This is a genomic window from Mycobacterium sp. URHD0025 (assembly GCF_000426065.1).
Lineage (GTDB): Bacteria > Actinomycetota > Actinomycetes > Mycobacteriales > Mycobacteriaceae > Mycobacterium.
In genome coordinates this window covers 1-45,657 of record NZ_AUEQ01000010.1, presented here as the reverse complement: position 1 = coordinate 45,657, position 45,657 = coordinate 1, and the positions used below count along the sequence as shown (strand labels likewise).

The following is a 45,657-nucleotide window of genomic DNA, read 5'->3' as shown; positions in this document are numbered from 1 at the left end:
GTCGGTGTGCCCACCCCGGACATGACCCTGGAGATGCCGCTGGTCGACTTCTTCTCCCGCGGTGGGTCGTTGAAGTCCTCGTGGTACGGCGACTGTCTGCCCGAACGCGACTTCCCCACTCTGATCTCGCTGTACCTGCAGGGCCGGCTGCCGCTGGAGAAGTTCGTCTCCGAGCGCATCGGACTGGACGCGATCGAGGACGCGTTCCACAAGATGCACGCCGGTGAGGTGCTGCGCTCGGTAGTGATGCTGTGAGTATCCAGCGGGTGGTTACCTCCGGCAAGTTCGAACTCGACGGTGGCAGTTGGGATGTCGACAACAACATCTGGATCGTCGGTGACGACCCGAAAAGTGGGGATGTCGTGGTGTTCGACGCCGCCCACACCGCGGCCCCGATCATCGAGGCGGTCGGCGGGCGCAACGTGGTCGCGGTGGTGTGCACCCACGGCCACAACGACCACATCACCGTTGCCCCCGAGCTCAGCAAGGCACTGGACGCGCCGATACTGCTGCACCCGGCCGACGAGATGCTGTGGCGAGCCGTCCACCCCGACAACGACTTCCGCACCGTCGAGGACGACCACGTGTTGCGCGTCGGCGGCATCGAACTGCACGCGCTGCACACCCCGGGGCACTCCCCCGGCTCGGTCTGCTGGTCCATCCCGGAGCTCAATGCGGTGATCTCGGGCGACACCTTGTTCCAAGGTGGGCCCGGAGCCACCGGACGGTCGTTCTCGGACTTCCCCACGATCCTGGAGTCGATCTCCCAACGGCTCGGCATGCTGCCCGGCGAGACCGTGGTCTACACCGGGCACGGCGACACCACCACCATCGGCGACGAGATTGTGCATTACGACGAGTGGGTCGCGCGCGGTCACTGACGATGAGCCGCGAGGAACGAGCGGCGAAAAGGAAGTGGCCCAAACAACCCGGGCACTGACGCCGGTTTGCGATCACGTTGAGCCAGTCCCTACCGCGGGTGGCGTGGTGAGCCGATAGTCACTGCCATGACGACTTCGAGTGGACGCTCCGCGGCGGTCATCGGCGCCGGACAGACCGGTGTGACCGCGGCCCTCGGGCTGTTGGACAACGGTTTTGACGTCACTGTCTACAGCGATCGAGACCAGCGCAGCTTGCGTGACGACGTTCCGGCCACCGGCACCGCACTGATCTTCGGCGCGGCGCAGCGGGCCGAGGAGTCGCTCGGCCTCAATACGTACCTGGCCACCGCCCCCACTTCGACCGGTGAGAGCGTACGGGTAGTCGACGGCTCCGGCCCGGATCGCGCCGAGGCGATCGCCTTCGACGCCGAGTTCGACGGATTTGTCGGGGTGGCGGTCGATACCCGTCTCAAGGCCGACGACCGGCTGACACTGTTCCGGCAACGAGGTGGACGCTTCGTGGTCGAGGCTGTCGATCCGGCGCGGCTGGACGCTATCGCCGCCGGCGTCGACCTGACACTGGTGGCCACCGGCCGTGGCGGTCTGTCCTCACTGTTCCCGGTCGATGCCGAACGCTCCGCCTACGACCGTCCCCAACGGAGCCTGCTGACCGTGACGCTGTCCGGGTTGCCATACGGTCCAGATGTTTTCGCACACCGTAGCAGCGCCGGCGGGCGCCGCAACGCGCTCACCGTCGTCACCGATCAGGGCGAGTCGTGGTTGGGTGGCTACCTACACAAGGACGCCGGGCCGACATGGACGTTTCTGGGTTGGGCCCGGCCCGGCAGCGAGTGGGAACGCCGTTTCGCCGGTGCCGACAGCGCGCGATCCGCGCTCGACATCGTCACCGCGCTGTACCGCGACTACATCGACTGGGACCTACCCGAGGTGAGCGCGCTCCGGACCCTGGACGACGATCCGCACTCATGGTTGAAAGGCGGGGTCACCCAAGTGGTTCGGTCCGGCGTGGGCCGCACGGCGAGCGGCCATCCGGTGGCCGCCCTGGGCGACACGGCGGTGTCGTACGACCCGATCGCGGGCCAGGGCGCGCAGGGCGGGTTGATCCACGCCGCCACCCTGGTTCGTAAGGCGGCCACGCATGACGGCCGCTTCGACGAGGCCTGGCTGCGAGGCACATTCGAGGAGTTCTACGCCCACCGTGCGCGGTCAGCGCAACTGGTCACTCGGCTGTTCCTGTCCGATCCCGAATTGGCCGAATACGGCGACCTGTTCTTCGCGGCTGCCCAGGGCAGCCCGAGGTTCGCCTCGAAACTGTATGGATTGCTCGACGATCCGCGGCCGGTCGAATCACTCACCTCCCCGGCCGCTGCCAAAGCGCTGATCACCGAATTCGCGGGCGAACCGGCCGACGCATTGCTCGAACGGTTCCTCCCGGTCGGATCGTTTCAACGGTCGGGATTGGCAACGCAGGCGGCGTAGTGACAGCCCTCAGCTGTCCAGGATCCGGCGCTTCTCCGTCTCGAACTCCGCCTCGGTGAGAGCACCGGTGTCACGCAGGGCGGCAATCGTTTTGAGCTGTTCGAGCCGGATCGCCTGGTCGGTCGCCTGATAGCTGGTGGGCTGGCCGTCCATCGGCACCGCATCTTGTGGCGGCCATGACGTGGGTCCCATCGCCGAGATGGGCCTGGCGCGCTTGCTGTCCCGCGCCGACCAGACCATCCCCGCCGTCAGCGCCAGCCCGCCCGCGGCGACCAGACCGCCGAACAACCAGAACAGCCAGCCGTATTCACTGCCGTGGCCGAAGGCCAGCCGGGGGTTGATGTAGCCCTGGACCTGACCGTCGACACTGATCTCGTAGGTGCCAGGACTGGATACTCGCATCATCCACACCCGCACCCGGGCGTCGCTGTTCACCGTGGTTGTCCCGCCGATGCTTTCGGTCAGTACCGGATCGCCGGCCTCTTCGGGTCCCGACACGTGCAGGCGCAGCGGCGGGACCGGCAGGCCGCTGCCGGATCCGGTGACCATGGTGTGGAGACTGACGGTCACCTCGCCCTCCGGCAACTCCAGGCCGGCCGTGCCGGGGATCGGGATCTCGCCGTAGGCGTCGTACTCGTCGAAGACGAACGCGTTGAGAAACAACGTCGCGAACAGCCCGACAGCGCCGATGACGAGGGCGCAGATCGATGTGACGATCACGATGCGCGGAGCTGACCGGCGGCTGTTCATGGCCGAAGTTTGTCACGGCAGACCGGTCACGAGCTACCGTCGAGTTATGCCTCGCGACGACACCGACACCGCCGCGCCCACCGGCCCGGTCCGGCGGTTCGCGCTGCGCTACTGGGTGGCCCTGATCCTGGTCGCCCTGGCCGCGATCTTCGTCGCGCAGAACCGTGATCGCGTGGGCGTGCACGTGCTGTGGGTGACCGTCGAGTCGCCGATGTGGTTCATCTTGGTCATCATCTTCGTCATGGGTCTTCTCATCGGACTGTTGCTGCGCCGGCGGCGGCGGAGGTAGGCATGCCCGGGCAGCGCCTGACCCCACCCCGCCCGCATACCGCCGGAATGAGTTCGGCGATCAAGCTTCTCGAGCTGGCTGCGCGGACCGTGCCGATCCCTGACCCGCCTCTGCCCATCGTCGTCGCCGATTACGGGGCAGGCACCGCACAGAATTCGATGCAGCCTCTCAACGCCGCGATCGCGGTGCTGCGCGGGCGCACCCGGCCAGAACATTCGATTCTGGTGACGCACACCGATACCGCCGACAACGACTTCTCCACGATGTTCCGGATCTTGGAGGAGGACCCACAGTCCTATCGTCACAAGGACTCCGCCACGTTCAGCTCCGCGATCGGCCGGTCGTTCTACGGCCAGATCCTGCCGTCGAACAGCGTGCACCTCGGCTGGTCGGCCTGGTCGATCGTGCGGTTGGGCCGGGTGCCGATGCCGGTCCCCGATCACGTCGTCGCTGCCTACAGCGGCGACGACCGGGTGCGTAGTGCCTATGCCCGGCAGGCCGCCCACGATTGGCACGAGTTCATCGCTTTCCGTGGCCGCGAGCTCTATCCGGGTGGACGCCTGGTGGTCTTGACAACCGCGCTCGACGACGACGGCGACTTCGGATATCGACCGCTGTTCCGGTCCGTGTTCAGCACGCTGGCCGAACTGGTCACCGACGGTGTGGTCGATGCCGATGAGGTCGCCCGGATGTCGCTGCCGATCGCTGGACGACGTGCCGCCGATTTCGCCGCACCGTTCGCGCCGTCGGGGCGGTTCGAGCGGATGGAGATCCAGCACGTGGAACTGTTCGACGCCGAGGACCGAATCTTCAACGCCTACCGCGGTGACCGCAATTCAACGGCGTTCGGCGCCCGCTGGGCGGATTTCTGCCGGTTCACCGCGTTCGCCGATCTGGGGGCGGCGCTCGGCGGCGGCCCTGAACGGGTGGCGGCGTTCTACGACCGCCTGCACGCGGGTATCGCGGCACGTCTGTCCTCGGATCCCGAGCCGATGCGCATACCGACCGCCGCGGTGGTCCTGGAGAAGCGTCGCCCGAGCTGATCATTGGCACATGATCACCGCGACCGGGCCGGCCGATCCGACGACACCGGTCAGCCCGGCGACCAGGTGGGCAGCGCGGCGTCGATCAGGTGAGGACCAGGTTCGGCCAGTGCCGCGCGGAACTGGTCGGCGAGCTCCTGTGCCGTGCCGGCGCGCGTGGCCGGTACACCGAATCCTTCTGCGATCGAGGCGAAGTCGATGTCGGGCCGGCTCAGGTCGAGCAGGGAGCGCGACCGCTCGCCATCGGCCTCGGTTCCCACGCGCAGCAATTCGAGCTGGAGGATGGCGTAGGCATGGTTGTTGAGGATCACCACGGTGACGTCGAGGTTCTCGCGGGCCATCGTCCACAGTGCCGAAATGGTGTACGCGGCACTGCCGTCGGACTGCAGGGCGATCACCGGGCGGTCCGGTGCGGCGATCGCGGCTCCCACCGCCACCGGCAGGCCCTGCCCAATCGCACCACCGGTGAGCGTGAGTACGTCGTGACGCGGCGCCGATGCGGTGACGGCCGGCAGGAACACTCCGCTGGTGTTGGCCTCATCGGAGATGATGGCATTCTCCGGCAGTAGCGCGGCGATCACCTGCGCCAGGTTCTGCGGGTTGAGTGTGCCGGTCGGCAACTCGGCAGGCTCGGGCTCGGGTGTGTTCGGCAGTTCCCCACCCAATTCGTCTGCGAGAGCACATAACTCGTCGACGGCTAGGGAGCTGACCTGAGCACCGTCAGGTACCAGCACGCTCGGCTTGCCCGGATAGGCGAAGAACGACACCGGCGCCTTGGCACCGGCCAGCACCAGATGCGTTGCCCCGGAAAGTTGTTGCGTCGCCTGTTCGGCCAGGTAGCCGAGACGTTCGATGGCGGGTATCCCCTTGCCGCGGGCCAGCCGGGCCGGGAAGGTTTCGACGAGTGCACGGGCACCGGTGGCCGCGCGGATCAGGGCCGCTGCCCGCAGCCCGTCGATGCCGGTGGCCGACCCGCCGAGCAACAACACCGCGCGTTCACCCTGCGCGCGCAGCAGTTCGGCGGCGCCTGTCACGTCCAGGTCGACATCGTCGGTTCCTGGGCTCTCAACACCCTTATCCGGCAATGGGTTCTGCGGTGTGATTCCCCAGGAATAGTCGGCGGGCAGGATCACGGTGGCGACGCGTCCTGGCGTGGCGGTCGCGCTCTGAACCGCGCAGTGGACGGCGGCGTCCAGATCGGCGGCAGATTCCGGCCGGTGGACCGACCCGTGCGCCCAGCGGCCCAGCGCGTCGATGTCAGATTCCAGCGGGGCGTCAAGCGCTTGGTGATAGGTCGCGTGGTCGCCGACCACATTGACCACGGGACTGAACGCACGCCGGGCGTTGTGCAAATTGGCCAGGCCGTTGGCCATTCCGGGGCCCAAGTGCAGCAGTGTCGCAGCGGGCCTACCGGCGATGCGTGCGTACCCGTCGGCGGCTCCGGTCGCGACGCCCTCGAACAGGCACAGCACCGGGCGCATCGCGGGGGCGGCATCCAGCGCCGCGACGAAGTGCATTTCCGAGGTGCCCGGGTTGGCGAAGCACACGTCGACGCCTTCGGCGAGCAGACGGTTCACCACCACTTCGGCGCCGGTGCTCATGAGCGCCCGGCTATCGCGGGCCTGGCGATTTCGGAGCAGTGGTCACGTTTCTGCCGGCGGATGTGCACCCGTCCATATTGATCGGCGGTGGCCCGCTGTGCCAGTACCGGTGACCGAGAAGGGCTTGACTGATTATCAGTCAGTCTGTCACGGTGATCCTGCCGACAACAGGCTGAGCGGAGCCAGACATGAGACACCAGACATGAGACACCGGCGAATGGACCTATCCGGCAAGAAGGTGGTGCTCACCGGAGCATCGAGCGGGATCGGCCGCGAGTTGGCGCTGGCACTGGCCCGCCGGGGAGCGGTCCTCGCGCTGGCGGCCCGCCGCGAGGACTTGCTGGACGCCCTGGCCGACGAGATATCGGCCGACGGGTCGCCGCGCCCCGTCGTGTTCGGTGTGGATCTGGCCGTACCGGGTTCGGCGGCGCGACTGGGCCGCGACGCCGTGCATGCCCTGGGCGGGATCGACATCGCGATCAACAACGCCGGCACCAACCTCACCGGGGCGCAACCGGTCGTGGCCGACTCGGCGGCGGCCCGCCAGGTGTTCGAAGTCAATCTCTGGTCACCGCTGGCGCTCACCGCGGCGGTGCTGCCCGCGATGCGTGCGGCAGGCGCCGGCGTCGTCGTCAACGTCACCTCCACCGTGCAGGCGGTGCCGCTGCCCCTGCTCGGCTATTACGCCGCCTCCAAAGCCGCACTGGCCCAGGCCACGAGATCACTGCGACTCGAGCTGGCCGGCACCGCCATCCGGGTGTTGGAAGTGGTGCCGGGCGCCACCGATACCGCCCTGCGTGACATCGATGAGCTGCCGTGGAAGACCACACCCCCACGGACATTTCCGCCCGTCGCCCCTGGCTCTACCGCGACAGCCATCGTCCGCGCGCTCGATCGTGGCACCAGACGTGTTGTCCACCCGCGTTATTCGTTGCTTCCCCTGGAGATCCCGGCATTGGGCCGGCTGGTCGCCACACTGGGCGGCCGACGGGTCGACACCGACGGCGCATTGTCCGGAACATATCGATGAGCGCTGGGTCCAAGCCGGTCGATCGGCGTCAGCTCATTGTCGACACCGCCCGAAAAATGTTCGCGACGCGGCCGTACGACCAGGTGACCACCGCGCAGGTCGCCAAGGACGCCGGCGTGGCCTACGGACTGATCGCACACCATTTCGTCAATAAGCGTGGCCTGTATCTGGCGGTGATGAACGAGATCGCGGCCGAGATCGCCGCGGTCCAGTCAGTCCCCGCGCCCGCGGGTGCGCCGCCGGCCGATCAATTGCGCCATGTCCTGCGCGCCCACATCACCCACATCGATTCCTACTCTGACAGTTTCGTCGCGTTCCTGCGTGGCGCACTGGGCGCCGACGCCGAACATCAGGCAGCTGTCGAAAATCTCCGTTGGCTGGGCGCCCAACGAATTCTGTTGGCGCTCGGTGTCGTAGAGCCCATCGCGCCCGCACTCCGCACCGCCTTGCACGGTTGGATCGGATTTCTGGACGAGATGATGATCGACCGCATCACTCATCGCGATGTGGACGTCGACCTACTGGTCGAACTCGCCGCCGCGGCATTGGCCGCGGCGTTGCGCACCGCGGCCACTCTCGACACCACGATCACCTACGCATCCGAGGCAGTCCAGGCGCTGGAGTCGATCGCGAGGCCGTGACCGGCCGACCGTCGACTGACGCCCTCAGCCCCCGGTATGACCGCCACCGGGTGCCGGAACCCACGGCAAGCCGGGGATCGTCGGGTACGGCGCGGTGGGACTCCACGGGGCCTGGGTGGTGGTCGGCGCTTGCGTCGTCGTCTGCGGCGCTTCCGTCGTCGTCGGGGGCGGGGCCTCGCTCGTCGGGGTCGGAGTCGGCGTCTCGGCAGGCGGCGGGTTCTCGGTGACCGGAGGTGCTTCCGGGGCAGGTTGCTCGACGGTCTGTGTCACGGTGTGCGGAGCCGGAGCCTCGTGCGTAACGGTCTGCGGTGCGTCCACGGGCGCCGGTTCGTTCACCGGCGCGGCAGGCGCGTTCTCGTCAGGGGCGGCCGTCGTCGACGGGACCGCCTTGGAGTTGGACGCCGGGCGGGTCGGCTCGTCGCCGCCGGTGATGGTGATCAGCACTGCTACGACAGCGACCAGTACCGCCGCGGCACCGGCACCGAGGATCACCGGCGGCCGGCGGTACCAGGGCAGCGCCGCGACCTCGTCGCGTTCGGTCAGCTCACGCTCGCCGAACTCGAGCTGGGGCCGTGCTGCAGTACGTCCGCCCGCGGGCTCCAAGCCGGTGTCGAAGTCGGCCCCGTAATCGTCGCCGTAACTCTCCGCTCGGTAGTCGTCGACCGGCGCGACGTCGGGAACGTCGTCGGCATCGGACCAGGCCAGCGCCTGGGAGGCGGCGGGAGGTTCGGGTGCCAGCAAGGCGGCAGCGGCGGTCGGCGGCGCCCCTGCGAACTCCCCGGCCGGCGCCGGGGCCATCGCGGTCATGCCGTCTTGGGCCACGCCGCGCACGGCGATCAGGCCGCCGCCGATGGCCGAGGTCAGTTCCGGTTGGGGGGCGGTGATCACAGGCACGCGCAGGTGTTCGGACAGCGTTGTCGTGATCGCGGGGATTCGTGCGCCACCGCCGGTGGAGGCGACCGCCACGAGATCCCCGGGGCGGAGTCCGCTGCGTTCTATCGCGCCCTGCAGCACCGACGTGAACTCACGCAGTGGTTCGCCGATCACGTCGTCGAGTTCATTGCGGTTCAGCCGCACATCACTGCGATGCCCGGGCAGCTCGGCGACCAGGGCGGTGACGGACTCGGTGGACAGGCGCTCCTTGGCCCGCCGGCACTCGGCACGAAGCCGGCCCAGTGAGCCGATGGCCGAGGTGCCGGCCAGGTCTATCGTCCCTGCGGCAGACAGGTCGTTCACCACATGGGTGAGCAGTCCCTGGTCGATCAGGTCACCCGAGAGGTCGGGATGCCGAATCGTGGGCGCGATCGGCTGATAGCCGCTGTCGGCGTCGGCGAGCGTGATGCTGGTGCCGCTGCCCCCGAAATCGCACACCGCGATCACACCGCGGGTCGGCACACCCGGGTTGTCCTGTAGGGCGACCAACGCCGCCACCGCATCGGACACCAGCACCGGATCGTCGATGTCTCCGATGGCGGCCAGTGCGGAGCGCAACGCCTCAACCTGGTTGGTCCGCCAGTGCGCGGGATATGTGATGGCGATCGGGTCAACCGGCGGGCGTCCCCGGGTCAAGGTGCGCAGCAGCGCGCCCAACGCCTCGGCGAGCAGCGTCTCACCCCGGTGTGTCGACCCGTCGGGGGCCAGTATTCCGACCGGGTCCCCCGCCCGCTCGACGAAGTCGGTGAGGATCAGCCCGCGTTCGTTCAGGTTGGGGTTCTCGCTGGGTACACCCACTTCCGCGGCCCGGTGCGGGTAGAGCGTCAGCACCGGCGAACGCGTCACCGCGGCGCGGCCCACCACCACTGCTGTGAGGTTGGTCGAACCAATCGACAACCCGATCCCGTCTGACATGTCACCCCGTTTCGAGAAGGAACCCTATCCGGTAATCCATCTCTTTTGCCGGGGCCGGTGTTACCTAGCGAATGGTCCCCAGCCCTGGAATCAGTGGTAGATCCAAGGGCGTGACCCATCCTGGCGAATGTTCGTTGACTGCCGGCACGGCGTTGAGCGCGCGCAGCCCGGTGGCCAGGCAGCCCGCGGCGGCGGCGTCGCGGCCGGAGCCGTCGGTGAACCGGAACGCGGTCTCCTGGGAGATGCTCGGTGTGCCCTCGATGTCGACGCGATAGACGTCGTTGTCTTTTCCGGACGGCCATTCGGGTGCGGCGTCCAGGCCGATGCGGTTGACGTGCTCGAGCTGGATGCGGGTCTCGCCGCGGTAGACACCGTTGATGGTGAAGCGCACAGCCGCGACATTGCCTGCCGGAATGATGCCTTTGGCCGACTTGCGTTCGTCCGGGGTGATCCACTTGTCCCAGGTGGTGGTGATCTCGTCGAGCTCGATGCCCGCGGCGTGTGCGATCATCGGAACCGTTGCGCCCCAGGCGAAGATGAGAATGTCCGGCGTCTCGAGCAGAGCGCGGTGCTCGGGCGGTTTGCCGATCCCCATCTCGAACTCGTAGTCCCCGGTGTAGTTGGTGTAGTCCAGCAGCTCGGACGCCCGCACCCGGCGCACCTCTGAACACAGACCCATCAGCGTCATGGGGAACAGGTCGTTGGCGAATCCCGGGTCGATGCCGGTCGTGAAACACGAGGCCTGGCCGGCCTCGCAGGCCTCGGTGATCGGCTCGATCCAGGCCGGCGGATTGAGATGCATCTTGGGCCACACCCAGGGCGTCATCGCAGTGGAGCAGACGTCGATGCCGGCCCGCAGGAACCGGGTGATCACGTCGATGTTGACGTCGGCATGAGCGGCTGTCGGCCCGTAGTGCACCACCGCGTCCGGCTTCAGCGCGATGAGCGCGGCGACGTCATCGGTGGTCCGGACACCGATGTCGGCACCGAGGCCGCAGATCTCGCCGGCGTCGCGGCCGACCTTCTCCGGATTGCTGACTCCGACCCCGACGAGTTCGAACAACGGGTGCTTGACGATCTCCGCGATGACCATCTGTCCGACGAAACCGGTGCCCCAAACCACTACACGCTTGACCATCCGAACACCCTGGCACAGAGTGAGGCCGGTCACATCGGGAATCTCCGCTCCGGCATCTACCTTTACCCTGCATGGCCCGCGGTCGGTGAGACCGGAAAGCCTTGAACGCTTTGGGAAGGAATCGAAATGACATCTCCGACTTTGGCCGGGCGGCGCGCACTGGTGACCGGCGGTTCGCGAGGGATCGGCGCGGGCATCGTGCGACGGCTGGCGGCCGACGGCGCCGCGGTGGCGTTCACATACGGGGCCTCTGCCGCCGAGGCTGACAAGCTGGTCGGGGAACTGACTGCCGACGGCGCGAAAGTCGTGGCGATCCAGGCCGACAGCGCCGACCCCGCGCAAGTAGCCAACGCGGTCGAGCAGACGGTGTCCGCCCTCGGCGGCTTGGACGTGTTGGTCAACAACGCCGGAACCGCCTATATGGCACCGATCGAGGAGTACCCGCAGGAGCAGTTCGATCGTGTGGTCGCGGTCAACATCGGTGGTGTCTACTCCGCGATCCGCAGTGCGGTAGCGCATCTCGGTGAAGGATCGCGAATCATCAACATCGGCAGCATCAACGCCGACCGGGTCCCGACCGGGGGAACAGCCGTGTATGCGATGACCAAGGGGGCCGTTGCTTCCCTGACCCGCGGCCTGGCCCGCGAACTGGGGCCTCGCGGTATCACCGTCAACAATGTGCAGCCGGGTCCGATCGCCACCGATCTGAACCCTGACGAAGGTGAATTCGCCGATCTGGTAAAGCAAACCACCGCGTTGGGTCGCTATGGTCACACCAGCGACATCGCCGCCGTGGTCAGCTTCCTGGCGGGCCCGGAATCCGGATTCGTCACCGGGGCGAACTGGAACGTCGACGGCGGTTTCACCGCCTGACCGTCACAGGTTGACAGGGTCGGGCTGTCGCGGCGTCTTGCTGGTGTCCTTCAGCCCGGCCTTGAATTGCATTGCCCGGTAAGGCCATCCGGTGTCGGTGCGCCATTGCGAGACCACCAGACCGACACCGCCGGTGATGCCGAAGCGAGAGCCCGGCAGCAGATAGCCGCCGTACAGCTGGGCGACCTTACTGGCGGCGTGATCCTCTGCCTGCCAAGACGATCCGAGGATCGGTGTCTGCACCGGTGTGGTGTACATGTTGGCGATCGGCGAGGCAACCACCCGGTAGCCCAAGGCGTATGACGATGCCAGGAATCCGCCCAGGACCCACCTGCCGGGGCCGGTGCGGCGGAACGTCAGCTCGCCCCAATGCTCGTCCGGCGGGGTGATCGGCGTGGCGTGGCTCCCCCACTGCCAGCGCCCGCTGGTGAATCCCCAGCTGGAGTACTGCGAGCGTCGGCCGATCTGATCGGGCCGTACCCGCATCAGGATGATGCCCTTGTCTCGCTGAAAACCCGTGGCCACCACGTACACCCAGCCGTCACCAGGATCGAAGTCCCATGACCAGCACTGAGCGTGACCGTCGTGCAGGTCGGCCGGGAACTTGGCCTCATCACCCAGATGGGTCCAAGAGCGCCCACTGTCGTCGGAGCGCCAGATCTCGGTCCAGATGACCGTGCCGAAGCCATGATTGACGATCGCCTGCAGGTACAGCGAGTCGCCGACCCGCAACAGATCCGACGGGATCACGGTGCTGATGCCGCCGCGCCGCCAGCCGGACGCCTCGTCGTCGTGGATGTAGTGCCACAGTTGGCGCGCGTAGTCGGGGTCGGCTCCCCCGGCGGATTCGTAGACGATCTCGTGATTGGCATCGCCGGTGCCGATCAGCACCACAGGCGAACGCCAGTCCCCCTGGCCCACCCGGCTGCCCGAGAACGTGTCACCGAAGACCGACACCAGCTTGCCGTTGGGCGCGATGATCGACGCCCCGAGATCGGTGGCGGTGACCCCGAACCGGTCGGTGCGGCCTGGTCCGGTGATGTCGACCACCTTGCCGTCGATCAGCGGCAGCACTCCCCCTGCTCCTCCGGGCCTAGGTGCACCACCGCAGGCCGCCGGGCTCGCAATCCAGCGGATAGGGCTCGACGTGGGTCTTCAGCGGCTCTTTGTAGGTCAGCGTGAACGGGAAGGTGTGGATGGCGGGAGCGAGGGTGCCGCCGCACGCCTCGTTGTTGGCCACATTGCGCGTGCCTCGCAACGCGATGTCGTCGAACTTGTAGGTCTCGGTGATCGGCGCCCAACTGCCGTCGGCGCACTGGATGCCCTCCTTGATGGACGTCGAATACGTCCACTGCCCATCGGCCAGCCTGGCGTCACCACCCACACTGACGCGCTGGGTCTCCACGTGCAGCCGGCAGGCCACCGCCAACTCCAGCGGCTCACGCAAATCACCGACGGTCGGAACGCAGGACGGCCAGACACCCCAGGTGTCGGTCTTGCCACCCTCCTGGTGGTAGGTGTACACGCCGAGCATGAGCGGGTCAGCCTGCGCGGGGGCGGCAACACCCAGGCTGAGTCCGATTCCGACCGACGAGAACAGGGCGGCTGCAGTGGCCGTGCGCTTGAACGTCACAATGGGTGAGTATCGCAGTCTTCATCAGCGTCGTCACCGGTATGGGTCGGTATACCTCCGACCGGCCCCCGTGACGGCCCCAGCGGGTGAGCGTACGGCGGATCGCCCGCGGTGATCCTGGAGTAATCGTGACCACACGACCGGCGATGAAAGCGTTGGCGGCAGTCCTGGTAGTCATGCTGGCTGCCTGTGCCGCGGCCTGTTCCACCGGCAGCCGGGTAGACCTCGGTGATGAATCGTCGGGCAATCTCATCGCGGCCATCGCCGGTGAGCCCGATCAGCTCGACCCGCACCGGACGAGTGCCTATTTCTCGTTCGAAGTGTTGGAGAACGTGTTCGACACCCTGGTCGAGCCCGACGAGGACCTGCAGATGCGCCCCGCGCTGGCGCAGTCCTGGGAGGTCAGCGACGACCAACTCACCTGGACATTTCACCTGCGCGACGGCGTGCGCTGGCATGACGGCAGCCCGCTGACCGCCGACGACGTGGTGTATTCGTACCGGCGCATCATCGACGAGCAGCTGACCAACGTCGACAAGTTCAGTGCCGTCAGTAGTGTCACCGCGCCGGATCCGGCGACCCTGCGGATCACGGTCCGTCAGCCCACCCCTAACCTGCTGACCAACCTCGGCGGATTCAAGGGCATGGCGATCGTGCAGCGCGCCAACGTCGAAAGCGGGCAGATCGCCACCCATCCGATCGGCACCGGCCCGTTCTCGTTCGCCGGACGCCGCAGCGGCGACTCGATCACCCTGAAGGCCAACCCGCACTATTGGGGAGGCGTCCCCCCGGTGTCCGGGGTGACGTTCCGGTTCATCTCCGAGCCGACGACGGCGTTGTCCGCACTACAGGCCGGCGAGATCGACTGGACGGATTCGGTGCCGCCGCAGCGGGTGGCCCAGTTGCGCGACGACGACTCGCTGAAGCTGGCGCTCATCCCGGGCAACGACTATTGGTATCTGGCGCTCAACGAGGCCCGGCCCCCGTGGAACGACCCCCGGGTGCGCGAGGCCATTGCCTACGGCATCGACCGTGACGCGATCGCCGCGGCCACCAGCTATCGCACCGCGCAGGTCAATCAGCTGGCGATCCCGCGCGGCAGCCCGTGGTTCACCGATTATCAGCGCTACCGCTACTCCGTAGATGAAGCGCGGGGCCTCCTCCGGCAGGCCGGTGCGGCACCACGCGACCTGGACATGCTGGTGACCAGCGAGTACCCCGAGACCGTGACGGCGGCCCAGATCATCGCCGACAACCTTGCGCCCCTTGGCATCACGGTGAACATCCGCACCGTGGACTTCGCCACCTGGCTCGACGAACAGAACAACGGCCACTTCGACATGCTGATGATGGGCTGGCTGGGAAACATCGATCCGGACGACTTCTACTATGCCCAGCACCACACGAACGGAACGAGCAACGCGCAGAAGTTCTCGGATCCCGAGGTCGACCGACTGCTGGACGCGGGCCGTACCGAAACCGATATCGGCAAGCGAAAAGACATCTACGCCAAGGCCGCAACGCGGATCGCGGATCAGGCCAGCTATATCTACCTGTACAACCCGTCGGTGATCCAGGCCTGGACCAACGGCCTTTCGGGCTACCAGGTGCGCCGCGACGGCGCCGTCCGGTTCCGCACCGCTGACCTTGACGGAGGTGAAACCCGGTGAACTTCGGTGTGTTTCGCGCCAATCATCCCATCGCGGAGTTCCTGGCCCGGCGCCTGCTGTATTCGGCCGTGGTGCTCATCGGGGTACTGATCGTGGTGTTCGCCCTGGTGCACCTGGTGCCGGGCGATCCGGTCCGCATCGCACTCGGTACGCGGTACACCCCGCAGGCTTACGATGCGCTGCGGGCGGCCAGCGGCATGGACCGCCCCATCGTCGAGCAGTTCTTCTCCTACTTCGGTTCGGCATTGACCGGCGACCTTGGGGTCAGCTTCCGTAACGGCGACCCGGTCACGGTGACGTTGCTCGACAGGTTGCCCGCCACCTTGTCCCTCGGGGTGGTCGGCATCGTCATCGCGCTGGTGATCGCGCTGCCCGCCGGGATCTTCGCCGCGCTGCGGGAGGGCCGGGCCGCCGATGCGATCGTCCGAATCGCAAGCCAGTTCGGGGTTTCGGTGCCTGACTTCTGGTTGGGCATTCTGTTGATCGGCGTGTTCGCCTCGACGCTGGGCTGGTTGCCCACCTCCGGATATCGTCCCCTGCTGAGCGATCCGGGCGGCTGGTTGCGCCACATCGTCCTGCCCGGGCTCACGGTGGGCCTGGTGGCCGGGGCCATCATGACGCGCTATGTGCGTTCGGCGGTGCTGGAGGTCGCCGCCATGGGTTATGTCCGCACCGCGAGGTCGAAGGGGTTGGCCCCGCCGGTGGTCACCTTCCGCCACATCGTGCGCAACGCGCTGCTACCGGTGCTGACCATCACCGGGATCCAGCTGGCCACAATCCTGGGCGGGGTCATCGTGGTGGAAGTCGTCTTCGCCTGGCCCGGATTGGGTCGGCTGGTGTTCAATTCCGTTGCCGCCCGCGACTATCCGGTGATCCAGGGTGCGGTGCTGCTGATCGCGGTGCTGTTCCTGCTGATCAACCTGCTGGTAGATGTGCTGTATGCGGTCGTCGACCCGAGGATCCGGCTCTCATGACCACCACGCCAGATTCCCGGGTCGCATCATGGCGGCTGTTGATGTCGAATCCGGTGACCGCGATCAGCGCGGCCGTGCTGATCGCGGTGCTCATCGTCGCGCTGGCCGCCTCCTGGATCGCCCCGTACGGCATCAACGACATCGACGTGCCCAGCGCATTGCAGGGCCCGAGCACCGCGCACTGGTTCGGCACCGATGAACTCGGCCGCGACGTGTTCTCGCGAATCCTGGTGGCGATCTCGGCCTCGCTGCGGGTCGCGGTGATCTCCGTCGCGCTGGCTGCCGGAATCGGCGTGCTGGTCGGGGTGCTCGCCGGTTACCGGGGCGGCTGGATCGACACCGTGGTGATGCGGGTCGTCGATGTCATGTTCGCCTTCCCGGTGCTGCTGCTCGCGCTGGCGATCGTGGCGGTCCTCGGCCCGGGTATCACCACCACCATGCTGGCGATCGGGATCGTCTACATCCCGATCTTCGCGCGGGTCGCCCGGGCGTCCGCGATGGGTGTGCGGGTGGAACCGTTCGTGGCGGTGTCCCGCAGCATGGGCACCGGTGACGGTTACATCCTGGTCCGGCACATCCTGCCGAATATCGCCGGGCCGTTGATCGTCCAGCTGTCGGTGTCGTTGGCCTTCGCGATCCTGGCCGAAGCCGCGCTGTCATTTCTGGGGCTGGGTATCCAACCGCCGCAGCCGTCGCTGGGCCGGATGATCTTCGACGCACAGGGATTCGTCACGCTGGCGTGGTGGATGGCGGTGTTCCCGGGCGCGGCGATCTTCGTGATGGTGTTGGCGTTCAACCTGTTCGGCGACGGGATGCGCGATGTACTCGATCCCAAACAGCGCACCTCGATCGAGGCGAGAAGGGCGGGGCGGCAGTGACATCGGTACAAGAGCCGGCGTTGAGTGTCAACGATCTGCGGGTGGCGATCGGTCGCCGCGAGATCGTGCGCGGTGTGTCGTTCGACGTGGCCCGTGAGCAGACGATCGGGATCGTCGGTGAGTCCGGTTCTGGCAAGTCGATGACGGTGCTGGCCGCCACCGGCCTGTTGGACGCACCGGGTGCGGTGGTCACCGGCACCAGTACCTTGCGCTCCGGGACGCGGCTGATCGGCGCGTCGCCACGAGCGCTGCGGGCGGTGCACGGCAGCCGGATCGGTTTTGTCTTCCAGGATCCCGGGACGTCGCTGAACCCGCTGCTGACCCTGGAACGCCAGATCACCGAAAGTCTTGAGACACATCGCAGAATGACCCGCCGCCGGGCCCGCGTGCGGGCCGGTGAGCTGCTGGATGCGGTGGGGTTGTCGCCTGATCGGCTCGACTCGTACCCGCACCAACTGTCCGGTGGGCAGCGTCAGCGAGTGATGATCGCAATCGCTCTGGCGTGCGATCCCGAACTGCTCATCGCCGATGAACCGACGACCGCGCTCGATGTCACCACACAAGCCCAGATCATCGAGCTGGTGGCCGACCTGCAACGGGATTTCGGGACCGCGGTGGTGTGGATCAGCCACGACCTCGGGGTGATCGGCCAGGTCGCCGATGAGGTGACTGTCCTGCGCGACGGCGAGGCGGTCGAACAGGCGCCCATCCTTGCGGTGTTCGACCACCCGCAGCACGCCTACACCCGCGAGTTGCTGGCCGCACGCCCGCTGCTCGACGGGGCCGGGCCCGCCCCGGCGCCGGCGGACGCACCGGTTCTGTTGCAAGTCAATGAACTTGATGTGCGGTACGGCTCGGTGCATGCCGTCAAGGACGTCTCATTCGAGCTGCGGAGCGGGACGACACTGGGGATCGTCGGCGAATCGGGCTCGGGCAAGTCGACGGTGGCCGCAGCGCTGACGGGGCTCGCCGAACCGTCGGCGGGTACCGCCAGTCTGAATGGCGAAGACGTCTTCGCCGGCGGGCGGGCCCTGCGCCGGCGGATCAGCCTGGTGTTCCAGGATCCGTTCTCCTCGCTCGACCCGAGAGCCCGCGTCGGCGCCGCGATCGGTGAGCCGCTTCGGGTACACCGTTTGACCTCGGGACGCCGCGCCCGTGCCGCGCGAATCGCGCAGCTGCTCGAACTCGTCGGTCTGCCAACAGAATTCGCGTCGCGTTATCCGCACGAGCTGTCCGGTGGTCAGCGACAGCGGGTCAGTATCGCCCGCGCGCTGGCCACAGAACCGGACGTACTCATCCTCGACGAGTCCACGGCCTCCCTGGATGTGTCGGTGCAGGCGAGGGTGCTGGACCTCCTGTCCGAGTTACAGCTCGAGCTCGGGTTGACCTATCTGTTCATCGCACACGACCTGGCGGTGGTGCACCGGATGTGTCACGACGTGCTGGTGATGCGGGCTGGAGAAGTCGTCGAGTACGGTCCCGCCACCGAGTTGTTCACCTCGCCCCGGCACTCCTACACCCGCACACTGCTGGCCGCGGTTCCACCGGCCAGGCCGCGTGAGAAGGTGTGAGCCATGACAGCTCTGGACGGAAAGGTCGCGTTGGTCACCGGTGCCTCATCGGGTCTCGGCGCGGCGGTTGCCCAATTGTTCGCCGCCCGCGGCGCCTCGGTGTTCGGCGTCGCCCGCGACACCGAACGCATGGCGACCGTGTTCGAGGACGTGCCCGGCGGCGCGTACGCCTCGGTGGACATCTCCTCCTCGGAAGCCTGCCGGGACGCGGTGGCACAGTGCGTCGAGAAGTTCGGCCGCATCGATGCCCTGATCAACGTCGCGGGATTTCACCAGATGCGCCACACCGTGTCGGTCACCGACGAGGATTGGGACAAGGATCTCGCGGTCAACCTCAACGGGCCCTTCTTCCTGTGCCGGGCCGCCCTGCCCCACCTTCTGGAGGCCGGCGGCAACATCGTCAACGTCGCATCCATCGCCGGCATCGAGGGCGAGGTGTACTCGGCGGGCTACTGCGCGGCCAAGCACGGCCTGGTCGGGCTCACCCGCGCCCTGGCCATCGAGTTCACCTCAGAACGCCTGCGGGTCAACGCGGTGTGCCCGGGCGGCATGCTCACCCCGCAGACCACCGAGTTCGCCGCACCGGAGGGCGCCGACTGGAACCTGATCATGCGGATCGCCGCGCCCCGCGGAATGATGGACGTGGCCGATGTTGCCAAGACCATCGCATTTCTGGCCAGTGACGACGCCGCCGCGGTGCACGGCGCGGTCTACACCGTCGACGCGGGTAAGACCGCGGGATGAGCAGGCTGCCTGGGCTGGTGCCGGGCGTCCCTTCTCTGGATCCGGCGGAATAACCACGCCTGCAAAACCTTTTCGCATACCAGGACGTAATGAGCGGATACGAACCCTGATCCCGACGCGTGTGGTGGTGCGCGCGTCATCGGCCATGGAAGCGAATCGATGAAAGTTCTGGTGATCAGCGCAAGCCCGCGCGAGGATGGCAATTCCCACATGCTGGCCGAGGCCGCGTGTGCGGGCGCGGAGTCGGCGGGCCACGACGTGGAACATGTATTCCTCGACCAGTATGTGCACCGCATGCTGGAAAACTGCAGAAGCTGCCGCACGGCGACCGGCCTCTGCTCGCTCGACGACCGTTACGAATCGCTCCTCCTGGACAAGATGTTGCCCGCCGACGGCATCATCTACGCGATGCCGCTGTACTTCTACGGCATGCCCGCGCGGCTCAAGACAGTCTTCGACCGCCTGTTCTGCTACACCGCCAACAGTGCGCCGCAACAGGAGCAGGTCGTCGGAGGCATCACCGACAAGGCCGTCGGCGTGCTGATCTCCTGCGAGGAAAGCTATGTCGGGGCGACGGCAGGAGTCATCGCCCAATTCCAGGAACTGACCCGGTATCTCGACCAGAGCCTGGTCGGAGCGGTGGTGGGCAATGCCAACAGCCGCGGAGAGATCGCATGCGACCCAACCGATCCCCTGTCCCGCGCACGGGATCTGGGAGCGCGGCTGTTCGACATCAGGGTCACTGATTACCGGCTGACCACGGCGCGGTCGAACAAGGTGTGGGATCCGGTGGGTTGCTGAAAAACGGCGACCGTCACGCCCGTCAGTGCCGCTGAGGCTAAGCGCCCGAGACCACCAGAACCGGCCGGTAGGTGCGCTGCAGCGTCGCGGCAGCCACACTGCCCAGCAGGACCTTCTTCAGCGCCGACCGCCCGCGCGAGCCCACCACGACGACCCCGGCCCGTTGATCGTCGGCGAAGGCGACCAATGCGTCAGCGGTCGCACCGGCGCCGGAACCCCGGAACCTCGGCACGCGATGTGCCGGCTGGGCTGTGGCAACGTCAACCGCACCACCGTCGTCCACTCCGACCGTGACCACCTCCCGGTCCGGGAACAGGGCGCGGGCCGCGGTCAGCGCCCGCTCCGAACCGGCCGAGCCGTCCACGCCGACGATGACCGGCCCATCGGCCACTGCCTCGTACTCGGCCGAGATCATGTTCTGCGACACCACCAGCACCGCACGGGGCGCGTGGTGCACGACGAGGTCCGAGACACTGCCGAGCTTCGAGTCGCTCGCGCCGATCCCGCGGGCGCCGACGATCAGCACATCGGGTTCGAGCTGTTCGGACACCTGCGCCAGCCCCAGGCCCTCTCCCGCCCAGGTGCGCTTGACCAGCGGCTCGGGATTCCACCCGGCAGCCCGCGCCAGGGTGACACCCGTGTCGACCAACCGTGCGGCCTCACCGTCACTTTCCCGGTCGACAAGTTCGATCAGCTCGTCGACGTTGCGTGCCGAGTGGCGCAACCGGGCGCGGAGCCCCTTACTGCCGAACGGTGGTGTGCACAGATAGACGACCACCGCATCGGCGGCCGGGAACAGCGCAGCACCACTTCTGATCGCCGCATTGGCCGCGAGCGACCCGTCATAACCGAGCACTACCAACATGTGTGTCCCCTTGTTCCGTTCGTGCTGCCGATTCCAGACTAAAGGGCGTCCAGCTGTACCCATCGGCTTCGCGCGCAGGCGGGAAACAGGTAGCCGTCTACCCTAGCGAGCGCCCACGCCGGGCGCCCACGCTTTGTCCATGGATGCCACCGTCAACGGCTTGGCCCACCTCGCCACACCGATCGTCGTCACGCCCCATCTCGGCAGCGCCGACATGGGGACCGAACTTCGTGATCAGACCTTCAAGCGGTGGGTGTGGGGTGCGGCCGTGGTCAGCGCCGGGGGCGGCGGGATCGTCGGAACCTTCCTGGCCTTCGCGGCCCCCATCGTGTTGACCCCAGCCGATGCCCAACGCCTGCTGATCCGGGGCGGCACGGTGCTGATCGTGTTTCTGGCCATCGCGGTTCCGGTGATGCTGCGGGTGCGGCGATACCGGTTCGCGGCCAGCACGGCGTGGCTCAGCGAGGGCCGCCCACCCACCGCGGAGGAACAGCGGGTCACGCTGGGCGCCTCAGGTGAAGCGGTGCGGTTGTCGGCAGCGGTCTGGGGCGTCGGGGCGGTGATCTTCGGGTCACTGGCGCTGAGCCAGCAGGTGTCCACCGCGCTGTACATCTTCAGCGTGGTTGCGCTGGGCGGCACTTCGACGAGCGCGGTGTGGTACCTGATCGTCGAACGGGTGATGCGGCCGGTGTCCGCACGGGCACTCGACGGTGCCGGCCCCGACCGGCGAGTCGGATCGACGATCGGGCGCAGGCTGGTGATGGCGTGGTTGCTGGCGACGGGGGTTCCACTGTTGGGCATCACGGTGCTCGCGGTCGGCTACCTGGGCGACATCGGCTTCCGGGCCCAGCGCACCTTCGTGGCCATCCTGATCCTGGTGGCCGTGGCGATCCTGGTCGGCCTGTTCGCGATCCTGATCGCCATCCGGTCGGTCACCGAACGCGTCACCGCGCTACGCCGGGCGCTGGCCCAGGTGCAGGCGGGTGACTTCAATGCCCGGGTCGAGGTCGACGACGTCAGCGAAATCGGGCTGCTACAAGCCGGTTTCAACACGATGACGGCCGGCCTGGCCGAACGTGAACGTATCCGCCACGCCTTCGGAACCTACGTGGATCGCGACGTGGCCGAACACATCCTGTGCGCAGCCGGGTCGCTGGAGGCCCAGGAGCTGGATGTCACGCTGATGTTCGTCGACGTCCGTGGATTCACCACGCTCGCCGAGCGGTTGCGGCCCACCGAGGTGGTCACCACTCTGAACCGATTGTTCGAACGGATCGTCCCGATCGTGCACGATCACGGCGGCCACGTCGACAAGTACGCGGGCGACGGCCTGATGGCGGTTTTCGGGGCACCCCGGCGCAAGGAGCATCACGCCGACGACGCACTGCGAGCCGCACTGCAGATCGCCGACGCGGTGCACGACGAGTTCGGCGGCAGCCTCACGGTAGGGGTCGGCTTGAACTCCGGACCTGTGGTGGCCGGAAATGTGGGTGGCGCAGGACGTTTGGAGTTCTCGGTGATCGGCGATGCGGTGAACATCGCGGCGCGGGTCGAGACCGCGACCCGCCAGACGGGCGACACTGTGCTGCTCACCGGTGCCACGTTGAGTCAACTCACCGGGGACCGGCGTGCTTTCGAGCCGAGACCCGGCGTGGCCCTCAAGGGCAAGGAGAATCCGGTGGCGGTGTACGCCCCTGTTTCCGCAAAAGCTTGCGTTGTGAAAACGGCGTCCTGACGGGGAAACCCGCCCCAGCGACACCCGCTGGGGCGGGCCGGCCGCGGCGCAGTCACACCGCGGGCACGAGCAGGTCGGCGAACTTCGTCACCGCCTCGTCGTATCGAACATTGTGGCCCTGCACCACTGCGGCTTCCAGCACCGGCATCCGCACATCCCGCAATTGGCGCGGTGAGGGCACACCCGGTGCGGTCTCGTAGTTGAAGACGATCACGTCCAGAAACACCGGTTTGCGAAGATGCTTGCCGCTCAACAGTTTCTGCAGCGCTTCGGAGATGGCCGGGTACGGGGTGAACTCGGGATTCTGCAGCCAGTCGGCCAGGTCGCCGCCCGGCACGCTGAAATCCACACCCAGCGCGTCCAGACGGTCCACCACCGCTGCCGGGGCCGGCCCCGCCGGCGGGACAGCGGCCACACCCGGCGGAGTCACCGCGAACGGTTGGTGGTTCCACCCCTGATCCGGTGCGCTGTCCCACCACTGGGTTCCGATCGCGCCGTCGGGCCGCACCCAGAACACATCGAGATGTGACGCGAGCCGCCCGACGGAGGCCAGCGCCGACCCGGGCGCCGCCGAACCCGCGGGCGCAATCGCGAATGGGGCGTGGTCGGCCCAACTGTGCCCGACGGCCGCGTGCCACCACTGAGTTCCGATCGATCCGTCGGGTGCGACCCAGAACACGTCCAGATTGTTCGGGGTGCGAGACGTCGCGGTGACACCGCCGCCGGCCGCGACCGCTCCCGGTGCCGTGAGCGTGAACCAGCCGTGGTCCGCCCAACTGGCGCCCGGAGCGCCGAACCACCAGTTGGAGGCGACCGCGCCGTCAGGGGTCAACCAGTACACATCGAGGTTGTCCGGGGTGCGGGCCACGACGGCCAGCGCCGACCCGGGCCGCGCCGACCCGGCAGGCGCAATCCTGAACGATCCGTGATCGGCCCAACTGGCGCCGGCGGCAGCGGTCCACCAATTCGAGCCGATCCCACCGTCTCTGGTCACCCAGAACACATCGAGATGGTCGGGCATGCGGGCCACGACGGCGACCGCCGAACCCGTCTCCGCCGAGCCGGGCGGCGCGATGTTGAACGTGCCGTGGTCGGCCCAACCCGCGCCGGGCGTAGCCGCCCACCACTGGCTGGCGACGGCGCCATCGGGCCGTACCCAGAACACGTCGAGGTTGTCGGCGGTCCGCGCGACCGCTGCTATCGGTGCTCCCGGACTCGCCGAGCCCGGCGGCGCGATCTGGAACGCACCACCGTGCTCGCCCCAATCCCCGTCGGTTGCGGCAGCCCACCATTGCGTCATGACGGATCCGTCCGGCCCGACCCAGAACACGTCGAGGTTGCCGGGCGTGCGGGCCACCGTGGTGACCGCCGCCCCTGCCGCGGCCGCCCCCGCCGCCACGACATCGGTTGGGCCGTGGTCGCCCCAATTCTCTCCCGCGGCGCCGGCCCACCACTGCCATCCGATCGCATTGCGGGTGTTCGCCCAGAACAGTTCGAGGCGAAAGGGTTCCCGCGAAACGACATTCAGTGCCGAGGACGCTGTGGCCCGCAGGTTCGCCCGGGCTTCGTCGGGCGGAAGGTGGTTGATCACGTCGTTCCAGATGTAGCGGTAGTACGGGTTCTCCTGGTCGGCCTCCTTGTACCGGGAGCTGGGCCCGGTTCCGCCGAACCACTGGTCCACGATCGCGCCCTGCTGTTCGGCGTTGAACTCCGTCCAGCCCCGCCCGGGCGGGCCGTACTGATAGACGTTGTCGCCCAGGATGAAATTCGCCTGATTCACCATGCCGCTGCACATCAGGCCCGGCAGTGACCCGGTGTGCGCGATCTGCCATGCGTGGGTCAGTTCGTGGATGAGGAGTTGACCCGGCTTGGGGTAGGCATTGCCACCGGTGCCCAACGGGTTGTCGTAGGCCCGCCCGATGTTCAGGTAGGTCTTGCCGTCGACCCCCGGAGCAGTGAATGCGCGATCACCGAGGCCGGCGAGATTGGTGATGATGACATCTTGGTACGGCAGGGAGTTGCCGAATACTTGTCGGGCAAAGGCGATTTCGGTGGAGTTGAGCGGACGGAACTTGATCAGCGCATTCGTGACGGCACCGATGGCCACCCCGGCCACCACACCGAGGATGAGCGCGGTTCCGATCCCCGCGCCCGCCAGCGCCGACACCGCGAACACTACGACTCCCCCGATGACGCCGAGTGTGCCGCCCGGCCCGAGCGTGGCACCCATCCAGTCGATCGCCTCGCGGGTCGCCCCGATCACCACGCCCAGCGCGCCCCCCACGGCGCCGGCAGCCACGTCGAGGATGTCGCCGACGAGTTCGGTGAGCGTGCCGACGACACCGCCCCACTTGTAGTCCTTGGCCACGGCGTACGTTGCCTGGCTCTCGAGCTTCGACCAGTACAGCGCCAGCAGAGGGCTGTGGCCGTTCTCCTCGTGATTCCAGCTGTCGACGCCCGAGACGTGTCCGCTCTTGATGAATGCCATAGTCGGGAATCCGGGGGCGGTCAGGTAGGCGCGCAGATTGAAATCGAAGTCGCCGAGGACGCTGCTGCTGTGCATGTGGAACTTCACGTGGTAGTCGCCGTTGTCACTGACGTCGACATCGACCCATCCGCCCAACGGCGTTCCGGACGGTGTGGTGACTACTCCGTGGAAGGTACGAGTTGCCATGTGCGCGAAACCCTTCGCCCGTGCGATTGCTGACCTGCACAATCGTTCAGGCTTGTGGCCGAGGCCGATAGCGTAGCCGGCTACTCGAATCTCCAGGCCGTTCGGCCAGTCAGCGCTCGCCGTACTCCAGCGGCGGCTCTGATGAATCGACCTTGCCGTAGCTGCTGATGGTCAGGCCATCGGGCCCGACTTCATAGCGCGCACCATCGGCGGGATTGACGGCCACGAAGCCGTTGCCCGACCGTTCGGCGGTGGGGATCTGGAGGTTGGCGCCGTCGCTGAGCCGCTCGCCGCGGTAGGAGAAGCTGTCGGAGCCGGTCTGACAGATCACCGCCAGGGAGGACGCGGTCCGGATCACCGCGGCCGGGGTGCTGCTCGCCGGGCACCGCGCGGTGTGGTCGATGAAGCCCTGCTCGTCGGTGCCGCTCACGTTGGCCGTCGCCGACCCGGACGTGGTCGTGGTGGTCGTCGGCGCTTCCGAGGTCGAGCTCGGCGGCGTCGGCGCGGTGAGTGTCTCGTGGGTGGAGGCGCCGTCACCGCCGCTGGCCAGAACCGCGGCCAGCACGGCGGCGATCCCGAACAGTCCCACCGTCACCAGCATCAGGGTGAGCTGGGTCCGGGTGAACCGCGGCTTGCGCTTCGGGGCCGTCTGCTGTGGCTGAGGCGGTGGTGCCGGTGGATATGGCGTGAAGCCGGTGTGGTCCGGATTGGGGTAGATCGACGAGAACTCGCGGGTGCCCGGTGGCTGCGGTTTCGGCTGCGGCTGTGGAGCGGGTGGGGGCGCGGCCGTGGGCGCGGGGGCGGGAGCCGGAGTGGGCGGCATCAAAGGCGGGGCCGACGCGGGAGCCGTGGCCGAGCCGGCCGCGACACGGGCGGCCTTGGCCAGTTCGCCTGCGCTGGGATAGCGGTCGACGGCGTCCTTGGCCATGCCCTTGGCCACGACGTCGTCGAACGCACGCGGTATGCCGCGGCGCATGATGCTCGGCCGTGGCGCCGGAGAGAACATGTGGGCGCTCATCAGCTGGCGCAGGTCACCGGCCTCATACGGTGGCCGGCCGATCAGCATCTCGTAGAGCAGGCAGGTCAGCGCATACACGTCGGCCGCCGGGCCGACCGGGCCGCCGGAAAACCGCTCCGGTGCCATGTACGCGCTCGAACCGATCAGCACGCCCGTCATCGTCACGCTGGCCTCGCCGCCGACGTGCGCGATGCCGAAGTCCACCAGGTAGGCGAAGTCATCCGGGGTGAGCAGCACGTTCTCCGGCTTGATGTCGCGGTGTACCAGGCCGTCGGCGTGCGCGGCGTCCAGCGCCGCGGCCACCTGAGTGATGATCGCGGTGGCCCGCACCGGGGTGAGCGGGCCGTTGGTGCGCAGCAGCTCCTTGACGCTGGCACCCTCGACCAGCCGCATGTCGATGTACAGCACGCCGTCGATCTCGCCGAAATCGTGCACGGGGATCACATGCGGTTCCTGCAGCCGCGCCGCCACGCGGGACTCGCGCCGGAACCGCTCCTGAAAGCTCGCGTCGGCGGCGATCTCGGTGCGCAGCAGTTTGACCGCCACCATGCGTTCCTTGACCGTGTCGTAGGCCCGGTAGACCTCGCCCATGCCGCCGACACCGATCAGCGATTTCAGCTCATACGGCCCGAACCGGGTGCCGAGGCGCGAGGCACCGGGAGGCGGCGTCATTTCACGATCCTTTCAGCCCTCCCCGACTGTCAACGGTCCGCCGACCGTGCCGGCACCAGCGCGGCGCATCGGGGTCCGCTGACGAGGATATACGTGTGCCGTCAGTCGAACGACGAGTGCGGGGCTCCCATACCCGGGTCGATCTTGGTCGGACCGGTGAGCGAAGGCGCGACCGGGAAATCGAAGATCGCCGTCGGAATGTACACCGTCGCACAGGCATTCGGGATGTCGACGACGCCTGACAGGCGGCCCTCGATGGGTGCGGCACCCAACAGCAGGTAGGCCTGCTCGGGGCTGTACCCGAATTTCGTCAGATAGTCGATCGCGTGCAGGCAGGCCCGCTGGTAGGACAGGTGCGAGTCCAGATACCGCTGCTCACCGTCGAGGGTCACCGAGGTCCCGGAGAAGGCCAGCCATTCGGAGTACTGCGGGTCGGTGTTGCCGGGCATGAATATTGCGTTCTCGCTCACACCGTAGGTGTCCATGCCACCGGGGATGACGTCGACGCGCAGGTCGATGAACCCACCCATCTCGATGGCCCCGCAGAAGGTGATCTCGCCGTCGCCTTGGGAGAAGTGCAAGTCGCCGACCGAGAGATTCGCCCCGTCGACGAACACCGGATAGAACACCCGGCTGCCCTTGGTGAGGTTCTTGATGTCCTGGTTGCCGCCGTTCTCGCGCGGCGGCGCGGTGCGGGCCGCCTCCCCTGCCGCCTTGGTGAAAGCATCCCCGGTGAGCCCGCCGAGGATCGCGTCGCGCGGTTCGGGCGGCAGGGCCAGCGGCGGCACCCGGTCGGGGTCGGTGGCGATCAGTGCGGCCTCGCGGGTGTTCCATTTCGCCAGCAGCCCGGTCGAGGGTGCGGTGCCCATCAGCCCGGGGTGCACGATGCCGGTGAATTCGACGTGCGGCACGTGCCGTGAAGTGGCCTTTTGACCGGAGAAGTCCCAGATCGCCTTGTAGGCGTCGGGGAACTGATCGGTGAGGAATCCGCCTCCGTTGAGCTTCGGGAAGATGCCCGTGTACCCCCAGCCCTGGCCGGCCAGCGGCCCGGAATCCTCCTGCGGGATGGGGCCGACATCGAGGATGTCGACGATGAGCAGGTCGCCGGGCTTGGCGCCCTCGACGGCGATCGGGCCGGAAAGCACGTGCACCGTGGTCAACGGGGCGTTGAGGATGTCGTCGGCGGAGTCGTCGTTGAGGATGGCACCGTCGAACCACTCGCGACAGTGCACCCGGAACGAGTCTCCCTGCTTGACCGTCACCGCGGCCGGGATGTCGGGATGCCACCGGTTGTGGCCCAGCTTCTCCTGTTCGGTGAACTTCTTGGTCGAGTCGAGTGGGAACACAACTTCGGGCATTGATTCTCCTTCAGGGAGGGGGCAATTTTTGGTGAAGCGGATTGGTGGTGACTTTCTGCCGCCGGCCGGCCGGTGGCGGACCGGTGGTGACCGCGGGACGATCGGCCGAGGCACGCGTCGCGTCCTGCAGTGCCATGGCGGACTTGTCCGCACGGCCGAGGTTTGGCGAGGCGATCATGCGGCGGGCGCGCGCGCCACAGTCCGGGCACTCGATCGCCGCGGGACGAGCATCCATCGAAAATCGCCGTTCGACGGGAGAGCAGCCGGACTCACAGCGAAACACATAGAGCACCAACAGATTTCCTAACGATCCGAGGGCGGACCTATGCGAGGTTACCTATATATGCCGATCTTGGCGCGCTGATTCGGAGACATTCGACGTCGGACGCAGGATCGCCGGCCAGCCCTGCCCTGTCATCGAAATTGCGCTGAGGGACAGAAATTGCGGACATCTCGTCCCTCCTTTCAATCTCGGCATTGGCCGCGCATCCGACTGGGGCTTCCCGTCCTGCGGTAGCTTCCACCCAAGGCGCGTCTGGCAATCCAGCCGGCAGATCAGGAGGGGCCCGGTGGGCGAAGTGAAACCTTTCTCGCCCTCGATCGACTGGAGCAACGAGCTTCTGCATTCCCTGTGGTGGCTGGCGCAGGCCTGGACCATCACGGCGGTCTGCACCCTGGCGGTACTGACCCTGATCGCCCGGTTCACCACGTGGGGCCGTCAGTTCTGGGCCGTCACCGGCGCGTACTTCACCGGGCGGCACAGCGTGAAGCCGTGGTTGATCCTGGCCGCGATGTTGCTGTCGGTGATCATCGGCGTGCGGCTGTCGGTGTTGTTCAGCTACCAGGGCAATGACCTGTTCACCTCGGCACAGGTCGCCGTCGAGGGCTTGGCCACCGGCAACGACGAGGTGAGAACTTCGGGGATCAGGGGTTTCTGGATCGCGCTGCTGACCTTCATGGTGCTGGCGGCCATCCTGGTCACGCGGGTGCTGATCGACCTGTTCATGACGCAGCGGTTCATGCTGGCCTGGCGCGCGTGGCTGACCGACCGGCTCACCGGCGACTGGCTCGACGGCCGCGCCTACTACCGGTCCCGGTTCATCGACCAGACCATCGACAACCCGGATCAGCGCATCCAGTCCGACATCGACGTGTTCACCGCGCTGTCGGGCCCACAGCCCAACACCCCGCACCAGACCAGCAACGGCACACTGCCTTTCGGCGCCATCTCGTCGATCGTCTCGGTCATCTCGTTCACCTCCATCCTGTGGAACCTGTCGGGTGAGCTCAGCATCTTCGGGCTCCAGATCCCCCGAGCGATGTTCTGGTCGGTGTTCGTCTACGTCGCCTTCGCCACGGTGATCGCCTTCGCGCTCGGCCGCCCGCTGATCCGGCTGTCCTTCAACAACGAAAAGTTCAACGCCGCTTTCCGTTACGCGTTGGTGCGGCTGCGCGACGCCGCCGAGTCGGTCGCGCTGTACCGCGGTGAGAAGGTCGAACGGTCGCAGCTGCGGGAACGCTTCGCCGCCGTCGTCACCAACTACAAACACTTCATCAATCGGACGTTGGCCTTCACCGGCTGGAACCTGTCGATGAACCACATCATCATTCCGCTGCCCTGGATGTTGCAGGCCCCGCGCCTGTTCACCGGTCAGATCCAGCTCGGCACCGTCAATCAGTCGGTGGCCGCCTTCGGCGCCATCCAGGATGCGCTGTCGTTCTTCCGCAACTCGTACGACACGTTCGCGGGCTACCGGGCCTCGATCATCCGTCTGCACGGCCTGGTGGCCGCCGACGAGCAGAGCCGCGCACTGCCGGAGCTGGCCGTCTCAGATCTCGCCGCCGGCACAGCCGGGCTCGTCGAACTCGGCGACGTCGAGGTGCGCAACCCAGCGGGCGAGCAGTTGATCGATGACCTCAGCCTGACCCTGGCCGCCGGAGAGGCGATGATCATCACCGGTAAATCGGGCACCGGCAAGACCACGCTGCTGCGCAGCATCGCCCAGCTGTGGCCGTACGCCTCGGGCACGGTGCGGTGCCCGCAAGGCGAGAACGAGACGCTGTATCTGTCGCAGGTGCCCTATGTCCCGCTGGGAGACCTCCGGACCGTGGTGTCCTACCCGCACCAACCCGGCGACCTGCCCGACACTGCGCTGCGGGAGGCCCTGCTCGCGGTCGCGCTGCCGCGCTACGTCGACCGGCTCGACGAGGACGGCGACTGGGCCAAGGTGCTCTCGCCCGGCGAACAACAGCGGGTGGCATTCGCCCGGGTGTTGCTCACCAAACCCAAGGTGGTGTTCCTCGACGAGGCGACCTCAGCGCTCGACGAGCCGCTGGAATTCATGATCTACAGCCTGATCCGGCGCGAACTGCCCGACACGGTGTTGGTCAGCGTCACCCACCGCAGCACGGTTCACCGCCACCACACCACGCACCTGGAGCTGCTCGGCGAAGGGCAATGGCGGCTGGGCCACGTCGACGACATCGAACCGGTCGGCGTGTAATGCCAGCTGGGGACCGCTCACGGGCTGTCGCAGCCGCTGGTCTGGTAAGACAGGGGACGGCGACACCGCGTAGTAAGGTAAGCCTTCGCACAATGCCCCACCGCCGCATCGTGCTCACCCCACCGACCACCAAGGGTTCCTGATGGCCGATTCCAGAGCCCCCCACACGGGGGTTGCTCGATGGATCCGTCGACTCGCCATTCCGGTGATTGTCGGCTGGATCGCGCTGCTCGCGTTTCTGAGCGTGACCGTTCCCCCGCTCGAGGTGGTCGGCCAGATGCGCTCGGTGTCGATGAGCCCCGAAGAGGCACCATCGGTGATCGCGATGAAGCGCGTCGGCAAGGTGTTCGACGAGTTTCACTCCGACAGCTCGGCGATGATCGTGTTGGAGGCCCAGGGGGACGGGGCCAAACTCGACGCTGATGCCCACCGGTTCTACAACGACATGGTCGACCGGCTCGAGGCTGACAAGAAGCACGTCGAGCACGTCCAGGATTTCTGGGGCGACCCGCTGACCGAGGCCGGCGCCCAGAGCAATGACGGTAAAGCCGCCTACGTGCAGGTGTATCTGGCCGGCAACATGGGTGAGTTGTTGGCCAACGAATCGGTGGAAGCCGTCCAGAAACTGATCGCGGAGCTGTCCCCGCCGCCGGGCCTCAAGGTATACGTCACCGGGCCCACCGCCCTGGCAGCCGACCAGCAGATCTCCGGCGACCGCAGCGTCAAGATCATCGAAGGCGTCACGTTCCTCGTCATCATCACGATGCTGCTGCTGGTGTACCGATCGATCATCACGGTGCTCCTGGTGCTGGCGATGGTGGTGATCGAGCTGTCGGTGGCCCGCGGCTTCGTCGCATTCCTGGGCTATCACAATCTGATCGGCCTCTCGACCTTCGCGACACAGCTTCTGGTCACGCTCGCGATCGCCGCGGCCACCGATTACGCGATCTTCCTGATCGGGCGATATCAGGAAGCCCGCAGTGTCGGCGAGGACCGAGAACAGGCGTATTACACGATGTTCCACGGCACCGCGCATGTGGTGCTCGGGTCCGGTATGACGATCGCCGGCGCGACGTTGTGTCTGCATTTCACCCGGCTGCCCTATTTCCAGACCCTCGGCATTCCGATGGCCGTCGGCATGACCGTCACGGTTCTGGCCGCGCTGTCGCTGGGGCCCGCGGTGATCACGGTGGCCAGCCGGTTCGGCAAGGTGCTCGAACCCAAACGCGCCATGCGCATCCGCTTCTGGCGGCGACTGGGAGCCTTCGTGGTCCGCTGGCCGGGGCCGGTGCTGCTCGGCACCATCCTGCTGTCGCTGGTGGGCCTGCTCACGCTGCCGGGCTACCGGACCAACTACAACGACCGCAACTACCTGCCCACCGATCTGCCGGCGCAGGAGGGCTATGCCGCGGCCGACCGGCATTTCTCGGCGGCGAAGATGAACCCCGAGCTGGTGCTCATCGAAACCGACCATGACATCCGCAATTCGGCCGACTTCCTGGTGATCGACAGGATCGCCAAACGGATCTTCAGTGTTCCCGGCGTCGGCAGCGTGCAGGCCATCACCCGGCCGCAAGGTGAACCGTTGGAGTTCAGCACCATTCCGGCCCAGATGAGCATGGGCGGGGTCATGCAGACCATGAACCGCAAGTACCTCACCGACCGCGCCGACGACATGCTGCTGCAGGCCGACGAGATGCAGAAGACCATCGACACGATGGATCAGATGATCGTGCTGATGCAGGAGATGAGCGGCATCACCCACAGCATGGTGGGCAAGATGGACCGGATGGTGGTCGACATCGCCGAATTGCGGGACCACATCTCGGATTTCGACGATTTCCTGCGTCCGCTGCGCAACTACCTGTACTGGGAACCGCACTGCTACGACATCCCGATGTGCGCCTCGATGCGCTCGGTGTTCGACGGCCTCGACGGTGTGGACACGATGACCGAGAGCATCCAGCAGCTGATGCCCGACATGCACCGCCTCGATGAACTGATGCCGCAGATGGCGACCATGATGCAGCCGCAGATCGAGACCATGCGGAACATGAAGACCATGATGCTGACCATGAATCAGACCCAGAAGGGCCTGCAGGATCAGATGGCGGCGATGCAGGACAACCAGACCGCCATGGGTACGGCATTCAACGACTCCAAGAACGACGACAGCTTCTATCTGCCGCCGGAGATCTTCAAAAACGCCGACTTCAAGCGCGGTATGAAGAGCTTCATCTCCCCCGACGGAAAAGCGGTGCGCTTCATCATCTCTCACCAAGGTGACCCGCTGACGCCCGAAGGTATCAAGCTCATCGACGGCATCAAGCTGGCCGCCAAGGAAGCCATGAAGGGCACGCCCTGGCAAGGGTCCAAGGTCTACATGGGCGGTACCGCCTCGGCCTTCAAGGACATGCAGGAAGGCAACAACTACGACCTGATCATCGCCGGCATCTCGGCACTGTGCCTGATCTTCATCATCATGCTGATCATCACGCGCAGTTTGGTGGCGGCCGCGGTGATCGTCGGCACCGTGCTCGTCTCGCTGGGAACATCGTTCGGCCTGTCGGTCCTGGTGTGGCAACACCTGCTTGGCATCGAACTGCACTTCATGGTGATGGCGATGGCGGTGATCGTGCTGCTGGCCGTCGGTGCGGACTACAACCTGCTGCTGGTGGCGCGGCTCAAAGAGGAACTGCCCGCCGGTATCAACACCGGCATCATCCGGGCCATGGGCGGCAGCGGGTCGGTGGTGACCGCGGCCGGTCTGGTGTTCGCGTTCACCATGATGTCGATGGTGGTCAGCGAGATGATCGTGGTGGCCCAGGTCGGTTCGACGATCGGACTGGGCCTGCTGTTCGACACCCTGGTGATCCGGTCGTTCATGACGCCGTCGATCGCGGCGTTGATGGGCCGTTGGTTCTGGTGGCCACAGCTGGTCCGGCAGCGGCCTGCGCGCGGTGTGGTGGCGCAGGCGCTGGAGCGCACCGGCCGCTGATGGCACCGGTGGCGTTCCGCGCCGCGTAGTGTCAAAGGCATCGGGACCACTCAGGCCCTCACAATCAAGGGGCCCGGCGTTGTCTGACATGTCTTCCTCGAAGGTTCGACTCAGCCCATCGAGGTGTCACAAATGACCAGAAGCGCTGAGGTGAAACAGCTTTCGTTGGGCGTCCTGGCCCACTCCCGGAAACCCGACGAGCGTAGGCTGCCCATCCACCCGGCGCACTTCAGCAGGATCGATCCACCGATGCGGCAACGTATCTTCGTCGAGCACGGCTACGGCGAGGAATTCGGCGCCACCGACGACGAACTGGCCGAGCTGGTCGGCGGCATCAGGACGCGCGAGGAGATCATCGCGGACTGCGACATCGTGCTGCTGCCCAAGGTGCAGGCGGAGGATCTGGCAGAGCTGAGGGAAGGACAAGTGGTCTGGGGGTGGCCGCACTGCGTGCAGGATGCCGCCCTCACGCAGATCGCGATTGACCGGCGGCTGACCTTGATCGCCTTCGAGGCGATGAACCACTGGCAGGCCGACGGTGGATTCGGTCTTCACGTCTTTCACAAGAACAACGAGCTCGCGGGTTACTGCTCGGTGCTCCATGCGATGCAACTGGCCGGAATCACCGGCAGCTACGGTCGTCGGCTCCGCGCCGCGGTCATCGGGTTCGGTGCGACGGCCCGCGGCGCGGTCACCGCACTCAACGCCCACGGCGTCGATGACGTCCGCGTCCTGACCAACCGTGAGGTGGCCGCCGTCGGGTCGCCGATCCACTCGACGCAGATCGTGCAAATGGGACGCGACAAGGAAACTCCCGAGCGGACGTGGGCCGATACACCGGAGGACGGGGTGGTGCCGGTGGCTCGCTTCCTCGCCGACAACGACATCGTCGTCAACTGCGTGTTGCAGGATCCCAACACTCCCCTGATCTTCGTCACCGAAGACGATCTGACCATGTTCGCCCCGGGCAGCCTGCTCATCGACGTCTCGTGCGATGCCGGTATGGGGTTCAGCTGGGCGACCCCGAGCTCGTTCACCGAGCCGGTCCGCATGGTGGGCGACCGCGTCTACTACTACGCCGTGGACCACAGCCCGTCCTACCTGTGGAACTCTGCGACCTGGGAGATCAGCGAAGCGCTGCTGCCGCACATCGAGACGATCCTCGCCGGCCCGACGGCCTGGGATTCGGACAATACGATCTCCCGGGCCATCGAGATTCGTGACGGCATCGCCATGAACGCTGACATCCTGAAGTTTCAGCACCGCCAGGATGTCTACCCGCATCTCGTCTACGGATAGATCCTCAGGCGACAGGTGCGCTGACCGCCGCGGCGATCAAGAGCTCCGCAGCGGCGTCGACGCGGGCACGGTCCGCGGTGACCAGACCGTCCTGGCACAGCCCGCGCAGGCCGGAGACCACCAATGTGGCACGCGCACAGGCGGTGTCGGCGGGGTAACCGATTGCTGACAGCGCCTGGGCTATCGGGGCGATCATGACTTCGACCGCGCTCCGGGCTGCCTCGCCGTACGTCTGAGGGTCGGTGACCGCCAGGCTGAGCACCTGCAACAGCAGGCGCACGTTGCGGCGTTCACCGCCACGCGTCAGCTCCCGCCACAAAGTCCGTGCCGCATCCACGAATTCGTCCGCACTGGTGACGGCGCTGAATATCTCGCCCAGCTGCGGACGGCTCGCCTCGAGGGCCTGCGCCAGCAGTTCCGCCCGATCACCGAAGTAGTACAGCAACATTCGCTTGCTCGTACCCAGGGCCTGGGCCATGGGCGCCAGCGACATCTCCCCGATGCCATGCTGCTCGAGGTAGCCGACGACACCGTTCAACAACTCTTCGCGCTTGACGGGATCCGCTGTCCTGGCCACTCCTTGACTGTACCGATCGGTACATTTATAGTCAAAGGCGTATCGATCGGTACATTTATTGCGGATTGAGGAGGAACTCATGAGCGGGCTTCGAGTTGCCGTCGTGGGTGCCGGCATCGGCGGGTTGACTACCGCGATTGCCATGCGTGCCAACGGGATCGATGCGACCGTGTACGAACAGGTGCACGAGCTCAAGGCCCTCGGCGCGGGGGTCTCGATAGCGACGAACGGATCGCGCATCCTGTCCCGCCTGGGAGTGGGCGACGCGGTAGCCGCGATCGCCGGACCGGTCACGCACTACCAGTTCCGCACCTGGCAGGCCGCTCCGATCGCCGGTGAGCCGTCCAACCTCGGCTTCGGGGATCCGGCCACGACCTGGTGCCTGCACCGTGGCGAGTTCCAGAAGGTCCTCGCCGACGCGCTACCCGCCGACGCCCTGCAACTGGGCCGCTCATGTGTCGGAGCCACCGAACACAGCGACGGGGTGCACGTCGAATTCGCCGATGGCTCGACGGTCGACGCGGATCTGCTCGTCGGCGCCGACGGTATCCACTCGCGCCTTCAGGGAAAGGTGACGCGTGCGGCCCAACCGGTCAGCGAGGGAATCATGGCTTACCGCGGGCTGATTCCCGCCGAGCGGCTGCGCGGCGCAGTCGGCATGAATGCCAGCTCCATGTGGCTGGGGCCGCAGCAGAGTTTCCTGGCCTACCCCGTGTCGGCCGGCGACCTCCTCAACATCGTGGCATTCGTCCCCACCAATCTGACAGTCACCGAATCATGGACCGCCCCTGGTGATGTCGCCGAACTCGCGGCCGCCTACCGGGGCTGGGATCCGAGGGTGTCGACGATCATCGAGGCGATGGATTCTACGTTCCGCTGGGGCATCTACGACCGCGAGCCCCTGGACCGGTGGTCGACCGACCGGATCACTCTGCTGGGCGACAGCGCGCACGCGGTCACACCGCATCTCGGACAGGGCGCCAACCAGGCCATCGAAGATGCGATCACCTTGGCCGTGATCTTGCGCGATGCCGGATCCGGCGAACTCGGAGCGCGACTGCGTCGTTACGAACAGCTGCGCATGGACCGTACCCGCCATGTGCGCCGGCAGGCACGTGCCGCGGGGTCCATCTATCGCTCGACAGAACTCACCCCTGAGACGCAGGCCGACCAATTGCACACGATCCTCGACAGTGTCGCCATCAACACCTATGACGCCGAGCGGGTCGCCGAGAACACGGACCGGGCCGCCTGAGTCAGCGGATGAGCAGCGCCGCTTCCTGCGGAGTGACCAAGCGCTCCTGCTTGGCGGGATACCGCCGGCTCTTGATGGGACAGCGGATCAGCGAGAGGGCGATCCGCGCGGTGCGCGTGTCAACTGTTCGACTGATATACACGGCGGTTCACTCCGTTCTGCTGATTGGTCATCCTCGGATCTGGCTGTGTCTGATACACGGTTCGCGGGTGCATCGGGTTCACGGCTCCCCCGGAAGCATGGGCACGCCGGGCAGCATCGGGTACGCGCCTGTCGATCCGGGAACAGTGCTCACCGGCCCGGTGAGGCCGGGCTGAGCGTTGTGCCCACCCGTCAGTATCGACAGCAGCGATGCGTAGTCGTCGATGGCATGGACCAACGCACCGGGATCGAACGGCACTGCGGGCGGCTGGTCATCGGTGGGCAGCGGCATCCGCGGCGCGGCCGCGGCGGATGCATTGCTCACCGCCAGGACCGCCAATGCGCCGGCGGCACTCAGCGCCACACAGCCCAGAAGCCGGCCAATGGTGGTGTACGCAGACATGGTGCTCTCCCCGATCCGACGTGAAGTGCGTTTGTTGCACTTGAGTCACTTGGGAAACATTGGTCCGCAACAGTCACATTTGGGGCACGCCATCATCACAAATCGCACCCTATGGCGTGGCTTGGCCTTGGCCAGACGGCAGCTGTGAGAGCCTCCCGCGCTCCCGCGCTGGTCAGTTCTCCTTCAAGCCCAAGGCTCGGGCCATCGTGAAGAACAGGTCGGTCTGATCGGTCAGGCCGACGACGTTGGCCGCGCCGGGACCGTAGGCCGCGATACGCAACTGGGATCCCGTGTGGCCCTGATCCATGGCGTCGAGGTTGTCCGACGTGCCGTACGAGATGGTCAGGTCTTGGCCGTCCTTGCCGCGCAGCACCCGCGTCAGGCCCGGGTAGATGGCGTCGCGGGTGACCTCGAAGGGCAACTTGGCTTCGGCAGCGGCGTCGCGGACGTCGTCGGCGCTCATGGACTCCACGATCTGGCTGCTGTGGGCGTGGTCGGCGGTGACGATGACCAGGGTGTCCTTGTTGTCCTTGGCGAAGTCGAGGGCCACCTTTGCCGCCTCGTCGAGGTCGACCGTCTCGCCGATCTGACCGCACGGGTTGGCGGCGTGGTCCTGCTTGTCGATCGAGGCGCCCTCGACCTGCAGGAAGAAGCCATCGCCGTCACCCTTGAGCAAATCGATGGACTTCTTGGTCATGGCAGCCAGGGTGGGCACCGAAGTGCCGCGCTCGGTGTTGTCCTTGCACTCGACGGCCGGCTCCAGATAGCCGCCTTTCGCCGCGACCGGCCCGCTCCACCGCGTCGGCATGTTGCCCTCGTCGAACAGGCCGAGCAGCGGCGCCTCCTGGCTTGCCGTGTCGGCCTTGTCGAGTTCGTCGGCGTTGCGCACGATGGTGAAGCCGCGTTCCTTGGCCTGAACTTCGAGCGTCTTTCCTTGGTAATCCCCGGCTTTGGCGGTCTGCTGGAAGGTTTCGGCACCGCCGCCCATCACCACGTCCGCGCGGGTGTTGAGCAGCTGCTCGGTGATCGATCCTTTGCCGCCCTTCTCCAGGGCATTGGTCGGGCATTTCGCGGTCGTCTCATCCGGGCCGTAGCACTTGCGTCCGGTGACATGCGCGAGTTGCACGGCCGGGGTGGCGTCCTGGACCTCAGAGGTCGTGATGTCGCCGGTGGCCTTGCCCGCCTCCTTGGCCAGCTGCAGCAGCGTCTTCTGATCCTTGCCGTGGATGTCCACCGCGATGGCACCGTTGTAGGTCTTGGTGCCGGTGGCCCAGGCCGAACCGCTGGCCGCCGAGTCGGTCACGTACGTGGGCTTGCCGCTCTTGTCCAGCGAGTAGTGGGTGTACTGGCCGGTCAGCGGGAAGGCGTCGAGACCCGGAAAAGCGCCGCCCGCGCCGTGGGCGTAATTGCGCGCCACGGTGATCTCGGAGTCGCCCATGCCGTCACCGATCAGCAAGATGACGTTCTTGGCGCCGGTGTTCTTGATGGAGTCGGCGATCAGTGCGGCGCGGTCCTCTCCGGCCCGGGTGGCACCGCCGTGCTCGGAGATGGTGCCTTTCGCGGCGGGCTCCAGCACCGGCAGCGACGCGTCGTCGTTCTTGCTGCCACCGCAGGCCGCGGCCAATGCCGCCGTACACACCAACGCCGTCACCACATACCGCCTGCGCGTCATCCACGTCTCCGTATCGTCATCGTCGTCATCTCCGTCAAGCCCACACATGGTTGAAGCCGCATGTGAACCGGCGCTTTCGCGACAGTCGACACCTGGGTAACGCCAATCAAACAGATAGCCGGGCTAGCGGCACCCGTGGTTGCGACGACCCCTACGACGGGTACTTGCAGTAGGAACTACCTGGCTTTTTGCCGCGTCGATCTTGCCCAGCCACCTTTGCCCGCATTGGTACGGTGCGGCAAGACGAACGGGGAGGCCGATGACCAACCGCACCGCAACCTGCTTTATCGGGGCTCTGGCGATCGGCCTGGCCGCCACGGCGTGTAGCCCGGTGACCGAGAAAGCCGCGGCCACGACCACGACCGCGCCGCCCACCACCGTCACCACCACGACGGCCGCAAGCGGCGAGGCGTTGGTATCGCTGTTGCCGACACCGGCGGATGTGCAGCAGACCAAGGGACCCGATGGCATCGCCGACGGTGGTATCCACCTGCACTACCAGGTCAACGGATCACCGAATGACGTGATGAACGCGTACAAGAACGCCTTGCAGGGCAAGGGATGGGCGCTCACCACGATCATCACCTCAAGCGGAGGCGGAGGCGGCGGAGCCACCTACACCGGAACCCACGGCGACGCCTACGGGGTGTTCGACGGCGGCGGATACGCGAGCACCACCTACATCGACATCTGCGCCTGGCCTGCCAAGCCGGCGAATCCCGACTGCAGTCGCGGCGATCGTTAGCGAGGCGTTTTCGGGCCGGTTGCACGGCGGGGCATCGAAACACCGACAGCCGCGCACCTCATCTTCCGGAACGCCCTGGAGGCCGCGGTTGCGCCGTTCTGAAATCACAACGTAGCCAACGTGTTGCGTGTGATGTACCCATAGGCGACTGTTGACGGCCTTACGCTAGAGCACATGTCCGGCCCGCCCGCGGGTTCGCGGTCTACGGTTGCCAAGTTGGCCATGCACTGTGTGCTGGCCGGATTATTGGCGGCGATGTTGATGTTCCCGGTCGTCGGGGGTGTCGGCATCATGATGGCGCGGCTGTCGGACACGGTGGCACAGGATTCGGCACAAGTCCTCGAAGGTGACACGCCTGGCGTCACCACCATGGTCGATGCCTCCGGTGAACCGATCGCCTGGCTGTACGAGCAGCGTCGGTGGGCCGTGCCCAGCGAACGGATCGCCGACACCATGAAGCTGGCGATCGTCTCGGTGGAGGACAAGCGCTTCGTCGAGCACGGCGGGGTGGACGTCCAGGGAACGCTGAACGGCCTGTTCGGCTACATGCGCGGCATCGACGACGTACGCGGCGGGTCGACCATCGAGCAGCAGTATGTCAAGAACTACAACCTCCTGGTCAAGGCGAAGACCGATGCCGAGCGCCGGGCCGCCGTCGAGATCAGCCCCGCACGCAAGCTGCGCGAGATCCGGATCGCGCTGGCGATGGACAAGACCCTTCCCAAGAGCGAGATCCTGGCCCGGTATCTGAATCTCGTGTCGTTCGGCAACGGGTCATTCGGCGTGCAGGACGCGGCACGTACGTACTTCGGCGTCGACGCCGCAGACCTGACCTGGCCGCAGGCCGCCCTGCTGGCCGGCGTGGTGCGCTCCACCAGCAGCCTGAACCCCTATACCAACCCCGACGGTGCCCTGGCCCGACGCAATCTCGTGCTCGACACCTTGATCGACTATCTGCCGGACAGGGCCGAGGAACTACGCGCCGCGAAGGCCGCACCGCTGGGGGTGCTCCCCCAGGCCGACCCGCTTCCGCAGGGCTGCATCGCCGCGGGGAATCGCGCCTTCTTCTGCGAGTACGTCCTGCAATATCTGGCGCGCGCCGGACTCACCATGGAGGACGTCGCGCGCAACGGATATCTGATCCGCACCACGCTTGATCCCAAGGTGCAGGACAGCGTCCAGTCGGCGATCGAGAAGTACGCAGACCCCAATGCCGCCGGGGTCGCGAGCGTGATGAACGTGATCACGCCGGGCAAGGACACCCATCGAGTGATCGCAATGGGTGACAGCCGCACGTACGGACTGGACCTCGATGCCAACCAAACCGTACAGCCGCAGCCCTTTTCGTTGGTCGGTGACGGCGCCGGGTCGATCTTCAAGATCTTCACCACGGCCGCCGCTCTCGACATGGGGATGGGCATCAAAACTCAACTCGACGTCCCCGGAACCTTCATGGGCAAGGGCCTGGGTAGCAGCGATACTCCCGGTTGTCCGAGGGAAACCTGGTGTGTGCGTAACGCACACGGCTTCCCCGGCTCTCTGAATGTCACCGATGCCCTGGCACAATCGCCCAATACGGCGTTCGCCAAACTCATCTCGCAGATCGGTGTACCGCGTGCGGTGGACATGGCGGTCCGGCTGGGATTGCGGTCCTACGCCGAACCCGGCAGCGCCCGCGACTACAACCCCGATTCCAACGAGAGCATCGGCGATTACGTGAAACGCCAGAACATCGGATCGTTCACGCTCGGCCCGCTCGAACTGAACGCCCTCGAATTGGCCAACGTCGGGGCGACTCTCGCCTCGGGCGGGACCTGGTGCCCACCGAACCCGATCGACAAGATCTTCGATCGGCACGGCCGCGAAGTAGGGGTGCAGACCGTTCCCTGCGACCAGGCGGTACCCGAGGGCCTCGCCAATACCATGGCCAATGCGCTGGCCAAGGATCACTCGAACGGAACAGCTGCCGGCGCAGCGAGTTCCGTCGGCTGGAAGCTGCCGATGTCCGGCAAGACCGGCACCACCGAGGCCCACCGGTCATCGGGTTTCCTCGGCTTCACCAACCGGTACGCGGCCGCCAACTACATCTTCGATGACTCCTCGTCACCATCGGGGTTGTGCTCATACCCGTTGCGCAAGTGCGGCGAAGGCACCCTGTTCGGCGGCACCGAGCCGGCGTTGACCTGGTATGCCGCAATGAGTCCCATCGCCGACGCGTTCGGTGCCGTCGCCCTGCCGCCCACCGATCCGCGATACGTCGACGGCGGTCCCGGCGGCGAGATTCCAAGTGTGTCCGGAATGAAGGTCGACGAGGCGCGTAAACGGCTGTTGGACTCCGGCTTCCGGGTGGCCGACAAACCCACGCCCGTCAACAGCAACGCCACCAAGGGTTCGGTGGTCGGAACAACCCCGAGCGGCAGGACCATTCCGGGCTCGATCATCACCATCAACACCAGCACGGGCTATGTGCCGCCACCGCCGCCGGTCTTCGTCCCGGGTCCCGAGATGCCGCCGCCACCAGGACTCAACGAGCTGGGGCCACCCCCGCCACCGAACGTCATCGAGATTCCCGGGCTGCCGCCGATAACCCTGCCCGCCCCGGCTCCGCCGCCGCCACCACCGCCGCCACCACCGCCCGCGTAACCGCAGTTCAGGGCGGGCAATCCGGCGCCAACGCATCGGTAGGTTTGAAAATCGACGGATCTGGCAATTCTCTTCGGCGACAACACTTCAGTTGCACCCGAGAGGATCGAACCGACCATGATTGTGCTGGGCATCATTCTTCTGTTGATCGGCTACTTCGCCGGCATCTCGATCCTGTACACGATCGGCGGCATTTTGCTGGTGATCGGGATCATCCTGTGGATCCTCGGGGCCGTCGGCCGCCCCGTCGGCGGGCGAAAAGTGTGGTTCTAGCGGCCTAATGCGCGACAATTCTGCTGGGAACCAATTGATTTCGTAGTTCGACGCGCTACTCAGAGGCTGTGGCGAGTGTGCCCGCACACTCGCCACAGCCTCTGTCTGTCCTACCTGCGAGCGACGGATAGACCTTAGGAAACGATGGGCGGGGCGTCGATCCGTGCCGAGATCTGCTTGACGATCTTGACAGCCGAATCCGCCGGGTTGGCACTGCAGGTGTTGACGTCGACGACGATGTTGTTGTTCGCGGTCAACGCGCGACCACACGCCCATCCGCCGGCTTGGGCATTGGACTGGGTGGCGACCGTGCTCAGCACGCCGTCTTTGTCCGAAATGGGCCCTACATCCCACAGCGTCCCGGATTGCGTGTGGGTGTAATGCTTGCACGCCGGCCACTGTCGAGCCGAGGAGTCGTAAAAGGCCTTGGCCTGTTCGGCGTCGGCGAATCGAACCACAGCCTGCTTGGCGTAATGAGCGAGGACGTCCGGCTCCCCTAACGTCACCTCTTGCTCGTCGGTGAATCCACTGTCGGCGTACACCGGCGCCTGCGCGGCACCGTCCACCGCCAGGCACTCGCGGGGCTCCATCGTCGCACTGTCATCAGACATTTGAGAGTCCGTACCCGTGACAGCCATTTGCCCGGCTGCCAGCGCCGCATTGATCTGTTCGGTTGAGAGGAGTAATCGGGGCAGGGCCTTCTGCCTTAGTGGCGTCGGAGGAAACGACGTGATCATTGGTGTGGTCGAGGTGTTCTCGGCTGACGGTTCTGCCGATTGACCGCAGCCCGCGGCAAGTGCGCAAGCAGCGGCGATGGTGATCGCGATGGTCGCAAAGCGCATTCGTCGTTCCCCCATTTCTGCGCCGGCACTCTTTAGTCACAGGGATGTCGAACCGTGGCCGATAAATCAAGGAAAACAGCGTAGGCGTAGCGGACGCAGGACATTGCCGATAACGTTCGAAGACTTTTCTGAACCGTTACCGAAACATCACCAGCTGGGACGCGGACAAGTGTTGAGTGGGGCGGGCGGGGCTCGAACCCGCGACCAATGGATTATGAGTCCACGGCTCTAACCGACTGAGCTACCGCCCCCGGGCGCGTCTGCGCCGCAATATGGTCGCACACGCTGCGGGCACAGATGCCAATGAGGGGCCGCAGGCAGGCATGCCGTGGTTACGCTCACCGCATGATCCGCTTTCTGCTGCGCATAGCGATCTTCCTCGGTTCCTCGGCCATCGGCTTGTTGGTTGCCGCCTGGCTGGTCCCCGGCGTCTCGGTGTCGGCGTGGGGCTTCATCACCGCAGTGGTGATCTTCGCCGTCGCTCAAGGGATCCTGTCGCCGTTCTTCCTCAAGATGGCCAGCCGCTACGCCTCGGCATTTCTGGGCGGCATCGGGCTGGTCTCCACCTTGGTCGCGCTGGTCCTGGCCTCGGTACTCACCCACGGCCTCAGCATCCGCGGTGTCGGCTCCTGGATCGCCGCGACCGTGGTGGTCTGGGTGGTCACGGCCGTGGCCACGGTCGTGTTGCCGGCACTGTTGCTCAAGAAGAAGGTGGCCTCGAAGTAGCGGTCGTCGGTGGGATCATGGCCCACGTGCCTTCTCACGCGTTCGCCTCTGACAATGCCGCGCCCGCACACCCGAAGGTGATCGACGCGATCGTCGCCGCCAACTCCGGCGCCGTCGCGTCCTACGGGAACGATCCCGCCACTGAGCGCGCGGCCAAGGCCATCAAGGCCACATTCGACTCCCCCGACGCCGAGGTGCTGTTCGCACTCACCGGCACGGCGGCCAACATCATCGCGCTGGCGTCGGCCGTCCGGCCGTGGCAAGAGATTTTGTGCAGCGATATCGCGCACTCCCTGGTCGACGAGGCAGGTGGGCCGGTCCGGCTGTCGGGCGCTCCGGTGACAAAGCTGCCCAGCGACAACGGCCTGATCGACCCGACCGTGCTCGACATCGCGGTGGCCCGCCGCGGCCCGGTGCACCACTCGCAGCCACGGGTCGTCACCATCACGCAATCCACCGAGAACGGCCGCGTCTGGAGTCCGCCCGCCATCAAGGACTTCATCGACCATGCCCACGATCTCGACCTGCTCGTGCACGTTGACGGCTCCCGCATCGCCAATGCCATTGCAGCCCTGGATATCTCTGCGTCAGAGGCCATCGCCGACGCGGACATCGTCACCGTGGGCGGCACCAAGAACGGCATGCTGATGGGCGACGCGATCCTGGTGCGCCGCCCCGAGTTGTTCGACGGCATTCACTTCGTGCAGAAGCAGATCGGCCACCTGGCCAGCAAGCAACGCTTCATCGCGGCGCAGTTCGAGGCGATCTTGCGCGATGAGCTGTGGCTGCAGACGGCTGCTCACGCCAATCTGATGGCCGCCCGCCTCAGCAAGGGCTTGCACGCGCTCGGCCTGCCACTGGCCGCGCCCACGGAAGCCAACGAGATATTCGTCGACCTCGAACCCGCTGCCTACGCCGCGGTCTCGGCCGGCTACTCCGTCCACCGTCCCGATCCGCACCGGCCCACCGTTCGGTTCGTGTGTTCGTGGGCCACCACCGAAGCCGAAGTCGATGACGTTCTGCGCCTCGTGTCGTCGATTTCTACCTGAGGGTGGCGATGTCACGGGCGAGTTCAAGGGGTCGATGCAACAGTTGGTGGATTTGAGAGTAGTTCGGTGAGGGCTTCGGCTGGGGTTTTCCATCCCAGGGTCTTGCGGGGTCTTCCGTTGAGTTCGGAGGCGACCTGGTCGAGGTATCCGGGCCCCCACAACGAGAGATCTGTCCCTTTCGGGAAGTATTGGCGCAGCAGTCCGTTGGTGTTCTCATTGCTGCCGCGTTGCCATGGCGAATGCGGGTCGCAGAAGTAGATGTCGAGGTCGGTGGCTTTGGCGATGGCCTTGTGGTTGGCCATCTCCGAGCCCTGATCCCAGGTCAGCGACAGACGCAGATGCT

General features: G+C 66.4%; 39 protein-coding genes, 1 tRNA gene and 1 pseudogene. 24 read left to right on the top strand and 17 right to left on the bottom strand.

Annotation, left to right across the window (positions count from 1 at the left end):
* The 3 genes and pseudogenes from H977_RS36245 to H977_RS0115290 form a co-directional block, all read left to right on the top strand.
* Positions 1–255: pseudogene (locus H977_RS36245) on the top strand (S-(hydroxymethyl)mycothiol dehydrogenase); the annotation flags it as partial.
* Complete coding sequence (locus H977_RS0115295; protein ID WP_029108672.1) at positions 252–881, top strand: MBL fold metallo-hydrolase; 630 nt, start codon at positions 252–254, stop codon at positions 879–881. The pseudogene H977_RS36245 and the gene H977_RS0115295, both read left to right, overlap by 4 nt.
* A 126-nt stretch (positions 882–1,007) precedes the next feature.
* Entirely contained in the window at positions 1,008–2,381 is a 1,374-nt protein-coding gene (locus H977_RS0115290) for a styrene monooxygenase/indole monooxygenase family protein (RefSeq protein WP_029108671.1), read from the top strand.
* A gap of 9 nt (positions 2,382–2,390) precedes the next feature.
* Here H977_RS0115290 and H977_RS0115285 read toward each other — a convergent pair whose 3' ends face one another.
* Positions 2,391–3,131 carry an SHOCT domain-containing protein gene (locus tag H977_RS0115285; protein WP_029108670.1) on the bottom strand — a complete coding sequence of 247 codons (741 nt, stop codon included), beginning with the start codon at positions 3,129–3,131 and terminating at the stop codon, positions 2,391–2,393.
* Between the two features lie 46 nt (positions 3,132–3,177).
* On the opposite strand from H977_RS0115285, the gene H977_RS0115280 reads away from it, so the two are divergent.
* Together H977_RS0115280 and H977_RS33270 are read left to right on the top strand one after the other, a co-directional pair.
* A complete protein-coding gene (locus H977_RS0115280) occupies positions 3,178–3,420 on the top strand; it encodes an LPXTG cell wall anchor domain-containing protein (protein ID WP_029108669.1) in 243 nt (80 codons plus the stop codon).
* Between the two features lie 2 nt (positions 3,421–3,422).
* Entirely contained in the window at positions 3,423–4,463 is a 1,041-nt protein-coding gene (locus tag H977_RS33270; protein WP_051288877.1) for a class I SAM-dependent methyltransferase, read from the top strand.
* Positions 4,464–4,513: 50 nt separating this feature from the next.
* On the opposite strand, the gene H977_RS0115270 is transcribed toward H977_RS33270, so the two are convergent.
* On the bottom strand, positions 4,514–6,064 hold the full coding sequence (locus H977_RS0115270; protein ID WP_029108668.1) for an acetolactate synthase large subunit: 1,551 nt from the start codon (positions 6,062–6,064) through the stop codon (positions 4,514–4,516).
* Positions 6,065–6,281: 217 nt separating this feature from the next.
* Here H977_RS0115270 and H977_RS0115265 point away from each other — a divergent pair, with 217 nt between their 5' ends.
* Positions 6,282–7,094, top strand: coding sequence for an SDR family NAD(P)-dependent oxidoreductase (locus H977_RS0115265; RefSeq protein WP_036476140.1), 813 nt, complete (start codon positions 6,282–6,284; stop codon positions 7,092–7,094).
* Positions 7,091–7,735: a TetR/AcrR family transcriptional regulator gene (locus H977_RS0115260; RefSeq protein ID WP_029108666.1), complete on the top strand. Its 645-nt coding sequence runs from the start codon at positions 7,091–7,093 to the stop codon at positions 7,733–7,735. The genes H977_RS0115265 and H977_RS0115260 overlap by 4 nt, the downstream gene beginning before the upstream one ends.
* A gap of 24 nt (positions 7,736–7,759) precedes the next feature.
* Here the strand turns inward: H977_RS0115260 and H977_RS0115255 are convergent, their stop codons facing one another.
* Together H977_RS0115255 and H977_RS0115250 are read right to left on the bottom strand one after the other, a co-directional pair.
* Positions 7,760–9,583 carry an Hsp70 family protein gene (locus H977_RS0115255; protein WP_029108665.1) on the bottom strand — a complete coding sequence of 608 codons (1,824 nt, stop codon included), beginning with the start codon at positions 9,581–9,583 and terminating at the stop codon, positions 7,760–7,762.
* A 64-nt stretch (positions 9,584–9,647) separates the two neighbouring features.
* A complete protein-coding gene (locus tag H977_RS0115250; protein ID WP_029108664.1) occupies positions 9,648–10,721 on the bottom strand; it encodes an NAD(P)H-dependent amine dehydrogenase family protein in 1,074 nt (357 codons plus the stop codon).
* A gap of 126 nt (positions 10,722–10,847) precedes the next feature.
* Here H977_RS0115250 and H977_RS0115245 point away from each other — a divergent pair, with 126 nt between their 5' ends.
* Positions 10,848–11,594, top strand: a complete 747-nt coding sequence (locus tag H977_RS0115245; protein ID WP_029108663.1) for a 3-oxoacyl-ACP reductase family protein — start codon at positions 10,848–10,850, stop codon at positions 11,592–11,594.
* Between the two features lie 3 nt (positions 11,595–11,597).
* Here H977_RS0115245 and H977_RS0115240 read toward each other — a convergent pair whose 3' ends face one another.
* On the bottom strand, positions 11,598–12,668 hold the full coding sequence (locus H977_RS0115240; RefSeq protein WP_036476138.1) for a glycoside hydrolase family 183 protein: 1,071 nt from the start codon (positions 12,666–12,668) through the stop codon (positions 11,598–11,600).
* Between the two features lie 19 nt (positions 12,669–12,687).
* Positions 12,688–13,227, bottom strand: a complete 540-nt coding sequence (locus H977_RS0115235) for a hypothetical protein (protein ID WP_036476136.1) — start codon at positions 13,225–13,227, stop codon at positions 12,688–12,690.
* Positions 13,228–13,373: 146 nt separating this feature from the next.
* On the opposite strand from H977_RS0115235, the gene H977_RS0115230 reads away from it, so the two are divergent.
* From H977_RS0115230 to H977_RS0115205, 6 genes are all read left to right on the top strand, one after another.
* Positions 13,374–14,897, top strand: a complete 1,524-nt coding sequence (locus H977_RS0115230; protein WP_029108660.1) for an ABC transporter substrate-binding protein — start codon at positions 13,374–13,376, stop codon at positions 14,895–14,897.
* The gene (locus H977_RS0115225) at positions 14,894–15,871 is read left to right on the top strand and encodes an ABC transporter permease (protein ID WP_155946664.1); all 978 of its coding nucleotides are present in this window, start codon (positions 14,894–14,896) and stop codon (positions 15,869–15,871) included. Before H977_RS0115230 ends, H977_RS0115225 begins: the two co-directional genes overlap by 4 nt.
* Complete coding sequence (locus tag H977_RS0115220) at positions 15,868–16,749, top strand: ABC transporter permease (RefSeq protein ID WP_029108658.1); 882 nt, start codon at positions 15,868–15,870, stop codon at positions 16,747–16,749. The genes H977_RS0115225 and H977_RS0115220 overlap by 4 nt, the downstream gene beginning before the upstream one ends.
* Entirely contained in the window at positions 16,746–18,320 is a 1,575-nt protein-coding gene (locus H977_RS0115215) for a dipeptide ABC transporter ATP-binding protein (RefSeq protein WP_029108657.1), read from the top strand. The genes H977_RS0115220 and H977_RS0115215 overlap by 4 nt, the downstream gene beginning before the upstream one ends.
* A gap of 3 nt (positions 18,321–18,323) precedes the next feature.
* The gene (locus H977_RS0115210) at positions 18,324–19,064 is read left to right on the top strand and encodes an SDR family NAD(P)-dependent oxidoreductase (RefSeq protein WP_029108656.1); all 741 of its coding nucleotides are present in this window, start codon (positions 18,324–18,326) and stop codon (positions 19,062–19,064) included.
* A 159-nt stretch (positions 19,065–19,223) separates the two neighbouring features.
* Positions 19,224–19,865: a flavodoxin family protein gene (locus tag H977_RS0115205; protein ID WP_029108655.1), complete on the top strand. Its 642-nt coding sequence runs from the start codon at positions 19,224–19,226 to the stop codon at positions 19,863–19,865.
* A 37-nt stretch (positions 19,866–19,902) separates the two neighbouring features.
* On the opposite strand, the gene H977_RS0115200 is transcribed toward H977_RS0115205, so the two are convergent.
* Positions 19,903–20,730, bottom strand: coding sequence for a universal stress protein (locus tag H977_RS0115200; protein ID WP_029108654.1), 828 nt, complete (start codon positions 20,728–20,730; stop codon positions 19,903–19,905).
* Positions 20,731–20,869: 139 nt separating this feature from the next.
* Here H977_RS0115200 and H977_RS33265 point away from each other — a divergent pair, with 139 nt between their 5' ends.
* Positions 20,870–22,465 carry an adenylate/guanylate cyclase domain-containing protein gene (locus H977_RS33265; protein ID WP_231395965.1) on the top strand — a complete coding sequence of 532 codons (1,596 nt, stop codon included), beginning with the start codon at positions 20,870–20,872 and terminating at the stop codon, positions 22,463–22,465.
* Between the two features lie 52 nt (positions 22,466–22,517).
* On the opposite strand, the gene H977_RS35330 is transcribed toward H977_RS33265, so the two are convergent.
* The 3 genes from H977_RS35330 to fmdA all read right to left on the bottom strand — a co-directional run bounded on the left by H977_RS35330 (position 22,518) and on the right by fmdA (position 28,187).
* Positions 22,518–25,139, bottom strand: a complete 2,622-nt coding sequence (locus H977_RS35330) for a PLL family lectin (RefSeq protein ID WP_155946663.1) — start codon at positions 25,137–25,139, stop codon at positions 22,518–22,520.
* Positions 25,140–25,248: 109 nt separating this feature from the next.
* Positions 25,249–26,829, bottom strand: coding sequence for a serine/threonine-protein kinase (locus H977_RS0115185; protein ID WP_029108653.1), 1,581 nt, complete (start codon positions 26,827–26,829; stop codon positions 25,249–25,251).
* A gap of 101 nt (positions 26,830–26,930) precedes the next feature.
* Entirely contained in the window at positions 26,931–28,187 is a 1,257-nt protein-coding gene (gene fmdA / locus H977_RS0115180; RefSeq protein ID WP_029108652.1) for a formamidase, read from the bottom strand.
* Between the two features lie 569 nt (positions 28,188–28,756).
* Here fmdA and H977_RS0115170 point away from each other — a divergent pair.
* The 3 genes from H977_RS0115170 (at position 28,757) to H977_RS0115160 (ending at position 34,988) form a co-directional block, all read left to right on the top strand.
* On the top strand, positions 28,757–30,691 hold the full coding sequence (locus H977_RS0115170) for an ABC transporter ATP-binding protein/permease (RefSeq protein ID WP_029108650.1): 1,935 nt from the start codon (positions 28,757–28,759) through the stop codon (positions 30,689–30,691).
* Between the two features lie 142 nt (positions 30,692–30,833).
* The gene (locus tag H977_RS0115165; protein ID WP_029108649.1) at positions 30,834–33,689 is read left to right on the top strand and encodes an MMPL/RND family transporter; all 2,856 of its coding nucleotides are present in this window, start codon (positions 30,834–30,836) and stop codon (positions 33,687–33,689) included.
* A 132-nt stretch (positions 33,690–33,821) separates the two neighbouring features.
* Positions 33,822–34,988, top strand: a complete 1,167-nt coding sequence (locus H977_RS0115160) for a N(5)-(carboxyethyl)ornithine synthase (RefSeq protein ID WP_029108648.1) — start codon at positions 33,822–33,824, stop codon at positions 34,986–34,988.
* A gap of 4 nt (positions 34,989–34,992) precedes the next feature.
* On the opposite strand, the gene H977_RS0115155 is transcribed toward H977_RS0115160, so the two are convergent.
* Positions 34,993–35,565, bottom strand: a complete 573-nt coding sequence (locus H977_RS0115155; RefSeq protein ID WP_029108647.1) for a TetR/AcrR family transcriptional regulator — start codon at positions 35,563–35,565, stop codon at positions 34,993–34,995.
* Positions 35,566–35,644: 79 nt separating this feature from the next.
* Here H977_RS0115155 and H977_RS0115150 point away from each other — a divergent pair, with 79 nt between their 5' ends.
* Entirely contained in the window at positions 35,645–36,820 is a 1,176-nt protein-coding gene (locus H977_RS0115150; protein WP_029108646.1) for an FAD-dependent monooxygenase, read from the top strand.
* 1 nt (position 36,821) lies between these two features.
* Here the strand turns inward: H977_RS0115150 and H977_RS35635 are convergent, their stop codons facing one another.
* The 3 genes from H977_RS35635 to phoA all read right to left on the bottom strand — a co-directional run bounded on the left by H977_RS35635 (position 36,822) and on the right by phoA (position 39,036).
* Complete coding sequence (locus H977_RS35635; RefSeq protein WP_196808252.1) at positions 36,822–36,962, bottom strand: hypothetical protein; 141 nt, start codon at positions 36,960–36,962, stop codon at positions 36,822–36,824.
* Positions 36,963–37,040: 78 nt separating this feature from the next.
* Positions 37,041–37,364 carry a hypothetical protein gene (locus H977_RS0115145; RefSeq protein WP_029108645.1) on the bottom strand — a complete coding sequence of 108 codons (324 nt, stop codon included), beginning with the start codon at positions 37,362–37,364 and terminating at the stop codon, positions 37,041–37,043.
* Positions 37,365–37,536: 172 nt separating this feature from the next.
* Positions 37,537–39,036, bottom strand: a complete 1,500-nt coding sequence (phoA, locus tag H977_RS0115140; RefSeq protein ID WP_029108644.1) for an alkaline phosphatase — start codon at positions 39,034–39,036, stop codon at positions 37,537–37,539.
* 259 nt (positions 39,037–39,295) lie between these two features.
* On the opposite strand from phoA, the gene H977_RS0115135 reads away from it, so the two are divergent.
* The 3 genes from H977_RS0115135 to H977_RS35325 all read left to right on the top strand — a co-directional run bounded on the left by H977_RS0115135 (position 39,296) and on the right by H977_RS35325 (position 42,697).
* Positions 39,296–39,781 (top strand): hypothetical protein, encoded by a 486-nt coding sequence (locus H977_RS0115135; protein ID WP_029108643.1) that lies wholly within the window; start codon positions 39,296–39,298, stop codon positions 39,779–39,781.
* A gap of 174 nt (positions 39,782–39,955) precedes the next feature.
* On the top strand, positions 39,956–42,424 hold the full coding sequence (ponA2, locus tag H977_RS0115130; protein ID WP_029108642.1) for a transglycosylase/D,D-transpeptidase PonA2: 2,469 nt from the start codon (positions 39,956–39,958) through the stop codon (positions 42,422–42,424).
* 117 nt (positions 42,425–42,541) lie between these two features.
* Positions 42,542–42,697 carry a hypothetical protein gene (locus H977_RS35325; protein ID WP_090431476.1) on the top strand — a complete coding sequence of 52 codons (156 nt, stop codon included), beginning with the start codon at positions 42,542–42,544 and terminating at the stop codon, positions 42,695–42,697.
* Between the two features lie 134 nt (positions 42,698–42,831).
* Here H977_RS35325 and H977_RS0115120 read toward each other — a convergent pair whose 3' ends face one another.
* Together H977_RS0115120 and H977_RS0115115 are read right to left on the bottom strand one after the other, a co-directional pair.
* Positions 42,832–43,434, bottom strand: coding sequence for a sensor domain-containing protein (locus H977_RS0115120; RefSeq protein WP_231395977.1), 603 nt, complete (start codon positions 43,432–43,434; stop codon positions 42,832–42,834).
* 282 nt (positions 43,435–43,716) lie between these two features.
* A tRNA-Ile gene (locus tag H977_RS0115115) sits at positions 43,717–43,790 on the bottom strand.
* Between the two features lie 94 nt (positions 43,791–43,884).
* Between H977_RS0115115 and H977_RS0115110 the strand changes: the two genes are divergently transcribed.
* Both H977_RS0115110 and H977_RS0115105 read left to right on the top strand, forming a co-directional pair.
* Positions 43,885–44,265: a phage holin family protein gene (locus tag H977_RS0115110; protein WP_029108640.1), complete on the top strand. Its 381-nt coding sequence runs from the start codon at positions 43,885–43,887 to the stop codon at positions 44,263–44,265.
* A gap of 17 nt (positions 44,266–44,282) precedes the next feature.
* Positions 44,283–45,314, top strand: a complete 1,032-nt coding sequence (locus tag H977_RS0115105) for a threonine aldolase family protein (RefSeq protein ID WP_196808251.1) — start codon at positions 44,283–44,285, stop codon at positions 45,312–45,314.
* A gap of 23 nt (positions 45,315–45,337) precedes the next feature.
* On the opposite strand, the gene H977_RS0115100 is transcribed toward H977_RS0115105, so the two are convergent.
* A partial coding sequence (locus H977_RS0115100) for an IS30 family transposase (RefSeq protein ID WP_029108638.1) occupies positions 45,338–45,657 on the bottom strand: 320 nt, incomplete at its 5' end.

Excerpts from the sequence above, each read along its gene's own strand:
- H977_RS0115290 (WP_029108671.1), top strand. The coding sequence starts at position 1,008 with ATGACGACTTCGAGTGGACGCTCCGCGGCGGTCATCGGCGCCGGACAG.
- H977_RS0115285 (WP_029108670.1), bottom strand. The coding sequence starts at position 3,131 with ATGAACAGCCGCCGGTCAGCTCCGCGCATCGTGATCGTCACATCGATC.
- H977_RS0115280 (WP_029108669.1), top strand. The coding sequence starts at position 3,178 with ATGCCTCGCGACGACACCGACACCGCCGCGCCCACCGGCCCGGTCCGG.
- H977_RS33270 (WP_051288877.1), top strand. The coding sequence starts at position 3,423 with ATGCCCGGGCAGCGCCTGACCCCACCCCGCCCGCATACCGCCGGAATG.
- H977_RS0115270 (WP_029108668.1), bottom strand. The coding sequence starts at position 6,064 with ATGAGCACCGGCGCCGAAGTGGTGGTGAACCGTCTGCTCGCCGAAGGC.
- H977_RS0115265 (WP_036476140.1), top strand. The coding sequence starts at position 6,282 with ATGGACCTATCCGGCAAGAAGGTGGTGCTCACCGGAGCATCGAGCGGG.
- H977_RS0115260 (WP_029108666.1), top strand. The coding sequence starts at position 7,091 with ATGAGCGCTGGGTCCAAGCCGGTCGATCGGCGTCAGCTCATTGTCGAC.
- H977_RS0115255 (WP_029108665.1), bottom strand. The coding sequence starts at position 9,583 with ATGTCAGACGGGATCGGGTTGTCGATTGGTTCGACCAACCTCACAGCA.
- H977_RS0115250 (WP_029108664.1), bottom strand. The coding sequence starts at position 10,721 with ATGGTCAAGCGTGTAGTGGTTTGGGGCACCGGTTTCGTCGGACAGATG.
- H977_RS0115245 (WP_029108663.1), top strand. The coding sequence starts at position 10,848 with ATGACATCTCCGACTTTGGCCGGGCGGCGCGCACTGGTGACCGGCGGT.
- H977_RS0115230 (WP_029108660.1), top strand. The coding sequence starts at position 13,374 with ATGAAAGCGTTGGCGGCAGTCCTGGTAGTCATGCTGGCTGCCTGTGCC.
- H977_RS0115220 (WP_029108658.1), top strand. The coding sequence starts at position 15,868 with ATGACCACCACGCCAGATTCCCGGGTCGCATCATGGCGGCTGTTGATG.
- H977_RS0115210 (WP_029108656.1), top strand. The coding sequence starts at position 18,324 with ATGACAGCTCTGGACGGAAAGGTCGCGTTGGTCACCGGTGCCTCATCG.
- H977_RS0115205 (WP_029108655.1), top strand. The coding sequence starts at position 19,224 with ATGAAAGTTCTGGTGATCAGCGCAAGCCCGCGCGAGGATGGCAATTCC.
- H977_RS0115200 (WP_029108654.1), bottom strand. The coding sequence starts at position 20,730 with ATGTTGGTAGTGCTCGGTTATGACGGGTCGCTCGCGGCCAATGCGGCG.
- H977_RS33265 (WP_231395965.1), top strand. The coding sequence starts at position 20,870 with ATGGATGCCACCGTCAACGGCTTGGCCCACCTCGCCACACCGATCGTC.
- H977_RS35330 (WP_155946663.1), bottom strand. The coding sequence starts at position 25,139 with ATGGCAACTCGTACCTTCCACGGAGTAGTCACCACACCGTCCGGAACG.
- H977_RS0115185 (WP_029108653.1), bottom strand. The coding sequence starts at position 26,829 with ATGACGCCGCCTCCCGGTGCCTCGCGCCTCGGCACCCGGTTCGGGCCG.
- fmdA (WP_029108652.1), bottom strand. The coding sequence starts at position 28,187 with ATGCCCGAAGTTGTGTTCCCACTCGACTCGACCAAGAAGTTCACCGAA.
- H977_RS0115165 (WP_029108649.1), top strand. The coding sequence starts at position 30,834 with ATGGCCGATTCCAGAGCCCCCCACACGGGGGTTGCTCGATGGATCCGT.
- H977_RS0115160 (WP_029108648.1), top strand. The coding sequence starts at position 33,822 with ATGACCAGAAGCGCTGAGGTGAAACAGCTTTCGTTGGGCGTCCTGGCC.
- H977_RS0115150 (WP_029108646.1), top strand. The coding sequence starts at position 35,645 with ATGAGCGGGCTTCGAGTTGCCGTCGTGGGTGCCGGCATCGGCGGGTTG.
- H977_RS0115145 (WP_029108645.1), bottom strand. The coding sequence starts at position 37,364 with ATGTCTGCGTACACCACCATTGGCCGGCTTCTGGGCTGTGTGGCGCTG.
- phoA (WP_029108644.1), bottom strand. The coding sequence starts at position 39,036 with ATGACGCGCAGGCGGTATGTGGTGACGGCGTTGGTGTGTACGGCGGCA.
- H977_RS0115135 (WP_029108643.1), top strand. The coding sequence starts at position 39,296 with ATGACCAACCGCACCGCAACCTGCTTTATCGGGGCTCTGGCGATCGGC.
- ponA2 (WP_029108642.1), top strand. The coding sequence starts at position 39,956 with ATGTCCGGCCCGCCCGCGGGTTCGCGGTCTACGGTTGCCAAGTTGGCC.
- H977_RS35325 (WP_090431476.1), top strand. The coding sequence starts at position 42,542 with ATGATTGTGCTGGGCATCATTCTTCTGTTGATCGGCTACTTCGCCGGC.
- H977_RS0115120 (WP_231395977.1), bottom strand. The coding sequence starts at position 43,434 with ATGATCACGTCGTTTCCTCCGACGCCACTAAGGCAGAAGGCCCTGCCC.
- H977_RS0115110 (WP_029108640.1), top strand. The coding sequence starts at position 43,885 with ATGATCCGCTTTCTGCTGCGCATAGCGATCTTCCTCGGTTCCTCGGCC.
- H977_RS0115105 (WP_196808251.1), top strand. The coding sequence starts at position 44,283 with ATGGCCCACGTGCCTTCTCACGCGTTCGCCTCTGACAATGCCGCGCCC.